The sequence below is a fragment of the Escherichia sp. MOD1-EC7011 genome (genome assembly GCF_002965005.1).
Classification (GTDB): Bacteria; Pseudomonadota; Gammaproteobacteria; order Enterobacterales; family Enterobacteriaceae; genus Escherichia; species Escherichia ruysiae.
Genome location: NZ_PTRD01000015.1, coordinates 57,672 through 102,939, shown reverse-complemented (window position 1 = coordinate 102,939; position 45,268 = coordinate 57,672). Strand labels below are relative to the sequence as shown.

Here is a 45,268-nt window from a genome sequence, read left to right as displayed (position 1 = left end):
CGTCGGCAGGGTCTTTATTTGCAAGCCATTTTTGTGCAGGGGCACCGGCACAAACTACCGTGTCAAATGTTTTCCCAACAATTTCGCCGATGTTGGTTGAGCGATATTGTGCATCGAAACGACGTTGTCTTAATAAAGTTGTACCGACAAAACCGGAATATCCAATCAATGCGTCCATTCTTCCCCCCTAGTCTGTGGTGTTAAACCATCACGACCAGTTTGTACATAATTAGACTCTAGTGGCAGAGAAGTGTGCATAACATTAAACCTATCGGTATTAACCATGACTTCACTTGTTCGTTCATAAACCACTGCATATTCTGCCTGTGAGTTGCTTTCATCCAGCAGGCGCCCCAAATACTCGCCAAAAAAAGCCATCATGACGAACTGAATTATAAATAGTGAAGTTACAACTAATATAGACGTTGTCCAGCCCTCAACAATAAGCCCACTGAACAGATGGATCAACACGCTATAACACGCAAATAGAAAACCCGCAAGACTTCCGCCGAAACCGAGAATAGACATCCAACGTAGCGGCTTAGTGGAGTTAAATATTACCAAGTGCATCAATCGATGCAATGATGTTACTACCCCGGCGCCCTCTGATTGTTTTAGCGGTTTGTAGATGAGGGCTTCGGCTGGATAGCCGGTTTTGTGAATACGAAGATAGAATTGATGGTGAAATCGACCGATTCGAGTAACGGCATTTACAGCGCGACGGCTTAAACAACGTAACCCCGTTGAATTAGAAGGAATCTCATAATCTATGGTGCGCAATGCAACATTCATGAGTCGACGAAGTATCCGATAACGTAGTGAACGAACGCTATTCGAGACACCAATTACGACATCGGCACCTTCACGACATTTGTTAACACTTTGAGGTACGACTTCTACCGGATCGGCCAGTGGATTCCATAAAACAACAAAATCACCAATAGCACTTTCTAATCCAGCCGCTAACGCAACATCATGAAATACGGGAGTGGATAGCTGGATTATTCGTACACAAGGAATATCCTTCAACACTCGATCTTCTACCTGTGCACTCGTACTGTCTAACCCCGGTGCTATCACGACTAATTCGTAATGTAGTGGTCAACAAAAACTGGCCATGATTTTAGATTTTTTCTGGTATCTATTTCCCGACAGTCAGGATTTTCTCCTTGCCGTCAATCTTGTAGCGAATCTGCCATACCTTTTTCCCGGATACAGGGACATAAATGTACAGGCCATTACCATCGAGAAGGCGGTATGGTTTTTCTTTCGGCTTTGCTGCTTCAATCTGCTTAACGGTGAGCATGGGTAAAAATCCGGTGGGTAAAATTATTTTATCCACTTTTACCCGTCATGGAGTGCGGCTGTTAACAATCTTACGCGAACCATGACGAACTGTGGATGCACGGGAAGCTTGATATTCAAGGGGATTTTGCGGACTGGTACGGATGGGAGCGAACTGATAAATGGTGTCCCCTGCAGGAATCGAACCTGCAATTAGCCCTTAGGAGGGGCTCGTTATATCCATTTAACTAAGAGGACAATGCGGCATGAGTATAACCGCTATTAAACAGCGGGGTAAGTACACTGCCGTTCGATTGCTTAAACCCTCGCCACTTATAGCGGATTTTTATCATTTTTCTTAATGATTTCCGCATGTTCTGCTTTCTGGCGTGCCTCTTCTTTACGCTTGTTACTCATATCGTTACGGATTTGCGCATGGCTCATTAATGCGAAGATGAAGGTGCCGCCGCAGATGTTTCCCGCCAGAGTAGGTAGCGCGAATGGCCAGATGAAATCGCTCCAGTGCAGCGTGCCGTTAAAGACCAGATAGAGGATCTCTACAGAACCGACAACGATGTGGGTAGTGTCGCCCAGTGCGATAAGCCACGTCATCAATATAATTACTACAATCTTTGCCGCTCCCGCCGCAGGGAACATCCATACCATTGTGGCTATAAGCCAGCCGGAGATGATCGCGTTAGCAAACATCTCGCTGGGGGTGTTCTTCATCACATCCATGCCGATTTTGACAAACGCATCGCGGGTTTCTTCATTAAAGATAGGCATATACTCAAACGCCCACGCCGCAATACCTGTTCCGAGAATATTACCCAGCAGCACGACGCCCCATAACCGCATCAGTAAGCCGATGTTGCCCATGGTCGGTTTTTGCATCACTGGTAGTACCGCCGTTACGGTATTCTCAGTAAATAATTGCTGGCGTGCCATAATGACGATAATAAAACCAAAGGTATAACCCAGATTCGCCAGCAAAAAACTCCCCGGTACGCCTTCCAGTTTGACATGAAATATCCCTTTTGCCAGTAGCGAAGCGCCCATCGACAGACCCGCCGCAATGGCTGACCACAGTAGCGCCATCGCGTCGCGCTCCAGCTCTTTTTCGCCGTCCTGACGGATATGTTCGTGAATAGCCATCGCTCTGGAGGGGAGCCGGTCTTCATCTATTTCTATTTTTTTTCCACGCTCTTTTTCTTCGCTCTCTACTTCAAGTTCGTCGCTGTGTTTATCTATTTTGTCATTGTCCATGATGTCGTCTCTTGAATTAGCACGTATAGCTAAAGCGTAGCGGCTTTTTTGCTCGCAACTGGCGGGAGTTACTCTGAAAATGTATAAAAGGCGGCGTTTGCCTTTTTCTGTTTCTACAGAATCAAGTAGCCTACAGGGCGGCGATTACCAGGCTATGATCAAGTCAGCAAACCAGGGCGTCTGGACATCAGTTGACGTGCTGTTACAATCGCCCACACCTAAACAGGCGGATACGGTATCGTTCCGTCATGGATGGCAAACTGCATAAGCCATAAAAAAGCCATAAAAAACAGGGAGACATTTATGAAGCTTCGCCTGTCGGCGCTTGCTCTGGGAACTACGCTTCTGGTGGGGTGTGCGAGTTCCGGTACAGATCAGCAAGGGCGTTCTGACCCGTTAGAAGGGTTCAACCGCACCATGTACAATTTTAACTTCAATGTGTTAGACCCGTATGTGGTTCGACCGGTAGCGGTCGCCTGGCGTGATTATGTTCCGCAACCGGCGCGTAACGGTTTGAGCAACTTCACCGGCAACCTGGAAGAACCTGCGGTGATGGTTAACTACTTCTTGCAGGGTGACCCTTATCAGGGGATGGTCCACTTTACCCGCTTTTTCCTGAACACCATTTTGGGAATGGGCGGTTTTATTGATGTTGCTGGGATGGCGAATCCGAAACTGCAACGCACCGAACCTCACCGTTTTGGCAGTACGCTCGGTCACTATGGCGTGGGTTATGGGCCGTACGTTCAGTTACCGTTCTACGGTAGCTTTACGCTGCGTGATGACGGCGGTGATATGGCAGACAGCCTTTACCCGGTACTTTCCTGGCTGACCTGGCCGATGTCGGTGGGTAAATGGACGCTTGAAGGGATCGAAACTCGTGCGCAGTTGCTGGATTCTGACGGCTTGCTTCGTCAGTCCTCCGATCCTTACATTATGGTGCGCGAGGCTTACTTCCAGCGTCATGATTTCATCGCCAATGGCGGTGAGCTCAAACCGCAAGAAAACCCGAACGCGCAAGCGATTCAGGATGATTTAAAAGATATCGATTCTGAATAAGACGCAAATAAAAAAGGTGAGTCGTAAAACTCACCTTTTTTCTTATTAAACGAACGTGTTATTAGAACGCGTAGTTAAAGTTAGTCCCGAACAGCCAGGCTTTACCTTCAGACTCGAAAGAATAAGCTGCCGCACCTTCACCTTCGGTGAATTTCACTTTCTGACCATGCATATAAGATGCGCCAACGTCAATGGATGCATCTTCATTAAATGCATAGGTTAACCCAGCACTTAACCACAAACGATCCTGGTCAGGAATGGAAATAGAGCGTTTATCTGCCGGAACCGGGCTGTCGTCATAGGCGATACCGGTACGGAAGGTCCAGTTTTTATCGTAATAGTAGGTTGTACCCAACGCGATACGATATGCGTCACGGAATCCTTCATCTTTATAGAACAGCGTCTGACCACTATCGCCTTTCGCTTTCAACTCCTGGAACTGACTCCAGCTGGTATAGGCCATGCTGTAGTGAATTGCCCACTGCGGCGCAACACGGTTATAACCAGAAATCTCCCACATCTCAGGCAGGTTGAGCGTCAAGGATCCATTTTGTGTTGCACCCATCGTGCCATATGGCAAGCCCATATTACCCAAAATGTTGTTCAGATTTGGGTTAATGGAGCTTTTGTAATCCCCTTCGAAGTCGATTTTAACTTCTGAACGATATGTCAGGCCCCAACGGTTATCTTTATCCAGTTCATAAAGAATACCCGCGTTCCAGCCAAAGCCCCACTCGTCACCTTTCAGATGAGCAATTTGAGAGTCCGGAGTATTAATACCATTGGTCAATGACGCGGGTACACCTTGGGCAATCAACTGTTGAGACAACAAAGGCCCCAGCGAACCGGCGTAACGCTCAATTTTTGCCTTGGCGTAAACAGCATCAAAACCAAGACCAAAACTCCAGCTATTGTTAAGGCGATAAGCCCCGCTAAGGTTAAGGTTGATTGTCTGCAGATCGGTTTTGCCGCCATAGATACCAGCAGCATAGTTGTCGGTAAATTCCGTAGCCAGGCCGTAGTTGGACGTTATTGACGCTCCCCAACCAAACTGATCGTTAATAGGCGCGACAAAGTGCAGGTTAGGGACCCACGCTGTCGGTGCGATATTTTTAGCATTTGCACTCTGACCGGTTAAATTAGAATGCCCGGTAATATCTACATCCGGATCAATATAAACCGCACCCGCAGAAAAAGTCGGGCGGTCAAACATGGTAATCAACGCGGGGTTACGGCTGACGTTACCGGCATCATCGGCAATTGCGCCTTCCCCTGAATAAGCCCGACCCAGGCCAGAGGAAGAAAATTCGTTTAACTGAAAGCCTGCCGACCAGGCCTGGGTGGAGATAAGTGCCACTGCGACTGCGAGAGCAGACTTTGTAAACAGGGTTTTCTGGCTCATGACCATAACCTCAATAATTTATTTTTATACAAACTATGTTACGTGCTGTAACAGGAGCGCGAAGTGTAGGGGCTGATGTACATCTTAGAAATCAGACCAGTGGCGAGAGTATAGGTCTGACCAGATAGGATGTTGCAAGTATGTTTCTATCTTTTTTCAAATATGATCTAAGAAACGCGATCCAGCTGGCAAAATTTAGAGGTGGCGCACTCATCCATCCGGGTGAATTTTGTTTTAGATCATTTTTAAGTGTGATTTCGGTCACTTATCCGATTTTGCAGAATTAACAACTGGAGCAGCACTTTCCGGAAGCGTAAAATATCCGCAACGTTTATCTGGCACCTTGGGTGCACATACAGAGGAAATCAACGATGAGTAAATGTAGTGCTGATGAAACCCCGGTTTGCTGCTGTATGGATGTTGGCACCATTATGGACAACTCCGATTGCACCGCGTCTTACAGCCGCGTGTTTGCAAACCGCGCAGAAGCAGAACAAACGCTGGCGGCGCTGACTGAAAAAGCCCGTAGCGTGGAATCCGAACCGTGCAAAATCACCCCGACTTTCACTGAAGAGTCTGATGGTGTTCGCCTGGATATCGATTTCACTTTTGCCTGCGAAGCTGAAATGCTGATCTTCCAGCTGGGTCTGCGTTAATTCCTCTCAGGTACGCACGCCCTTGCCAGTTGCTGGCAGGGGCGTTTTGTTTTCTCTTCTTCTTTTCTCTCTGTGTCATAGCTCCCACTTTCCCTTTTCTCCACTTGGCTAAATGTAAAAAAATGGTTAAGACTATGATCAGGTCAGACCACTTTATCTATTTTTTTACAGGGGAGTGTTATGGGTCAGGTTTTACCGCTGGTTACACGCCAGGGCGATCGTATCGCCATTGTTAGCGGATTACGCACGCCTTTTGCTCGCCAGGCGACGGCTTTTCATGGTATTCCCGCTGTTGATTTGGGGAAGATGGTCGTCGGAGAACTGCTTGCTCGTAGCGAGATCCCCGCCGAAGTGATTGAACAACTGGTCTTTGGTCAGGTCGTACAAATGCCGGAAGCCCCCAACATTGCGCGTGAAATTGTTCTTGGCACCGGAATGAACGTCCATACCGATGCTTACAGCGTCAGTCGTGCCTGTGCCACCAGTTTCCAGGCTGTTGCAAACGTCGCCGAAAGCCTGATGGCGGGAACCATTCGTGCGGGGATTGCCGGTGGGGCAGATTCCTCGTCGGTATTGCCGATTGGCATTAGCAAAAAACTGGCGCGCGTGCTGGTGGATGTCAACAAAGCCCGCACAATGAGCCAGCGTCTGAAACTCTTCTCTCGACTGCGTTTGCGTGACTTAATGCCCGTGCCGCCTGCTGTAGCGGAATATTCCACCGGCTGGCGGATGGGTGACACCGCTGAACAAATGGCGAAAACCTACGGCATCACCCGCGAACAGCAAGATGCATTAGCGCACCGTTCGCATCAGCGAGCCGCTCAGGCGTGGTCGGAAGGTAAACTCAAAGAAGAAGTGATGACCGCCTTTATCCCCCCTTATAAACAACCGCTTGCCGAAGACAACAATATTCGCGGTAATTCCTCGCTTGCTGATTACGCAAAGCTGCGTCCGGCGTTTGATCGTAAACACGGAACGGTAACGGCAGCGAACAGTACGCCGCTGACCGATGGCGCTGCGGCGGTGATCCTGATGACCGAATCGCGGGCGAAAGAATTAGGGCTGGTGCCGCTGGGGTATCTGCGCAGTTATGCATTTACCGCGATAGATGTCTGGCAGGACATGCTGCTCGGCCCGGCCTGGTCAACGCCGCTGGCGCTGGAACGTGCCGGTTTAACGATGAGCGATCTGACATTGATTGATATGCATGAAGCATTTGCTGCCCAGACGCTGGCGAATATTCAGTTGCTGGGTAGTGAACGTTTTGCCCGCGATGTGCTGGGGCGCGCACATGCCACTGGTGAAGTGGACGACAGCAAATTTAACGTGCTTGGCGGTTCGATTGCTTACGGGCATCCCTTCGCGGCTACTGGTGCGCGGATGATAACCCAGACATTGCATGAACTTCGCCGTCGCGGCGGTGGATTTGGTTTAGTGACCGCCTGTGCCGCAGGTGGGCTTGGTGCAGCAATGGTTCTGGAGGCGGAATAATGGAAATGGCATCAGCATTTACCCTCAATATGCGTCTGGACAATATCGCCGTCATCACCATTGATGTTCCTGGCGAGAAAATGAACACCCTGAAGGCGGAGTTTGCCTCACAGGTACGCACCATTATTAAACAACTCCGCGAAAATAAAGATCTGCGCGGCGTGGTGTTTATCTCCGCGAAACCGGACAACTTTATTGCCGGCGCGGATATCAACATGATCGGCAACTGCAAAACGGCGCAAGAAGCGGAAGCACTGGCGCGGCAGGGGCAACAGTTAATGGCAGAGATTCATGCTTTGCCCGTTCCGGTTATTGCGGCTATTCATGGCGCTTGCCTGGGCGGCGGGCTGGAGTTGGCGCTGGCGTGCCACGGTCGTGTTTGTACTGACGATCCTAAAACGGTGCTCGGTTTGCCTGAAGTTCAGCTAGGATTGTTACCCGGTTCAGGCGGCACCCAGCGTTTACCACGCCTGATAGGTGTCAGCACAGCATTAGAGATGATCCTCACTGGAAAACAACTTCGGGCAAAGCAGGCGTTAAAGCTGGGACTGGTGGATGACGTCGTTCCGCACTCCATTTTACTGGAAGCCGCTGTAGAGCTGGCGAAGCAGGATCGTCCGGTTTCGCGGACACTTCCGATTCGCAAACGTGTGATGGCGGGGCCATTAGGTCGTGCGCTGTTATTCAAAATGGTAAGCAAAAAAACAGAACAGAAAACCCAGGGCAACTACCCGGCGACAAAACGTATTCTTGAGGTTATCGAGACCGGGTTAGCGCAGGGCACCAGTAGCGGCTATGACGCTGAAGCTCGAGCCTTTGGTGAACTGGCGATGACGTCGCAATCAAAGGCATTGCGCAATATCTTTTTTGCCAGTACCGACGTGAAGAAAGATCCCGGCAGCGATGTTGCCCCCGCTCCTTTAAATAGTGTGGGAATTTTAGGTGGTGGCTTGATGGGCGGCGGTATTGCTTACGTCACTGCCTGTAAAGCGGGTCTGCCGGTACGAATTAAAGATATCAACGTCCAGGGGATTAATCATGCGCTGAAATACAGTTGGGATCAGCTTGAGGGCAAAGTGCGCCGTCGGCATCTCAAAGCCAGCGAACGCGACAATCAACTGGCATTAATTTCGGGAACGACGGATTATCGCGGCTTTGCCCATCGCGATCTGATTATTGAAGCAGTGTTTGAAAATCTCGAATTAAAACAACAAATGGTGGCAGAAGTTGAGCAGAATTGCGCCGCTCATACCATCTTTGCTTCGAATACCTCATCTTTACCGATTGGTGATATCGCCGCTCACGCCACGCGACCTGAGCAAGTTATTGGCCTGCATTTCTTCAGTCCGGTGGAAAAAATGCCGCTGGTAGAGATTATTCCTCATGCGGGTACATCGGTGCAAACCATCGCCACCACGGTAAAACTGGCGAAAAAACAGGGCAAAACGCCCATTGTCGTGCGTGACAAAGCCGGGTTTTACGTCAATCGCATCTTAGCGCCTTACATTAATGAAGCTATCCGCATGTTGACCGAAGGTGAACGGGTAGAGCACATTGATGCTGCGCTGGTGAAATTTGGTTTTCCGGTAGGGCCAATCCAACTTTTGGATGAGGTAGGAATCGATACCGGGACTAAAATTATTCCTGTACTGGAAGCCGCTTATGGAGAACGTTTTAGCGCGCCTGCAAATGTTGTTTCTTCAATTTTGAACGACGATCGCAAAGGCAGAAAAAATGGTCGGGGATTCTATCTTTACGGTCAGAAAGGGCGTAAAAGCAAAAAACAGGTCGATCCCGCCATTTACCCGCTGATTGGCGCGCAAGGGCAGGGGCGGCTCTCCGCACCGCAGGTTGCTGAACGGTGCGTGATGTTGATGCTGAATGAAGCAGTACGTTGTCTGGACGAGCAGGTTATCCGTAGCGTGCGTGACGGAGATATTGGCGCGGTATTTGGCATTGGTTTTCCGCCATTTCTCGGTGGACCGTTCCGCTATATCGATTCTCTCGGCGCGGGCGAAGTGGTTGCAATAATGCAGCGACTGGCCACGCAGTATGGTTCCCGTTTTACCCCTTGCGAGCGTTTGGTCGAGATGGGCGCGCGTGGGGAAAGTTTTTGGAAAACAACTGCAACTGACCTGCAATAAGAAGGTCAAAGCTATATGAATCCGCGCTGAATGGCGGAGTGTTGGTCAAAATGTAAACGCATATTGACTATACTTACGCCATTGAGGTAAAAAACAGCGTTTCATTCGGTGAATGGATAAGGCACAATGCCGGCCACCGTCCTCTTTATCTGGTTTCAGATGAAAGAAGACGGGCGAATCTGGTTAACAAAAGCGGTGCAATATGCAAGTTTTTATCATGCGTCACGGCGACGCAGCCCTCGATGCCGCCAGTGATTCGGTTCGTCCTCTGACCACTAACGGTTGTGACGAATCTCGCCTGATGGCGAACTGGCTGAAAGGTCAAAAAGTGGAAATCGAACGCGTTCTGGTGAGCCCGTTCCTGCGAGCCGAGCAAACACTGGACGAAGTAGGGGATTGTCTGAACCTGCCTTCCAGTGCAGAAGTTCTGCCGGAGTTAACGCCCTGCGGCGATGTTGGCCTGGTCAGTGCCTATCTGCAGGCGTTGACCAATGAAGGTGTTGCTTCGGTACTGGTGATCTCCCACCTACCCTTAGTCGGATATCTGGTCGCTGAGTTATGTCCGGGCGAAACGCCGCCTATGTTTACCACCTCGGCCATTGCCAGCGTAACGCTTGATGAAAGCGGAAAAGGTCAATTCAACTGGCAGATGAGCCCGTGTAATCTGAAGATGGCAAAAGCAATTTGATATGAACGTGTAAGGCCCGCTGGCGTAAGCTTTCGGGCCTTAGTTTTGCTTACTGTATTGAAATTATTGCTATTTAAATGCGTTTAATCCTCCTGTTATGAAAAAATAAATGTTTCCATTTATAGCAAGGTCAGTTATTTATTTTCACAAAGTTACATATGGAAGTAATTGTTGCTTTTTTGCATGGGTTATTATTTTTCGAAAAGATGTGTTAAAAAATAAAGAGAGAGATTATTGAGCAGGTATTTTAGGGTCTTGATATAATATTAATTCAGAAAAATTAAGATTATATCTTCGGGAAGATATAATCACAATTGCCATATTTATTTTTAGCTGTTTTATGATCCAGAATCATTCATGGGGTAAAGTGTTCGTGCCGTTTTGATGAAATGTTCTGCTGTTTTTTGAGATAACCCTCAAGATATTATTTGCAGTATTGATTATTTAAAAATTTCTACACAGTGTTGTTAGTAAATTTAAATTGAACCACTCTCATTAAAATATCAATATTGCCGCCACGCCAAAGAATATCATCTCGTGCAACCCGTATTTTATGGATCAGAAATCCTATTCAATGGTTGGTTAAAAGCTGCTGAAGAAAGATTGAGGGATTTTATCGTCAATATTTCAGTTGGCTTATATTCTAATTATTTATGGTTTAAGGACAAATAATGAGTAAGTTTGTAAAAACAGCTATTGCAGCAGCAATGGTAATGGGTGCGTTCACTTCAACATCTTCTTTCGCAGAAGGTAACAACGGTACTGCCCGTTTTTACGGCACCATTGAAGATTCAGTTTGCTCAATCGTACCAGACGATCACAAACTGGAAGTGGATATGGGTAATATCGGTGCAGATAAACTGAAAAACAACGGCACTACCACGCCGAAAGATTTCCAGATTCGTTTACAGGATTGCGTGTTTGATACCCAAACTACCATGACCACTACCTTCACCGGTACTGTGTCTACGGCGAATAGCGGCAACTATTACACCATTTTTAATACTGATACCGGTGCGGCGTTTAACAACGTGAGCCTGGCGATTGGTGATCAACAAGGAACCTCTTACAAAAGTGGCGCTGGCATTAATCAGCAGATCGTAAAAGATACTGCAACCTCCAAAGGCAAACCGAAGCAAACTTTAAACTTTAAAGCCTGGCTGGTAGGTGCGACTGACGCGCCGGACCTGGGTGGTTTTGAAGCTAATACCACCTTCCAGATTACCTATCTCTAAGGTATGTCCCCTCATAGCAGCAATGCTATGAGGGGTTTTTAGCGTTTCGATAGTCTTTAAATAACCATGGATGGATACGTGTATGCCTGACCATTCCCTTTTCCGCTTACGGGCGCTTCCCTGGTGCGTTGCCATGGCAATATCTGGATGCCATATCAATGCCTGGGCCGACGAAGATATTCAGTTTGATTCCCGTTTTCTGGAATTAAAAGGCGACACGAAAATTGATCTGAAGCGTTTTTCCAGCCAGGGGTATGTTGAACCGGGTAAATATAATTTACAGGTTCAGGTAAATAAACAGCCGTTACCCGATGAATATGATATTTACTGGTATGCGTCAGAAAATGATAAAAATAAAACTTACGCCTGCCTGTCGCCAGAGCTGGTGGCACAGCTTGGTTTTAAAGAAGATATTGCACAAAAATTGCAATGAGATCACGACGGTAAATGCCTAAAACCAGGTCAACTTGACGGTCTGGAAATACATGCTGATTTAAGCCAGTCCGCACTGCTCATCACCTTACCGCAGGCTTATCTTGAATACAGCGATGTAGACTGGGATCCGCCTTCGCGCTGGGATGATGGCATTCCCGGTTTCATTGCCGATTACAGCATCAACGCCCAAACCCGACACGAAGAAAATGGCGGCGATGACAGCAACGACATCAGCGGCAACGGTACGGTTGGCGTTAACCTCGGGGCGTGGCGCCTGCGCGCCGACTGGCAGAGTGATTATCAGCATACCCGCAGCAACGATGAAGAGACGGATAACAGCACCGAGAAAAACTGGGACTGGAGCCGTTACTACGCCTGGCGTGCGTTACCGAGTCTGAAAGCCAAACTGGCACTTGGCGAAGACTACCTCGACTCCGATATTTTTGACGGTTTTAACTACATCGGCGGTAGCATCAGCACCGACGATCAAATGTTGCCGCCGAACCTGCGCGGCTATGCTCCGGATATTTCCGGCGTGGCGCATACAGCGGCGAAAGTCACCGTCAGCCAGGCCGGGCGCATAATTTATGAAACCCAGGTGCCTGCCGGGCCATTCCGTATTCAGGATCTCGGTGAATTTAACTCTGGTACGCTGCATGTGCGCATTGAAGAGTTGAACGGCCAGGTGCAAGAGTATGACATCAGCACCGCTTCCATGCCGTTCCTGACACGTCCGGGCCAGGTGCGATACAAAGTGATGATGGGGCGCCCGCAGGAGTGGGGGCACCATGTGCAAGGCGGATTCTTCTCCGGTGGTGAAGCGTCCTGGGGGATAGCCAACGGCTGGTCGCTGTACGGCGGGGCGCTGGGCGATGAAAACTACCAGTCTGCCGCGCTTGGCATCGGGCGCGATCTCTCCATTTTCGGCGCGATGGCGTTTGATATTACCCATTCACATACCCGGCTTGACGATTCAACCGCTTACGGCAAGGGCACACTCGACGGTAACTCTTTCCGCGTCAGTTACTCCAAAGACTTTGATGATCTAAACAGCCGCGTCACCTTCGCGGGATACCGCTTCTCTGAAGAAAACTATATGACCATGAGCGAGTATCTGGACGCGAATGACAGCGAAATGGTCCGCGCCGGCAATGATAAAGAGATGTACACCGCCACCTATAACCAGAACTTCAGGGGTGCCGGCGTTTCTGTTTATCTGAACTATACGCGCCATACCTACTGGGATCGCGAGGAGCAGACCAACTACAACGTCATGCTCTCCCATTATTTCAACATGGGCGGCATTCGTAACATGAGTATCTCCCTGACAGGTTATCGCTACGAGTATGACAACAGCGCCGATAAAGGCATCTATATCTCCTTAAGTATGCCGTGGGGTGATAACAGCACCATGAGTTACAACGGCAACTACGGCAGCGGTTCAGACAGCAGTCAGGTGGGATACTTCAACCGTATTGATGACGCCAGCCACTATCAGATAAACGTTGGCAGCAGTGAAAATCACTCCAGTGTCGATGGCTATTACAGCCATGACGGTTCAATGGCACATGTGGATCTGAGTGCTAACTACCATGAAGGGCAGTACACTTCTGCCGGCTTGTCGCTGCAAGGCGGAGCCACGTTAACTGCGCACGGTGGCGCGTTGCATCGTACTCAAAACATGGGCGGGACGCGCCTGCTTATCGATGCTGACGGCGTGGCTGACGTACCGGTCGAAGGTAACGGTTCAGCGGTGTACACCAACATGTTTGGTAAAGCCGTCGTTGCGGACGTCAATAACTACTACCGTAACCAGGCCACTATTGACCTGACCAGACTGCCAGAGGACGCCGAAGCCACGCAGTCAGTGGTGCAGGCGACGCTGACCGAAGGGGCTATTGGCTACCGTAAATTTGCGGTCATCAGCGGGCAAAAGGCGATGGCTGTCCTGCGCCTGAGTGACGGCAGTTATCCACCATTTGGTGCAGAAGTGAAAAACGAACACGACCAGCAGGTCGGCCTGGTCGACGATGACGGTAACGTCTATCTGGCCGGGGTAAAAGCGGGTGAGCGTATGAGTGTCTCATGGAATGGGGCGTCCCACTGTGAGATCGCCCTGCCAGACCCGCTGCCTGCCGATCTGTTCAACGGCCTGTTACTGCCGTGTAAGCAAAAAGGCGCGGTGGGGCCTGCCACTCCGCTGGAAATCAAACCGGTGATTCAGGAACAGACGCAGCAGCTCACTCCGGGTACTCCGCCAGTCGCTATCTCCGCTAACCAATAACGTGATTAAGGAATGATCCATGTATACACAGACTAATACCGCAAAAATGGTTGCCCCGGCGCTGGCGCTGCTGGTGACCGCCGCCAGTTTTACAACCCACGCATCGGTAACGCCCGACCGCACCCGACTGATCTTCAAAGAAAGTGACAAATCCATCAGCGTCACGTTGCGCAATAACGACCCTAAGCTGCCATACCTGGCGCAAAGCTGGATAGAAGACGAAAAGGGCAACAAAATCAGCTCGCCATTGACGGTTCTGCCGCCGGTACAGCGCATTGATGCGATGATGAATGGTCAGGTAAAAGTCCAGGGAATGCCGGATATCAGCAAGTTACCTGCCGATCGTGAGAGCATGTTCTACTTTAATGTGCGTGAAATTCCGCCAAAATCGAACAAACCGAACACCCTGCAAATTGCGCTGCAAACGCGTATCAAACTGTTCTGGCGACCGAAGGCGCTGGCAGAAATCAACATGAGAGATCCGTGGCAGCACAAGGTGACTTTAACCCGCAATGGTCAGACCTTCACCGTTAATAACCCGACGCCGTATTACGTGATCCTCAGCAACGCCAGTACGCAGAAAAATGGTAATCCGGCAGCCGGGTTTACGCCGCTGGTGATGCCGCCGAAAACGTCCGCACCGCTGAATGTGAAGATGGACAGTGTGCCGGTGCTGACTTACGTCAACGACTACGGTGCGCGACTTTCGCTGATCTTTAAATGCAACGGCAATAATTGCCAGGTGGATGCAGAGCAGAGCCGCAAAGGCTGATGCCGGGAGAGTCTTATGAAATACACGTTTCTGGTGGGAACGGGGATTTTGCTCCTGAGCGGCTGGCTGACGGGCAACATGGCCGTCGCGGGAGAAAGTAAACAGGTGTCATTATCGTTGCGCGTTCTGGTGGATGGGCCACCGCCCTGTTCCGTGAAGGGGAGCAATGTTGAATTTGGCGATGTGTACATTAACAAAATTAATGGCACAAATTACCGCACGACGGGTGCGCTTTATACCCTGAACTGCGGTAACAGGGCATCAGGTGTTGATGATCTGCGGATGCAGCTTAAAGGCACCACCACCGTGATTAACGGGGAAACGGTCATTGCGACGCAAATTTCAGGCCTGGGTATCCGTATTGAAAACGGTGCCGATAACTCCCTGTTTAAAGTCGGTGAAGGTAACTGGTCTGACTTCAATGTTAACCAGTTGCCCGGTCTCAAAGCGGTGCCGGTAAAACAGAGCGGAGTGCAGCTTACGCCAGCGGAATTTAACGCCAGTATGACGATGGTGGTGGATTACCAGTGAAAAAACTCTCATTCCTTTTACTCTGCGTCTGTGGCGGCGTGGCCCAGGCAGCAAATGAAGACATCACCTTCCACGGTACGCTGGTGTCACCGCCTGTCTGTACCATCAGCGGGGGAAAGACCATCGAAGTGGAATTTCGCGATCTTATCATCGACAGCATCAACGGGGATTATGGTCGCAGGGAAGTGAACTATGACCTGAACTGTGACTCCGCAGTACGCGATCCCGACTGGATTATGACGCTCACCTGGACGGGAACGCAGACCGCGTACAACGACTCGGCTATCGAAACCGACGTTCCCGGCTTTGGTATTGAGCTTCAGCACGATGGTCAGCGTTTTAAGCTGAATACGCCGCTTGCCATTAACGCCACCGATTTTACGCAAAAGCCGAAGCTGGAGGCTGTACCCGTGAAGTCGGCCGATGCGGTGTTGAGTGATACCACGTTTTCGGCCTGGGCAACATTGCGGGTGGATTATCAATGAAGACAGGACGCATTTATTCGCTCGGCTACGCGCTGTTAGCTGGCCTGCTGCTGACGGGTAGCACTCGTACCCTGGCCGTGGACAACAACCTGCATTTTTCCGGCAACTTATTAAGCCGCTCCTGTACGCTGGTGGTTGATGGCGGAAATCTGGCAGAAGTGCATTTTCCTGCCATCAGCCGTCAGGATCTTGTGGTCGCCGGGGAGTCCCCGCGCGTTCCGGTGGTGTTTAAGCTGAAAGATTGTAAGGGGCCGGCGAGTTACCAGGTGCAGGTGACGCTTACCGGTACGGAAGACAGCGAGCAGCCGGGTTTTCTCGCGCTGGATACCACTTCAGCCGCTCAGGGCGTCGGGATTGGGCTGGAGACAACCGACGGTGTGCGGGTGTCGATTAACAACCCGACCGGGGCGAAATTTACGCTCAGCGACGGCAGTAATGATATTCATTTCAGGGCCTGGCTGCAGGCGAAAAGCGGTCGCGATGTCACGCTCGGTGATTTTACCGCCAGCCTGACGGCAACTTTTGAGTATATATAAGATGAAAAAAATACGATTACTGTTTTGCGCCATGCTGGTGCTGTGCTTTAGCCAGGGAGGCCAGGCTAAATTGGGTTCAACCTATGATAACGTGAAGATCTATTATGGCAGTATTGGGGTAAATGGAAAGATTTACTTCTATCTTGATTTGCTAACCACTACTGGAGTTTACCATGGGGAGTATTATCAGGATCGAGACTCTCGCGTCACTTTGGGAGATCTTCCTAATCGGTCATGGACGGGACCTGGAAACATCCCAGCCCCCAAAATAACGATCCGATCAGGAGATGATGCCTCCCTTTCTTTTTGTCCAGGTGTTAAAGAAGTTGATAAAGATATGCCCTGGGAATGTGGTGTTCTCACAATGACCATATCGGTCGACGGTGCGGCAGAAACGTGTCCGTGGTTGGTGGGTCTTAAGGCGGACACCAGGGCTACTGTATACCATAATTATCAACCGTTTTATGAATACTATTACGGCCCGACAACCTATACAACAACCTGCCCAGGCGAGCCATTAACAAATTATGATATCTCCTGGAGTGACAGCCGCGTTGTACACACCAGGGTTTTGAATCTGAAATCAACAGGGTCAGTGATTGAACAAAACTTATCGACCTACCTGATGAAAGATGGTCAGCTCTGCGATGGCAGTGGAACGGATGAACGCGCAGCCTATTGTCGCTTTGTAAATCAGTTGATTACCTTTACTGCTGAAGGATGTGATGACGCTAAAGTGACGGTGGCGCCTACGCAGCACCCTATTACCGATCGACAACTGCACGATATGTTAGTGCGTGTTGATACCAGTAGCAGGCAGCCAATAGACGCCACGTGCCGTTTCCAGTACGTATTGAATATGCTGTAGCGCCCTGGCCGGATAAGGCGTTCACGCCGCATCCGGCATTTCTTGTCGGATGCGATGCTGACGCATCTTATCCGACCTGCAAATTCTATATCCGGTTGTTGTCATTCAGGGCAACTCTGGCGGCAGCCACTCTTCCACTTCAATCAACACCAACAACGCCGCATCACCGCCATACTCTTTCGGTGCCTGGTGAAACGCCATGACATGCGGATGTTGCGCCAGCCACAGCGGCGTTTGCTGCTTCAAAATATGCTTCCCGTGACCATGCATCACACAGGCGCAAAACACATGCTCACGGCGGCAGGCGGCAATCAACGCGCCTAACTCTTGTTTGGCCTGAAGCTGCGTCAGACCATGCAGATCCAAAAACAGCTCCGGCGAATAATCGCCACGGCGCAGTTTCTTCGCCTCAAAATGACTCACATCCGGGCGAACATATTTCACCGGACCTTCGGTATTTAATAACGGCTGAAACTCATCGGAGAAATAATGGCTGGCATCAGCCTGCTCCTGAATCAACCGCTTGACCGGCACTTCGCTGACTTTTTTTCGTTGTGGACGATGGACAATCGTGTCCTGCTTAATTTTGCGAGTACCCGCCATCAACTGGCGAAACAGTGCCTGATCCTCCTCGCTGAGTGTTGTTTTCTTTTTCATTTATGCATCTCTATTTTAATTTTCCTACAGTTTACCCGACTCGCAGCGCAATCGAACGGTCAAAACATAATTTTCCTGCGTCATCGCCGCGTGAATGCTGATTTATCGTCATCTTCATGGCAAACTAGCCGCCGAAATTAATGCGACCATGCCCTGGAGGAATACGTGGATAAAATTTTCGTCGATGAAGCAGTAAATGAGCTGCAAACCATTCAGGACATGTTGCGCTGGTCGGTTAGCCGCTTCAGCGCGGCAAATATCTGGTACGGTCACGGCACAGACAACCCGTGGGACGAAGCTGTGCAACTGGTATTGCCATCGCTCTATCTGCCGCTGGATATTCCGGAAGATATGCGTAACGCCCGCCTGACCTCCAGCGAAAAACATCGTATTGTTGAGCGCGTGATCCGCCGCGTCAACGAACGCATTCCGGTGGCTTACCTGACCAACAAAGCCTGGTTCTGCGGCCATGAATTTTACGTCGATGAACGCGTACTGGTGCCACGTTCGCCGATTGGTGAACTGATCAACAATAAATTTGCCGGGCTTATCAGCAAACAACCGCAGCATATTCTGGATATGTGCACTGGCAGCGGATGCATTGCCATTGCCTGCGCTTATGCCTTCCCGGAAGCGGAAGTTGATGCGGTGGATATCTCTCCCGACGCGCTGGCGGTTGCCGAACAGAACATCGAAGAACACGGTTTGATCCATAACGTCATTCCGATTCGATCCGATCTGTTCCGTGACTTGCCGAAAGTGCAGTACGACCTGATCGTCACCAACCCGCCGTATGTCGATGCGGAAGATATGTCCGACCTGCCAAACGAATATCGTCACGAGCCGGAACTGGGCCTGGCATCTGGCACTGACGGCCTGAAACTGACGCGCCGCATTCTCGGTAACGCGGCAGATTACCTTGCTGATGATGGCGTGCTGATTTGTGAAGTGGGCAACAGCATGGTACATCTTATGGAACAATATCCGGATGTTCCGTTCACCTGGCTGGAGTTTGATAACGGCGGCGACGGTGTGTTTATGCTCACCAAAGCGCAGCTTGTTGCGGCGCGGGAACATTTTGGAATTTATAAAGATTAAGTAAACACGCAAACACAACAATAACGGAGCCGTGATGGCTGGAAACACAATAGGACAACTCTTTCGCGTAACCACCTTCGGCGAATCGCACGGGCTGGCGCTCGGCTGTATCGTCGATGGTGTGCCGCCAGGCATCCCGCTCACGGAAGCGGATCTGCAACACGATCTCGACCGTCGTCGCCCAGGGACATCGCGCTATACCACCCAGCGCCGCGAGCCGGATCAGGTCAAAATTCTCTCCGGCGTTTTTGAAGGCGTCACCACCGGCACCAGCATTGGCTTGTTGATCGAAAACACCGATCAGCGTTCTCAGGATTACAGCGCGATTAAGGACGTTTTCCGCCCAGGCCATGCCGATTACACCTACGAACAAAAATACGGCCTGCGCGATTATCGCGGCGGCGGACGCTCGTCCGCCCGCGAAACCGCCATGCGCGTTGCGGCAGGGGCGATTGCCAAAAAATATCTCGCTGAGAAATTTGGCATCGAAATTCGCGGCTGCCTGACCCAGATGGGTGATATTCCACTGGAAATCAAAGACTGGTCGCAGGTTGAGCAAAATCCATTCTTCTGCCCGGATCCGGACAAAATCGAAGCCTTAGATGAACTGATGCGTGCGCTGAAAAAAGAGGGCGACTCCATCGGTGCGAAAGTCACCGTTGTTGCCAGTGGCGTCCCCGCCGGGCTTGGCGAGCCGGTATTTGATCGCCTGGATGCCGACATCGCCCACGCGCTGATGAGCATCAACGCGGTGAAAGGCGTGGAAATTGGCGATGGTTTTGACGTGGTGGCGCTGCGCGGCAGCCAGAATCGCGACGAAATCACCAAAGAAGGTTTTCAGAGCAACCACGCAGGCGGCATTCTTGGTGGCATCAGCAGCGGGCAGCAAATCATTGCCCATATGGCGCTGAAACCGACCTCCAGCATTACCGTGCCGGGGCGTACCATTAACCGCTTTGGCGAAGAAGTCGAGATGATCACCAAAGGCCGTCACGATCCCTGTGTCGGGATCCGCGCGGTGCCGATCGCTGAAGCGATGCTGGCGATCGTTTTGATGGATCACCTGTTACGGCAACGGGCGCAAAATGCCGATGTGAAGACTGATATTCCACGCTGGTAAAACATGAACAAAACCGCGATTGCGCTGCTGGCTCTGCTTGCCAGTAGCGCCAGCCTGGCAGCGACGCCGTGGCAAAAAATAACCCAACCTGTGCCGGGTAGCGCACAATCGATAGGCAGTTTTTCCAATGGCTGTATCGTCGGTGCTGACACGCTGCCGATACACTCCGAACATTATCAGGTGATGCGTACCGACCAGCGCCGCTATTTCGGACACCCGGATCTGGTGATGTTTATTCAGCGTCTGAGTAGCCAGGTGAACAATCTGGGCATGGGTACGGTGCTGATTGGCGATATGGGGATGCCCGCTGGTGGGCGTTTCAACGGCGGTCACGCCAGCCACCAGACCGGACTGGATGTTGATATCTTCTTGCAACTGCCGAAAACACGCTGGACCTCCGCGCAGCTCTTGCGCCCGCAAGCACTGGACTTAGTTTCCCGCGACGGTAAACACGTTGTTCCGACGCTGTGGAAGCCAGAAATTTTCAGCTTGATCAAACTCGCCGCCCAGGACAAAGACGTCACGCGCATTTTTGTTAATCCGGCGATTAAACAACAACTTTGCCTTGATGCGGGCACCGATCGCGACTGGTTGCGCAAAGTGCGACCCTGGTTCCAGCATCGCGCGCATATGCATGTACGATTACGTTGTCCTGCCGATAGTCTGGAGTGTGAAGATCAACCTTTACCGCCGCCGGGCGATGGCTGCGGGGCAGAACTGCAAAGCTGGTTTGAACCACCGAAACCAGGAACAACCAAGCCTGAGAAGAAGACACCGCCTCCGTTGCCGCCTTCCTGCCAGGCGCTACTGGATGAGCACGTGATCTAATGGAAACGTTTAATAGCCTGTTTATGGTCTCCCCGCTATTGCTGGGCGTTCTCTTTTTTGTCGCCATGCTGGCGGGATTTATTGACTCGATTGCCGGTGGCGGTGGGTTACTTACCATTCCGGCGTTAATGGCGGCGGGGATGTCTCCCGCTAACGCGCTGGCAACCAATAAACTGCAAGCCTGCGGCGGCTCTATTTCCGCCACTATCTACTTTATTCGCCGCAAAGTGGTTAGTTTAAGCGATCAGAAACTCAATATCGCCATGACCTTTGTCGGCTCAATGAGCGGCGCACTGCTGGTGCAATACGTTCAGGCTGATGTCTTACGGCAGATTTTGCCCATTCTGGTAATTTGTATCGGCCTCTATTTCTTGCTGATGCCAAAGCTGGGAGAAGAAGATCGCCAGCGCCGGATGTACGGCCTACCTTTCGCGTTAATTGCTGGTGGTTGTGTCGGTTTTTACGATGGATTCTTTGGCCCGGCTGCCGGATCGTTTTACGCGCTGGCCTTCGTTACGCTGTGCGGATTCAACCTCGCCAAAGCCACGGCTCACGCTAAATTACTTAACGCAACGTCAAACATAGGCGGTTTGCTGCTGTTTATTCTCGGCGGCAAAGTGATTTGGGCGACAGGATTCGTGATGCTGGTGGGGCAGTTCCTCGGTGCGCGCATGGGTTCAAGACTGGTGTTGAGCAAAGGACAAAAGCTGATCCGCCCGATGATCGTTATTGTATCGGCAGTGATGAGTGCCAAATTACTTTATGATAGCCACGGACAGGAGATCCTCCACTGGTTGGGGATGAACTAATGAACAGTACACACCACTATGAGCAGTTGATTGAAATTTTTAATAGCTGCTTTGCCGATGAATTTAATACCCGTCTGATTAAAGGCGACGACGAACCGATCTATCTTCCTGCTGATGCGGAAATACCGTTTAACCGAATCGTCTTTGCTCATGGTTTTTATGCCAGCGCAATTCATGAGATTTCGCACTGGTGTATTGCCGGGAAAGCGCGCCGTGAACTGGTTGATTTCGGCTACTGGTATTGCCCGGACGGACGCGATGCCCAAACGCAAAGCCAGTTTGAAGATGTTGAAGTTAAGCCGCAGGCGCTGGACTGGTTGTTCTGCGTGGCGGCGGGATATCCGTTTAACGTTAGCTGCGACAATCTGGAAGGCGACTTCGAACCGGATCGCGTGGTGTTCCAGCGACGCGTACATGCGCAGGTGATGGATTATCTGGCAAACGGTATTCCCGAACGTCCGGCACGCTTCATAAACGCATTACAAAATTATTATCACACGCCGGAAATTACGGCGGAACAGTTCCCGTGGCCAGAAGAGCTCAACTGAAGCCAGCGCCACGTTTTACAATGAGGAAAGAAGATGATCGCGGAGTTTGAATCACGCATTCTGGCATTAATCGACGGTATGGTTGACCATGCCAGTGATGATGAGTTGTTTGCCAGTGGATATTTGCGTGGCCACCTGACGTTAGCCATCGCAGAACTGGAAAGTGGTGATGACCACTCCGCCCAGGCTGTGCATACAACCGTTAGCCAGAGTCTGGAAAAAGCCATTGGCGCCGGTGAATTGTCGCCGCGTGACCAGGCGCTGGTTACCGATATGTGGGAAAACCTGTTTCAGCAGGCGTCACAGCAGTAAGTTGTTGGCGTCTGGAGCACCATGCCTGATGCGACGCTTGCCGCGTCTTATCAGGCCTACATGTTACCGTAGGTCGGATAAGGCGTTCACGCCGCATCCGACAAACAATGCCAAAGCTGATTACCCGGCCTTCACCATTTTACCTTTCAACAATTTCCGTACCCATAACCGATTCGGATTTAACGCCGCCAGCGTACTGGCATCCATCGGAATCGGTTCGTCGCTCATCTGCGCCGCCAGAATTTCGGCACACAGCGGGGCAGAACACAAACCACGCGAACCCAAAGCTGCAAGCATAAACAGATCGTCATAAACCGGCGCGCTTACCGCCTCATCTTTCTGTTCCGCCAGCGAGGCATATTCCGCGAGCGTTGCGTCATAATCGGGAACATTGCCCACCATAGGCAGATGATCGCGGGTGGCACAACGTACACCGCAACGCGCCTCTTTATCACTGACATCGACTTCTGTCGTCCATTTCGCCTGCGGGAAACAATCAATCAACCGCTGGCGATTCTGCTGCTGATCATCTTCACTGTACGTCGTATCTTCACTACCGCGATGGTAACTGGCGCCAATACAATGATGCTGATTTGCCGGATTTTGCGGCGTGAGATAACCGTCATAACACAGCACCTGCTTCAGTTTCGCCAGTTCCGGTGTTGTCGGAATATGGCTAACCTGACCGGCAACTGAATACACCGGCAGAGGCGATGTTTGGCTGAAACGGCTAATTTGATGTCCGTTCGCCAGTACCACCACACTATGCGTCGCTTGCTTATCACCTGCAAAATTCAGCAACCAACAGTCATCCTTATGGGATAAGTCCTGTAACTGGTGTTGATAACGAATCTGTAAACCTTGCTGTTGCGCCAGTTCCAGCACATTACGGGTCAGTTCTGCCGGGCACAACCAGCCACCTTGCGGATATGTAATACCGCCGCAATTTGTTACTACACCTGTAACGCCTTCAACCTCATTCGCCCCGACTGCAACAGCCAGATCTGCGGGTAAATCCATCGACAGCATCTGCGCGATTTTATGCTGGCTTTTCTCATCCCAGCCTAACTGCGTGACGCCGCACCAGTCATGATCAAATTTAACGGGCAATAAATCGTAAAGCCGACGAGCAAAAGTAAACGCATTAGAGAAAAAGCGGTTCAGCGCCTCATCATGTTTGCTTAATAACGGATACAGCGCCCCCTGGCGATTGCCGGAAGCACCCAGTGCAGGGGCATCATCCGCGCAATAAAGCGTTACCTGCCAGTCGCGACGCAACAGCGCCAGAGACAATAACGCGCTGGCGATGCCGCCGCCGATAACTGCGGCTTCCCGTTTGCTGCTGCCTGTACGGTTAAACCACGGCGTGGAGGAGGGGAGTGGTAATGTCTGTTCCATTACGCCACAAAGCATTTCCCGTTTTCGCCCAAAGCCCTTACGCTTTTGCATTGTGAATCCGGCTTCCTGCAAACCGCGACGGACAAATCCGGCAGAAGTGAAGGTCGCCAGCGTGCCGCCAGGACGCGCCAGACGCGCCATGGCATTAAACAGGTTTTGCGTCCACATATCCGGGTTTTTCGCGGGCGCAAAGCCGTCCAGAAACCAGGCATCCACTTTTTGATTCAGCGAATCGTCCAGTTGGCTGGTCAGTTCGTTAATGTCGCCAAACCATAAATCCAGCGTTACGCGTCCTTCATCGAGCAATAAACGATGGCAACCGGGTAAGGGTAAAGGCCACTGCGCCTGGAGTTGTTCCGCCCACGGCGCCAGTTCCGGCCAGTGTTGATGCGCTAACGCTAAATCAGCACGGGTGAGGGGAAATTTCTCAAAACTAATGAAATGCAATCGCTGCAATTGTGCCTGCGGATGCGCCTGGCGAAACTGATCAAATGCCTGCCACAGCGTCAGGAAGTTTAATCCGGTGCCGAAGCCGCTCTCAGCTACCACAAACAGAGGATGTGGATGAGCAGGAAAACGTGCCTCTAATTGGTTACCCCCCAGAAAGACATAACGCGTCTCTTCCAGTCCGTTATCGTTGGAAAAATAGACATCGTCAAAATCTCGGGAAACAGGTGTACCCTCAGCATTAAATTCGAGGTTGGCAGGTTGTATTGCGTAGTGTTTCACGTAAGTTACTCGTCTTACAGGCGGTGGCTCGATCTTAGCGATGTGTGTCAGGCTGCGCAAATTTCTCTATAAATTGTCTGATCGGACTTGTTCGGCGTACAAGTGTACGCTATTGTGCATTCGAAACTTACTCTATGTGCGACTTACAGAGGTATTGAATGAAACGTGCAGTGATTACTGGCCTGGGCATTGTTTCCAGCATCGGTAATAACCAGCAGGAAGTCCTGGCATCTCTGCGTGAAGGACGTTCAGGGATCACTTTCTCTCAGGAGCTGAAGGATTCCGGCATGCGTAGCCACGTCTGGGGCAACGTAAAACTGGATACCACTGGCCTCATTGACCGCAAAGTTGTGCGCTTTATGAGCGACGCATCCATCTATGCATTCCTTTCTATGGAGCAGGCAATTGCAGATGCTGGCCTCTCTCCGGAAGCTTACCAGAATAACCCGCGCGTTGGCCTGATTGCAGGTTCCGGCGGCGGTTCCCCGCGTTTCCAGGTGTTCGGCGCTGACGCAATGCGTGGCCCGCGCGGCCTGAAAGCGGTTGGCCCGTATGTGGTCACCAAAGCGATGGCATCTGGCGTTTCTGCCTGCCTCGCCACACCGTTTAAAATTCACGGTGTTAACTACTCCATCAGCTCCGCGTGTGCGACTTCCGCACACTGTATCGGTAACGCAGTCGAGCAGATCCAACTGGGCAAACAAGATATCGTGTTTGCTGGCGGCGGCGAAGAGCTGTGTTGGGAAATGGCGTGTGAATTCGACGCAATGGGTGCGCTGTCTACCAAATACAACGACACCCCGGAAAAAGCCTCCCGTACTTATGACGCTCATCGTGATGGTTTCGTTATCGCTGGCGGCGGTGGTATGGTCGTGGTGGAAGAGCTGGAACACGCTCTGGCACGTGGCGCCCACATCTACGCTGAAATCGTTGGCTACGGCGCAACGTCTGATGGCGCAGATATGGTTGCTCCGTCTGGTGAAGGTGCGGTTCGCTGCATGAAGATGGCGATGCACGGCGTTGATACCCCAATCGACTACCTGAACTCTCACGGTACTTCAACTCCGGTTGGCGACGTGAAAGAGCTGGCGGCTATCCGTGAAGTGTTCGGCGATAAGAGCCCTGCGATTTCTGCAACCAAAGCAATGACCGGTCACTCACTGGGCGCGGCGGGTGTGCAGGAAGCTATCTACTCTCTGCTGATGCTGGAACACGGCTTTATCGCCCCGAGCATCAACATTGAAGAGCTGGACGAACAGGCGGCGGGTCTGAACATCGTGACCGAAACAACCGATCGCGAACTGACTACCGTTATGTCTAACAGCTTCGGCTTCGGCGGCACCAACGCCACGCTGGTAATGCGTAAGCTGAAAGATTAATAGATAGAGTCGGTCGGATAAAACGCGTCAGCGTCGCATCCGACACTAACGCAAAAGGGAGCCTGATGGTTCCCTTTTTCACATCATTGACAATTGCCGCCTGTTCCAGGCAAACTTCCCGCTTTGTCGATTTCCTTCTGAAAAGACGTAAGCGTTAAATCCTGCCAACGCACCGTAACCCTGAAACCAGAGAGATGAGACGGGGAAATTCCTCGCCTTGCGCTGCATTCTGGAGTAATGCATGACTGCTGTAAGCCAAACAGAAACACGATCTTCTGCCAATTTTTCACTCTTTCGTATCGCCTTTGCGGTTTTTCTAACTTACATGACCGTAGGGTTACCGTTGCCGGTTATCCCGCTGTTTGTTCATCATGAACTGGGCTATGGCAACACCATGGTCGGGATTGCCGTCGGCATTCAGTTTCTGGCTACGGTGCTGACGCGTGGCTACGCCGGGCGGCTGGCCGATCAATATGGCGCAAAACGTTCGGCGCTTCAGGGGATGTTAGCTTGTGGTCTGGCTGGCGGCGCGCTGCTGCTGGCGGCGCTTTTACCCGTCTCTGCACCGATTAAATTTGCTCTGCTGGTCGTTGGGCGTTTAATTCTTGGTTTTGGTGAAAGTCAGTTACTGACGGGGGCTTTGACATGGGGATTAGGCATTGTCGGACCGAAACACTCCGGTAAAGTGATGTCCTGGAACGGAATGGCCATTTACGGCGCACTGGCAGTCGGTGCACCGCTTGGCTTACTGATTCATAGCCATTATGGTTTTGCCGCACTGGCGCTTACTACAATGGCATTGCCGTTACTGGCGTGGGTCTGCAATGGCACAGTACGCAAAGTACCGGCAATGACGGGAGAACGCCCATCGCTGTGGAGCGTTATCGGGCTTATCTGGAAACCAGGACTAGGTCTGGCGCTTCAGGGGGTTGGCTTTGCGGTTATCGGGACTTTTGTTTCGCTCTACTTTGCCAGCAAAGGATGGGCGATGGCGGGCTTTACGCTCACAGCCTTTGGCGGCGCCTTTGTCGTTATGCGCGTGATGTTTGGCTGGATGCCAGATCGTTTTGGCGGCGTAAAAGTGGCGATTGTCTCTCTGCTGGTGGAAACGATAGGCTTGTTGTTGCTCTGGCAGGCGCCGGCCGCGTGGGTCGCATTAGCGGGTGCGGCGTTAACCGGAGCAGGGTGTTCGCTTATTTTCCCTGCGCTGGGTGTGGAAGTGGTTAAACGTGTTCCTTCCCAGGTTCGCGGTACTGCGCTCGGCGGCTATGCCGCGTTTCAGGATATCGCCCTCGGCGTTTCCGGGCCGCTGGCGGGAGTGCTGGCGACCTCGTTTGGCTACTCTTCGGTATTTCTTGCTGGGGCGATATCGGCGGTGCTGGGGATTATCGTGACGATACTGTCGTTTCGCCGGTGTTAACTCACCAGCCAAACCAACATCACAACGATGACGACGAATAATATCCACAAGCTGGGGCGCATTGACATTTTTTGTATCGTGTCAATGAATGGGGTAAAGGGATTGAACAGCGGTTGAATATTACGCGGTTCAATGCCTTTCACCCGCCGCTGATAGAGCTGGTTAAGGATATCCTCGGCCTGTGCAGAAGTCAGGGCTGAATGCGTAGAAAGGCCATACTTTTGCTCAACATAGGTCGATAATACCGTCAGCTCGCTGGCATCCAGTGGCTGTTTTAGCGCCATCTGGAGCGACTCCAGCGTCGGTGTGTGTTGCTGACTTAACGCCTGACGCGCCTGTAACCAGGTGACGAGATGGTTAAACTGTTTCGCCGGAATCAACTCGCCATCTTTCACCCCTGAAAGTTCCAGCATCGATTGCCAGATCTGTTTACTGGGTTCCCCCGTGGCTGCCGCGAGTTTTGTGACCAGTTGCTTGAGAGTATTGTGCTCTGCTGGTAATAAAGGTCGCTCGGTCGCCTGGCGCTGTTGCGGCTGTGGGATAACCATCTTCCCTTCTTGTAGCAGAGTCAGGACGGTTTTTAATTGCTCCGGTGAGAGTTGATTCAGAGGTGTCTGGCCAAAATTATGCCGGATATAATCCGTGACGGCCTGACGATTATTCCCCAGACGTAAATATTCCCCCAATTGAGCCAGAAGTTGGCGGACAGAATAACTTTTTTGCGCAGATAGCAGACGTTGCGCAAGGTTTTGTTCTGCGGCCGGGAAGTGGCGTGAAAGCAAAGGTGAATCACCCGGCAGACCGATATCGTGCTTTATATTGGCCCACAATTCCGCTCTCTGCTGTTGCGTCAGCGAAGTTATTTTGGTCATCAAACTTTCCAACGCGGTACGTTGCAAGCTGGATAAAGGTTGATTACCTGCGCCAGACGACAGGTTATCCCCCTGCCCTGGTGGTTGCGCAGGAGGAAGGCCTGAAAGAGGTTGTATCATTATGTATCCTTATACCTGAAATCATCGCAAGTATGCCTGGCCGCGAGATTATGGCACACTTATCCGGTTAACTCTCGTTCTCATACAGGTAGCACAAACGTGAAAATCCTTGTTGATGAAAATATGCCTTATGCCCGCGAATTATTTAGCCGTCTGGGTGAGGTGAAAGCGGTTCCGGGGCGTCCAATTCCAGTCGCTGAACTGGATGATGCAGATGCGCTGATGGTGCGTTCAGTCACAAAAGTGAACGCGTCGCTGCTGACGGGGAAACCGATAAAATTTGTTGGCACTGCCACGGCAGGGACAGACCATGTTGATGAGGCATGGTTGAAGCAGGTGGGGATTGGTTTTTCTGCGGCACCTGGCTGTAATGCGATTGCGGTAGTGGAATACGTTTTCTCGTCATTGCTGATGCTTGCCGAACGCGATGGATTTTCACTGCATGACCGTACCGTGGGGATCGTGGGCGTCGGTAATGTCGGTCGTCGATTACAGGCGCGGCTGGAGGCGTTGGGGATTAAAACTTTGCTTTGCGATCCGCCACGCGCCGATCGTGGGGATGAGGGGAATTTCCGTTCTCTTGATGAGCTGGTTCAGCACGCAGATGTTCTGACTTTCCATACACCGCTCTTTAAAGATGGGCCGTACAAAACGCTACATCTGGCGGATGAAAAACTGATCCGTAGCCTTAAACCTGGAGCGATCCTGATTAACGCCTGCCGTGGCGCAGTCGTCGATAATACCGCCCTGCTGACCTGTCTGAACGAAGGTCAGAAATTAAGCGTGGTGCTGGATGTCTGGGAAGGCGAACCGGAACTCAACGTGGAACTGTTGAAGAAAGTGGATATCGGCACGCCGCATATTGCCGGTTATACCCTAGAAGGAAAAGCGCGCGGTACTACGCAAGTGTTTGAAGCCTATAGCAAGTTTATTGGTCATGAACAACACGTTGCGCTGGATACATTGCTGCCAACGCCAGAGTTTGGTCGCATTACGCTGCATGGCTCGCTCGATCAGCCAACGCTGAAAAGGCTGGTGCATTTGGTGTATGATGTGCGCCGCGATGACGCACCGCTGCGTAAAGTCGCCGGAATACCGGGTGAGTTTGATAAACTGCGCAAAAACTACCTTGAGCGCCGTGAATGGTCGTCTCTGTATGTGATCTGTGATGACGCCAGCGCGGCGGCATTACTGTGTAAACTGGGTTTTAACGCCGTTCATCATCCGGCACGTTAATCTCTTCTTCATGCTCTCTGCTGTAATATCGGCAGGGAGTTTTGCTATTTCTGGAGTAAACCACCATGTCTGAAGGCTGGAACATTGCCGTCCTGGGCGCAACTGGCGCTGTGGGCGAAGCCCTGCTTGAAACGCTGGCTGAACGTCAGTTCCCGGTTGGGGAAATTTATGCACTGGCACGTAACGAAAGCGCAGGCGAACAACTGCGCTTTGGTGGTAAGACAATCACCGTGCAGGATGCCGCTGAATTCGACTGGACGCAGGCGCAACTGGCATTTTTTGTCGCAGGCAAAGAAGCGACCGCTGCCTGGGTTGAAGAAGCGACCAACGCGGGTTGTCTGGTGATCGACAGCAGCGGATTGTTTGCTCTCGAACCCGACGTACCGCTGGTGGTGCCGGAAGTAAACCCGTTTGTACTGACCGATTACCGCAACCGGAATGTCATCGCCGTACCGGACAGCCTGACCAGCCAGTTACTGGCGGCACTGAAACCGTTAATCGATCAAGGAGGTTTGTCTCGTATCAGCGTCACCAGCCTGATTTCTGCCTCCGCCCAGGGTAAAAAAGCGGTCGATGCGTTAGCGGGGCAGAGCGCGAAACTGCTGAACGGTATTCCGATTGATGAAGAAGATTTCTTTGGGCGTCAGCTGGCGTTCAACATGCTGCCCTTATTGCCGGATCGCGAAGGTAGCGTGCGCGAAGAACGCCGTATCGTCGATGAAGTGCGCAAAATCATGCAGGACGAAGGACTGATGATCTCGGCAAGTGTTGTTCAGGCACCGGTATTTTACGGTCATGCCCAGATGGTCAATTTTGAAGCACTGCGTCCGCTGGCGGCAGAAGAAGCGCGTGATGCGTTTGCTCAAAGCGAAGATATTGAGCTTTCTGAAGAGAATGAATTTCCAACGCAGGTGGGCGATGCTTCCGGGTCGCCGCATCTTTCTGTTGGTTGCGTGCGTAATGACTATGGTATGCCGGAGCAAATTCAGTTCTGGTCGGTGGCTGATAACGTTCGCTTTGGCGGCGCATTGATGGCAGTGAAGATCGCTGAAAAACTGGTGCAGGAGTACCTGTACTAATGTCCGACCAGCAACAACCGCCAGTTTATAAAATTGCGCTGGGCATTGAGTACGACGGCAGCAGATATTACGGCTGGCAACGGCAGAACGAAGTTCGCAGCGTGCAGGAGAAGCTGGAAAAGGCGCTCTCGCAGGTGGCGAACGAACCGATCACCGTCTTCTGCGCCGGGCGTACCGACGCAGGCGTACACGGCACCGGGCAGGTTGTGCATTTCGAAACGACCGCGCAGCGCAAAGACGCTGCGTGGACGTTGGGCGTAAATGCGAATTTACCTGGTGACATCGCCGTGCGTTGGGTTAAAGCTGTACCCGATGATTTTCATGCCCGATTTAGCGCCACGGCTCGCCGTTATCGCTACATCATCTACAATCATCGGCTGCGCCCGGCAGTGCTGAGTAAAGGGGTAACCCACTTTTACGAACCGCTGGACGCCGAACGGATGCATCGGGCTGCACAATGTCTGCTGGGCGAGAATGATTTCACCTCGTTTCGCGCGGTGCAATGTCAGTCCCGAACGCCGTGGCGCAACGTTATGCATATCAACGTCACGCGTCACGGTCCTTATGTGGTGGTGGATATCAAAGCGAATGCCTTTGTACACCATATGGTGAGGAATATTGTAGGCAGCCTGATGGAAGTCGGTGCCCACAACCAGCCAGAGAGCTGGATAGCAGAGCTGTTGGCGGCAAAGGACAGAACGCTGGCGGCAGCAACGGCGAAAGCGGAAGGACTGTATCTGGTTGCGGTGGATTACCCTGACCGGTTTGATCTTCCAAAGCCGCCAATGGGCCCGCTATTTCTGGCGGACTAACGAGAATAATGCTCTGAACATTTCAGGCCGTAGCCAACGCAGTTACGGCCTGAAAGAGTAAGAGCAAAAGGCATAGGCAATTATGGACCTGATTTATTTCCTCATCGATTTTATCCTGCACATTGATGTGCATCTGGCGGAGCTGGTCGCAGAGTATGGCGTCTGGGTTTATGCCATCCTGTTTTTGATTTTGTTCTGTGAAACCGGTCTGGTGGTGACACCGTTTCTGCCGGGAGATTCGCTGCTGTTTGTCGCTGGAGCACTGGCTTCGCTTGAAACCAACGATCTCAATGTTCATATGATGGTCGTACTGATGTTAATTGCCGCGATTGTTGGTGATGCAGTTAACTACACCATCGGACGGTTGTTCGGTGAAAAATTATTCAGTAATCCGAACTCGAAAATTTTCCGGCGTAGCTATCTCGACAAAACGCATCAGTTTTATGAGAAACACGGTGGCAAAACCATTATTCTCGCCCGTTTTGTGCCGATCGTCAGAACGTTCGCCCCGTTCGTTGCGGGGATGGGCCACATGTCGTACCGTCATTTCGCCGCTTACAATGTGATCGGCGCGCTGTTATGGGTACTGCTTTTTACCTACGCAGGCTATTTCTTCGGTACAATCCCAATGGTTCAGGATAACCTTAAACTGCTGATCGTCGGGATTATTGTGGTTTCCATATTGCCGGGCGTCATCGAAATTATCCGTCACAAACGCGCTGCGGCACGCGCCGCAAAATAAAGTAACTCGGCGGTTCGACCACTTTTTTATCCAAAGTTTCGGGCTGTTATGTTTTAATGTGCAACATTGATGGTCTGTTGGGGGCAAAAATGGCATTATGCGTCCCCAAAGATAAAACTGGCATCGAACCAGGTTCAGACAGAAAGGTCCCTAATGAGCTGGATTGAACGAATTAAAAGCAACATTACTCCCACCCGCAAGGCAAGCATTCCTGAAGGTGTGTGGACTAAGTGTGATAGCTGCGGTCAGGTTTTATACCGTGCAGAGCTGGAACGTAATCTTGAGGTCTGTCCGAAGTGTGACCATCACATGCGTATGACGGCGCGTAATCGCCTGCATAGCCTGTTAGATGAAGGAAGCCTTGTGGAGCTGGGTAGCGAGCTTGAGCCGAAAGATGTGCTGAAGTTCCGTGACTCCAAAAAGTATAAAGATCGTCTGGCATCAGCACAGAAAGAAACCGGCGAAAAAGACGCGCTGGTCGTAATGAAAGGCACCCTGTATGGAATGCCGGTCGTTGCTGCTGCCTTCGAATTTGCCTTTATGGGCGGTTCAATGGGATCCGTAGTGGGTGCTCGTTTTGTGCGTGCCGTTGAGCAGGCGCTGGAAGACAACTGCCCGCTGATCTGCTTTTCCGCCTCTGGTGGCGCACGTATGCAAGAGGCGCTGATGTCGCTGATGCAGATGGCGAAAACCTCTGCGGCGCTGGCGAAAATGCAAGAGCGCGGTCTGCCGTACATTTCCGTGCTGACCGATCCGACCATGGGCGGTGTTTCTGCAAGTTTCGCGATGCTTGGCGATCTCAATATTGCTGAACCGAAAGCGTTGATCGGCTTTGCCGGCCCGCGTGTTATTGAACAGACCGTTCGCGAAAAACTGCCGCCGGGATTCCAGCGCAGTGAGTTCCTGATCGAAAAAGGCGCGATCGACATGATCGTCCGTCGTCCGGAAATGCGCCTGAAACTGGCGAGCATTCTGGCGAAGCTGATGAATCTGCCAGCGCCAAATCCTGAAGCGCCACGTGAAGGCGAAGTGGTGCCACCAGCACCGGATCAGGAACCTGAGGCCTGATAACTGATAAGGGCAGGGCCGCTGGCTCTGCCCTTTTGCTATTATCCCCGTAATGAATCAGCGGATACCATGATTATCAAACGCACACCTCAAGCCGCGTCGCCTTTGGCTTCGTGGCTTTCTTATCTGGAAAACCTGCACAGTAAGACTATCGATCTCGGCCTTGAGCGCGTAAGCCAGGTGGCAGCGCATCTCGGCGTTCTGAAACCAGCACCGTTTGTGTTTACCGTTGCAGGTACGAATGGCAAAGGCACAACCTGCCGCACGCTGGAATCGATACTCATGGCGGCAGGGTACAAAGTGGGGGTTTACAGTTCGCCGCATCTGGTGCGTTATACCGAGCGCGTTCGTGTACAGGGTCAGGAACTACCAGAATCGGCTCACACCGCCTCTTTTGCTGAGATTGAATCGGCACGCGGTGATATTTCCCTGACCTATTTTGAATACGGCACGTTGTCGGCGCTGTGGCTGTTTAAACAGGCGCAACTTGATGTGGTAATTCTGGAAGTGGGGCTGGGTGGTCGTCTGGATGCCACCAATATTGTCGATGCTGATGTGGCTGTGGTGACCAGCATTGCGCTGGATCATACCGACTGGCTGGGGCCAGATCGCGAAAGCATTGGCCGCGAGAAAGCGGGGATCTTCCGCAGTGAAAGACCGGCGATCGTTGGTGAACCTGAAATGCCGTACACCATCGCCGATGTAGCGCATGAGAAGGGCGCACTGTTGCGACGTCGAGGCGTAGAGTGGAATTATTTCGTCAGCGACCATGGCTGGTCGTTTACTGACGCAAACGGTACGCTGGAAAACCTGCCGTTACCGCTTGTCCCACAACCGAATGCCGCAACGGCGCTGGCTGCGCTGCGTGCCAGCGGTCTGGAGGTCAGTGAACAGGCAATTCGCGATGGCATTGCCAGCGCAATTTTGCCGGGACGTTTCCAGATTGTGAGCGAGTCGCCACGCGTCATTTTTGATGTCGCCCATAATCCCCATGCGGCAGAATATCTTACCGGGCGTATGAAAGCGTTACCGAAAAACGGGCGCGTACTGGCAGTAATCGGTATGCTACATGATAAAGATATTGCTGGTACATTGGCCTGGTTGAAAAGCGTGGTGGATGACTGGTATTGTGCGCCACTGGAAGGGCCGCGCGGTGCCACGGCAGAACAACTGCTTGAGCATTTGGGTAACGGCAAATCATTTGATAGCGTTGCGCAGGCATGGGATGCCGCAATGGCAGACGCTAAACCGGAAGATACCGTGCTGGTGTGTGGTTCATTCCACACGGTCGCACATGTCATGGAAGTGATTGACGCGAGGAGAAGCGGTGGCGAGTAAGTTTCAGAATCGGTTAGTTGGCACAATAGTGCTGGTGGCGCTGGGAGTGATTGTGCTGCCAGGGCTGCTGGACGGGCAGAAAAAACATTATCAGGATGAGTTCGCGGCAATCCCGCTGGTGCCTAAAGCGGGCGATCGTGATGAGCCTGATATGATGCCAGCCGCTACCCAGGCATTGCCGACACAGCCGCCGGAAGGGGCTGCAGAGGAGGTGCGTGCGGGCGATGCTGCGGCACCTTCGCTCGATCCGGCAATCATTGCAGCCAATAATACCGAGTTTGAACCGGAACCTGCACCGGTCGCTCCGCCGAAGCCGAAACCGGTGGAACCGCCTAAACCGAAAGTGGAAGCACCTGCGCCGAAGCCAGAACCGAAACCGGTCGTGGAGGAAAAAGCTGCACCAACGGGTAAAGCGTATGTTGTGCAACTGGGTGCGCTGAAAAATGCCGACAAAGTGAATGAGATTGTTGGTAAATTGCGCGGTGCGGGATACCGGGTTTATACGTCGCCGTCAACGCCAGTACAGGGTAAAATCACCCGTATTCTGGTTGGGCCGGATGCCTCGAAAGAGAAGCTGAAAGGCTCGCTGGGTGAGCTGAAGCAACTTTCTGGCTTAAGCGGCGTGGTAATGGGCTATACGCCGAATTAATACGGTTTGGCCTGATGCGACGCTGGCGCGTCTTATCAGGCCTACGCAGGGGTAGAACCGTAGGTCGGATAAGGCGTTCACGCCGCATCCGACAGCCGTTGCCTGATGCGACACTGGCGCGTCTTATCAGGCCTACGCAGGAGTAGAACCGTAGGTCGGATAAGGCGTTCACGCCGCATCCGACATGTATTGCCCGATGCCGCAAAGGCAAAAAAAACCGATGGCGTTGAATGTTTTTTCAGCGCCATTTTTATTGATGCGCGGGAAGGAAATCCCTACGCAAACGTTTTCTTTTTCTGTTAGAATGCGCCCCGAACAGGATGACAGGGCGTAAAATCGTGGGACACATATGGTCTGGATTGATTACGCCATAATCGCGGTGATTGCTTTTTCCTCTCTGGTTAGCCTGATCCGTGGCTTTGTTCGTGAAGCGTTATCGCTGGTGACATGGGGTTGTGCTTTCTTTGTCGCCAGTCATTACTACACTTACCTGTCAGTCTGGTTTACGGGCTTTGAAGACGAACTGGTTCGAAATGGGATTGCCATCGCGGTACTGTTTATTGCCACACTTATCGTTGGCGCTATCGTGAACTTCGTGATAGGCCAGCTAGTGGAGAAAACAGGGTTGTCAGGCACCGATCGGGTGCTGGGCGTCTGTTTCGGTGCGTTGCGTGGTGTGCTGATTGTTGCCGCCATTCTTTTCTTTCTTGACTCCTTTACCGGAGTGTCGAAAAGCGAAGACTGGAGCAAATCACAGCTGATTCCACAGTTCAGTTTTATCATCAGATGGTTTTTTGATTATCTGCAAAGCTCGTCAAGTTTCTTGCCCAGAGCGTAAGTGCTCTGAGATGTGGCTTAACGAGGAAAAAGACGTATGTGCGGTATTGTCGGTATCGCCGGTGTTATGCCGGTTAACCAATCGATTTATGATGCCTTAACGGTGCTTCAGCATCGCGGTCAGGATGCCGCCGGCATCATCACCATTGATGCCAATAACTGCTTCCGTTTGCGTAAAGCGAACGGGCTGGTGAGCGATGTATTTGAAGCTCGCCATATGCAGCGTTTACAGGGCAATATGGGCATTGGTCATGTGCGTTACCCTACGGCTGGCAGCTCCAGCGCCTCTGAAGCACAGCCGTTTTACGTTAACTCCCCGTATGGCATCACGCTTGCCCATAATGGCAATCTGACTAATGCTCACGAGTTGCGTAAAAAGCTGTTTGAAGAAAAACGCCGCCACATCAACACCACTTCCGACTCGGAAATTCTGCTCAATATCTTCGCCAGCGAACTGGACAACTTTCGCCATTATCCGCTGGAAGCCGACAACATTTTTGCTGCCATTGCCGCCACAAACCGCCTGATCCGTGGCGCGTATGCCTGTGTGGCGATGATTATCGGTCACGGTATGGTTGCTTTCCGCGATCCTAACGGCATTCGTCCGCTGGTGTTAGGAAAACGCGATATTGATGAGAATCGCACAGAATATATGGTCGCTTCTGAAAGCGTTGCGCTCGACACCCTGGGCTTTGAGTTCCTGCGTGATGTCGCACCGGGTGAAGCGATTTACATCACTGAAGATGGTCAGTTGTTTACCCGCCAGTGTGCCGATAATCCAGTCAGCAATCCATGCCTGTTTGAGTATGTTTACTTTGCCCGCCCGGACTCGTTCATCGACAAAATTTCCGTTTACAGCGCGCGTGTGAATATGGGAACGAAGCTTGGCGAAAAAATTGCCCGTGAATGGGAAGATCTGGATATCGACGTGGTTATTCCGATCCCGGAAACTTCCTGCGATATCGCACTGGAAATTGCTCGTATTCTGGGTAAACCGTACCGTCAGGGGTTTGTCAAAAATCGTTACGTTGGTCGCACCTTTATCATGCCGGGTCAGCAACTGCGTCGTAAGTCCGTGCGTCGTAAACTGAACGCTAACCGCGCCGAGTTCCGCGATAAAAACGTCCTGCTGGTCGATGACTCTATCGTCCGTGGCACCACCTCTGAGCAAATTATCGAGATGGCGCGTGAAGCCGGAGCGAAGAAAGTGTACCTCGCTTCTGCGGCACCGGAAATCCGCTTCCCGAACGTTTACGGTATTGATATGCCGAGCGCCACGGAGCTTATCGCCCACGGTCGTGAAGTAGATGAAATTCGCCAGATCATCGGTGCTGACGGTCTGATTTTCCAGGATCTGAACGATCTGATCGACGCCGTTCGCGCTGAAAACCCGGATATCCAGCAGTTTGAATGCTCGGTGTTCAACGGCGTCTACGTCACCAAAGATGTTGATCAGGGCTATCTCGATTTCCTCGATACTTTACGTAATGACGACGCCAAAGCAGTGCAACGTCAGAACGAAGTGGAAAATCTCGAAATGCATAACGAAGGATGATGCCTTCACGCAGGGTGCCGGTCTGGCACCCTGACTTGCAACTCCTGCCGAAATCCTGCAAAGTCTGCCTGCAAGTCTGACAGGGCAACTATTTATGAAACGACTCATTGTGGGCATCAGCGGTGCCAGCGGCGCGATTTATGGCGTGCGCTTATTACAGGTTCTGCGCGATGTCGCAGACGTTGAAACACATCTGGTGATGAGCCAGGCGGCACGCCAGACCTTATCCCTCGAAACGGATTTTTCCCTGCGCGAAGTGCAGGCATTAGCCGATGTCACGCACGATGCGCGCGATATTGCCGCCAGCATCTCTTCCGGTTCTTTCCAGACACTGGGGATGGTGATTTTACCCTGTTCAATCAAAACACTGTCCGGTATTGTCCATAGCTATACTGATGGCTTACTGACCCGTGCGGCAGATGTGGTGCTGAAAGAGCGTCGTCCGTTGGTGCTCTGCGTGCGTGAAACTCCGTTGCACTTAGGCCACCTGCGTTTAATGACTCAGGCGGCAGAAATCGGTGCGGTGATTATGCCTCCCGTTCCGGCGTTTTATCATCGCCCGCAATCCCTTGATGATGTGATAAATCAGACGGTTAACCGTGTTCTTGACCAGTTTGCGATAACCCTTCCTGAAGATCTCTTTGCCCGCTGGCAGGGCGCATAATTCCGCTGTTGCCCTGTTTCAGGGCAATTTTGCAACCGCGATCAAATCCTCGACATTTTGTTCCTGCCATTCAATCGAAACGCTGCGATTCAACCGCCATACCTGCTATCTTCAACTTTAGGACAATAGTGCAACGTCTTATTAACATATTTAACGTTGAATGTTAATGTTGCCGTCAAGATGGCATAAGACCTGCATGAAAGAGCCTGCAAACACACAACACAATACACAACATAAAAAAGCCATTTCACTTGAGGGTTATGTATGAAGAAGTCGATTCTCGCTCTGTCTTTGTTAGTCGGTATTTCCGCAGCGGCCTCCAGCTATGCGGCGCTACCGGAGACGGTACGTATCGGAACGGATACCACCTATGCACCGTTCTCATCGAAAGATGCCAAAGGTGACTTTGTTGGCTTTGATATCGATCTCGGTAACGAGATGTGCAAACGGATGCAGGTGAAATGTACCTGGGTTGCCAGTGACTTTGATGCGCTGATCCCCTCACTGAAAGCGAAAAAAATCGACGCCATTATTTCGTCGCTCTCCATTACTGATAAACGTCAGCAGGAGATTGCCTTCTCTGACAAGTTGTACGCCGCAGATTCTCGTTTGATTGCCGCCAAAGGTTCGCCGATCCAGCCGACGCTGGATTCACTGAAAGGTAAACATGTTGGCGTGCTGCAAGGCTCCACCCAGGAAGCGTATGCCAATGATAACTGGCGTAGTAAAGGCGTCGATGTGGTGGCCTATGCTAACCAGGATTTGGTCTATTCCGATCTGGATGCAGGCCGTCTGGATGCTGCTTTGCAGGACGAAGTCGCGGCCAGCGAAGGATTCCTCAAGCAACCTGCCGGTAAAGAGTTCGCCTTTGCTGGCTCATCAGTGAAAGACAAAAAATACTTCGGTGATGGTACAGGCGTAGGGCTACGTAAAGATGATGCCGAACTGAAAGCCGCTTTTGATAAGGCGCTTGGCGAACTGCGTCAGGACGGCACTTACGACAAGATGGCGAAAAAGTATTTCGACTTTAATGTCTACGGTGACTGATATGTCGCAGGGAAGCTGTACCTGATGGAATGATCATCATGGTGCACGCCAGGTTTGTTGCACTATCGTGGTGCATTAAAATGCATACTTAAGCATTTTTAATGGAAAATAATACGTCTAACAGGGCGGGATATTTTGCCTTGATGGTCAATTTTATGGCACGATAAGTGTAACAAACCTGTAAATATTCCCTATAAAAAGACTGTCAGTTGAGGACATTATGAAAAAACTGGTGCTATCGCTCTCTCTGGTTCTGGCCTTCTCCAGCGCAACTGCAGCGTTTGCTGCGATCCCGCAAAACATCCGCATCGGTACCGACCCGACCTATGCGCCATTTGAATCAAAAAATTCACAAGGCGAACTGGTTGGCTTCGATATCGATCTGGCGAAGGAGTTGTGCAAGCGCATCAATACGCAATGTACGTTTGTCGAAAACCCGCTGGATGCGTTAATCCCGTCCTTAAAAGCGAAGAAGATTGACGCCATCATGTCATCGCTTTCCATTACGGAAAAACGTCAGCAAGAAATTGCCTTCACCGACAAACTGTACGCTGCCGATTCTCGTCTGGTGGTGGCGAAAAATTCCGACATTCAGCCGACAGTCGAGTTGCTGAAAGGCAAGCGGGTAGGCGTATTGCAGGGCACCACCCAGGAGACATTTGGTAATGAACACTGGGCGCCCAAAGGCATTGAAATCGTCTCTTATCAGGGGCAGGACAACATTTATTCTGATCTGACTGCCGGACGTATTGATGCCGCGTTCCAGGATGAGGTCGCCGCCAGCGAAGGTTTTCTCAAACAACCCGTCGGTAAAGATTACAAATTCGGTGGCCCGTCTGTTAAAGATGAAAAACTGTTTGGCGTAGGCACCGGCATGGGTCTGCGTAAAGAAGATAACGAACTGCGCGAGGCACTGAACAAAGCCTTTGCCGAAATGCGCGCTGACGGTACTTACGAGAAACTGGCGAAAAAGTACTTCGATTTTGATGTTTATGGTGGTTAATCACCATCGGTGAAAGAAAGTCCGCTCCCTTCGGGTAACCGGAGGGAGACAAGAGGCGGTAATTCACCACACATAACAGGACAGGCAGCATGTTGTATGGGTTTTCAGGTGTTATTTTACAGGGTGCGCTCGTCACGCTGGAGCTGGCTATCAGCTCTGTAGTGCTCGCTGTAATCATCGGTTTAATTGGCGCTGGCGGTAAGCTCTCGCAAAATCGGCTTTCGGGGCTGATTTTCGAAGGATACACCACGCTGATTCGTGGCGTGCCGGACTTGGTGTTGATGCTGCTGATTTTCTATGGTTTGCAGATTGCGTTAAACACGGTGACGGAGGCGATGGGCGTCGGGCAGATTGATATCGACCCGATGGTCGCCGGCATTATCACTCTCGGTTTTATCTACGGTGCTTATTTTACCGAAACGTTCCGTGGCGCGTTTATTGCAGTGCCGAAAGGGCATATTGAGGCGGCAACGGCGTTCGGTTTTACTCGTGGGCAAGTGTTTCGGCGGATCATGTTTCCGGCGATGATGCGTTATGCCCTGCCGGGGATTGGTAACAACTGGCAGGTAATCCTCAAATCTACAGCCCTGGTTTCGTTACTCGGCCTGGAAGATGTGGTCAAAGCCACGCAGTTGGCAGGAAAAAGTACCTGGGAACCGTTCTATTTCGCCATCGTCTGTGGCGTGATTTATCTGGTTTTCACCACCGTTTCCAATGGTGTGCTGCTGTTCCTTGAGCGCCGCTATTCCGTGGGTGTGAAGAGGGCTGACCTGTGATCGAAATCTTACATGAATACTGGAAACCACTGCTGTGGACCGATGGTTATCGTTTTACCGGCGTGGCGATCACCCTGTGGCTGCTGATTTTGTCGGTAGTGATAGGCGGAATTCTGGCGCTGTTTCTGGCGATTGGTCGCGTCTCAAGTAATAAATACATCCAGTTTCCAATCTGGTTATTTACCTATATTTTTCGCGGTACGCCGCTGTATGTTCAGCTGCTGGTGTTCTATTCTGGCATGTACACGCTGGAGATTGTTAAGGGCACCGAGTTCCTTAATGCCTTTTTCCGCAGTGGCCTGAACTGTACCGTGCTGGCGCTGACGCTCAACACCTGTGCTTACACCACTGAGATTTTTGCCGGGGCGATCCGTTCGGTGCCGCACGGGGAAATCGAAGCCGCCAGAGCCTACGGTTTCTCAAGCTTTAAAATGTATCGCTGCATTATTTTGCCATCGGCGCTGCGTATTGCGTTACCGGCCTACAGCAACGAAGTGATCCTGATGTTGCATTCTACTGCGCTGGCTTTTACCGCCACAGTGCCGGATCTGCTGAAAATTGCCCGCGATATCAACGCCGCTACGTATCAACCATTTACCGCCTTCGGCATTGCCGCTGTGCTCTATTTAATTATCTCTTATGTCCTGATAAGCCTGTTCCGTAAAGCGGAAAAACGCTGGTTGCAGCATGTGAAACCTTCTTCAACGCACTGAGAATACGATGTCCGAGAATAAATTAAACGTTATCGATTTGCACAAACGCTATGGCGAACACGAAGTGCTGAAAGGGGTCTCACTGCAAGCGAATGCCGGAGATGTAATAAGCATCATCGGATCGTCGGGATCGGGGAAAAGTACCTTTCTGCGCTGCATTAACTTCCTCGAAAAACCGAGTGAAGGATCGATCGTGGTCAATGGCCAGACGATCAATCTGGTGCGCGACAAAGACGGTCAACTCAAAGTCGCCGATAAAAATCAGCTGCGCTTACTGCGCACACGCCTGACGATGGTATTCCAGCACTTCAATCTCTGGAGCCATATGACGGTACTGGAAAACGTCATGGAAGCGCCGATTCAGGTGTTGGGCCTGAGCAAGCAGGTAGCGCGCGAGCGGGCGGTGAAGTATCTGGCAAAAGTCGGGATAGACGAACGTGCGCAGGGGAAATACCCGGTGCATCTTTCCGGCGGTCAGCAACAGCGTGTTTCCATCGCAAGGGCGCTGGCAATGGAACCGGAGGTTCTGCTGTTTGATGAACCTACCTCGGCGCTCGATCCTGAACTGGTAGGCGAAGTGTTGCGTATTATGCAGCAGCTCGCAGAAGAGGGAAAAACGATGGTTGTAGTGACCCACGAAATGGGCTTTGCCCGCCACGTCTCCACGCATGTAATTTTTCTTCATCAAGGGAAAATTGAAGAAGAAGGGGCGCCAGAACAGTTATTCGGCAACCCGCAAAGTCCGCGTCTGCAACAGTTCCTTAAAGGTTCGCTGAAATAATTACCTCTCCGGTGGCTAATGCTGCCGGAGTATTTTCAGGGGAAATTTGCGAGTCAGCTTCCGCTGAAATGTAAAAGTTGCAGTCCGCTAAAAATACTTCTGAATTCGCTGTCCAAAGATAAAAACTGCCTGCTGCATTAGCTATTAAGGATGGGTATTGTCACGTCATCTTAAATTTGAGGGGTGACGGAACGCCATGACAATATCGACAACTTCCACGCCGCATGATGCGGTATTTAAATCTTTTTTACGCCATCCAGACACCGCGCGGGATTTTATTGATATTCATCTTCCCGCACCGCTGCGCAAACTGTGTGATTTAACGACGCTCAAACTGGAACCCAACAGTTTTATTGATGAAGACCTGCGGCAATATTATTCCGACCTCTTGTGGTCTGTGAAAACGCAGGAGGGCGCGGGCTATATTTATGTAGTGATAGAGCACCAAAGTAAGCCAGAAGAATTAATGGCTTTTCGCATGATGCGCTATTCCATCGCGGCAATGCAAAACCATCTTGATGCGGGCTATAAAGAGCTTCCGTTGGTGATCCCGATGCTGTTTTATCATGGTTGCAGGAGTCCTTACCCTTATTCTCTCTGCTGGCTTGATGAATTTGCGGAGCCAGCTATAGCCCGCAAAATTTATTCATCGGCTTTTCCGCTGGTGGATATTACCGTAGTGCCGGATGACGAGATTATGCAACATCGCAAAATGGCGTTGTTGGAATTAATTCAGAAACATATCCGTCAGCGCGATCTGTTGGGATTAGTCGATCAAATTGTTTCGCTGCTAGTTACAGGGAACACTAATGACAGACAGCTAAAAGCTCTGTTTAATTACGTATTACAAACAGGGGATGCCCAGCGTTTCCGAGCATTTATTGGTGAGATAGCGGAACGTGCACCACAAGAAAAGGAGAAACTGATGACCATTGCTGACAGATTACGTGAAGAAGGTGCAATGCAGGGCAAACACGAAGAAGCTCTGCGTATTGCTCAGGAGATGCTGGAAAAAGGATTTGACCACGAAGTCATCCTGACGCTGACCCGACTTTCGCCAGACGATCTTATCGCGCAAAGCCACTAATCCTGTAACGCCGGGAGTTAACTGGCGGATGTTTGCAGTAAACCACATCAGCGAACGACATCCGCCAGCGCCTCTTCTAAATCGTACCAGCGAAACGCAAAACCCGCTTCTTCCAGCCGTTTTGGCAACGCACGTTGTCCGCCCAAGACCAGAACCGATGATTCCCCCATCAGCAAGCGAATAGCTGTGGCAGGGACGCGCAAAATCGCCGGGCGATGCAGCGCATGACCAAGCGCATGGGCAAATTGTTCATTGTGTACCGGATATGGCGAGACCATATTAAATGGCCCGCGCAGATCGTTATCCAGCAGCCAGAGAATACCGTTGACCATATCATCAATATGAATCCAGGCCAGATACTGCCGACCGGAGCCAATCGGACCGCCCAGGCCAAGGCGAAACGGAGGCAGCATTTTACCGAGGATACCGCCATCCGAAGCCAGTACTACGCCGGTACGCAGCAGGCACACTCGTGTTTTGTCGCTTTGCGCCCGACAGGCAATTTCCTCCCAACGGGCGCAGAGTTTATGGGTAAATTCGTTATGTGGCGGTTCTTCTTCGGTGACCACGACTTCACCTAAGTCACCATAATATCCCGCCGCCGAGCCGGAAATGAGCACTGACGGCGGCGTGTCGCTGGCGTTAATCAAATCCACCAGTTTTTGCGTTATATTCCAGCGGCTTTGGCAGAGGCGATCTTTTTGCTCGCGAGTCCAGCGTTTATCGGCTATTGGTTCACCGGCCAGATTGATCACCGCATCAACGCCGTTGAGGTTGCTTTGATCGGCAAGCTCTTGCCATAGTGTCACCTGGGAGCCGAGAACTGAGCTGGCTTTCTGCGGGTTACGTGTTACAACCGTGACCTGATGGCCCAGTTCCAACAAACGTGGGATTAAATGACGACCAATTAATCCCGTACCTCCAGTGATCACTATGTTCATGCAGCCTCCCGATATGGCGGTTAACGCTGCCAGCGTAAGGTCATGGATACCGAATCCGCGTAGCGCAGCGCGTGCAGTTTATCGATCTCCACTTCAGCATACGTCACCCAGTGATGTTCACGTGCGATATCGAGCACATCCTGAGTTAATTTTTCCAGCAAAGAGAAACGGTTATTCTCTACATGCTGAATAATGTTTTTCGTTACGGTGCGATAATTCAGCGCATCGTTGATATCTTCACTGGTTCGCGCTTTATCGGCGGGGTAGTGGATCGTCACATTGATAACAATATCCTGACGGTTGTTAATCTCTTCGTCCTTAATGCCAATAAACGTTCGTAAACGAAGGTTCTTTATCCGAATAATCGCGGCAGGTTGTGCCATTGCAGGTTCTCCGTTGTTTTATTTAGGATTAAATAATACACGAGAACCAGGTTCTGTTAACTATTCGAAATCTCATCATTTACTTGTGCTTTTAGTAGCGCCTGCCCGGTAGCAGGACGTGAGCGGATTCG

44 protein-coding genes, 1 tRNA gene and 2 pseudogenes (1 of these 47 running past the window's edge) are annotated in these 45,268 nt (G+C 51.3%); 36 read left to right on the top strand and 11 right to left on the bottom strand.

What is annotated here, in order from left to right:
- Window positions 1-165 precede the first annotated feature (165 nt).
- The 4 genes and pseudogenes from A7098_RS07635 to A7098_RS07620 all read right to left on the bottom strand — a co-directional run bounded on the left by A7098_RS07635 (window position 166) and on the right by A7098_RS07620 (window position 2,550).
- Window positions 166-1,032, bottom strand: coding sequence for a glycosyl transferase family 2 (locus tag A7098_RS07635; RefSeq protein ID WP_301005539.1), 867 nt, complete (start codon window positions 1,030-1,032; stop codon window positions 166-168).
- A gap of 112 nt (window positions 1,033-1,144) precedes the next feature.
- Window positions 1,145-1,306: pseudogene (locus A7098_RS07630) on the bottom strand (Arm DNA-binding domain-containing protein); the annotation flags it as partial.
- 161 nt (window positions 1,307-1,467) lie between these two features.
- A tRNA-Arg gene (locus A7098_RS07625) sits at window positions 1,468-1,542 on the bottom strand.
- Between the two features lie 75 nt (window positions 1,543-1,617).
- Window positions 1,618-2,550: a formate/nitrite transporter family protein gene (locus A7098_RS07620; RefSeq protein WP_105280587.1), complete on the bottom strand. Its 933-nt coding sequence runs from the start codon at window positions 2,548-2,550 to the stop codon at window positions 1,618-1,620.
- 303 nt (window positions 2,551-2,853) lie between these two features.
- On the opposite strand from A7098_RS07620, the gene mlaA reads away from it, so the two are divergent.
- A complete protein-coding gene (mlaA, locus tag A7098_RS07610) occupies window positions 2,854-3,609 on the top strand; it encodes a phospholipid-binding lipoprotein MlaA (protein ID WP_000776780.1) in 756 nt (251 codons plus the stop codon).
- 61 nt (window positions 3,610-3,670) lie between these two features.
- Here the strand turns inward: mlaA and fadL are convergent, their stop codons facing one another.
- Window positions 3,671-5,011 carry a long-chain fatty acid transporter FadL gene (fadL, locus tag A7098_RS07605; RefSeq protein ID WP_024212665.1) on the bottom strand — a complete coding sequence of 447 codons (1,341 nt, stop codon included), beginning with the start codon at window positions 5,009-5,011 and terminating at the stop codon, window positions 3,671-3,673.
- Between the two features lie 371 nt (window positions 5,012-5,382).
- Between fadL and A7098_RS07595 the strand changes: the two genes are divergently transcribed.
- The 11 genes and pseudogenes from A7098_RS07595 to A7098_RS07545 all read left to right on the top strand — a co-directional run bounded on the left by A7098_RS07595 (window position 5,383) and on the right by A7098_RS07545 (window position 17,136).
- A complete protein-coding gene (locus A7098_RS07595) occupies window positions 5,383-5,667 on the top strand; it encodes a YfcZ/YiiS family protein (protein WP_001296261.1) in 285 nt (94 codons plus the stop codon).
- 180 nt (window positions 5,668-5,847) lie between these two features.
- Window positions 5,848-7,158, top strand: coding sequence for an acetyl-CoA C-acyltransferase FadI (gene fadI, locus A7098_RS07590; RefSeq protein WP_105280586.1), 1,311 nt, complete (start codon window positions 5,848-5,850; stop codon window positions 7,156-7,158).
- Window positions 7,158-9,302: a fatty acid oxidation complex subunit alpha FadJ gene (gene fadJ, locus A7098_RS07585; protein ID WP_105280585.1), complete on the top strand. Its 2,145-nt coding sequence runs from the start codon at window positions 7,158-7,160 to the stop codon at window positions 9,300-9,302. Before fadI ends, fadJ begins: the two co-directional genes overlap by 1 nt.
- A gap of 202 nt (window positions 9,303-9,504) precedes the next feature.
- Window positions 9,505-9,990 carry a phosphohistidine phosphatase SixA gene (gene sixA, locus A7098_RS07580; RefSeq protein ID WP_001195811.1) on the top strand — a complete coding sequence of 162 codons (486 nt, stop codon included), beginning with the start codon at window positions 9,505-9,507 and terminating at the stop codon, window positions 9,988-9,990.
- A 671-nt stretch (window positions 9,991-10,661) separates the two neighbouring features.
- Window positions 10,662-11,225 (top strand): fimbrial protein, encoded by a 564-nt coding sequence (locus A7098_RS07575; RefSeq protein WP_000033321.1) that lies wholly within the window; start codon window positions 10,662-10,664, stop codon window positions 11,223-11,225.
- An 82-nt stretch (window positions 11,226-11,307) separates the two neighbouring features.
- Window positions 11,308-13,944 (top strand): annotated as a pseudogene (locus tag A7098_RS07570) (fimbrial biogenesis outer membrane usher protein).
- A 19-nt stretch (window positions 13,945-13,963) separates the two neighbouring features.
- Window positions 13,964-14,716, top strand: a complete 753-nt coding sequence (locus tag A7098_RS07565) for a fimbria/pilus periplasmic chaperone (protein WP_032225821.1) — start codon at window positions 13,964-13,966, stop codon at window positions 14,714-14,716.
- A gap of 15 nt (window positions 14,717-14,731) precedes the next feature.
- The gene (locus A7098_RS07560; RefSeq protein ID WP_105280584.1) at window positions 14,732-15,247 is read left to right on the top strand and encodes a fimbrial protein; all 516 of its coding nucleotides are present in this window, start codon (window positions 14,732-14,734) and stop codon (window positions 15,245-15,247) included.
- The gene (locus tag A7098_RS07555; protein WP_105280583.1) at window positions 15,244-15,732 is read left to right on the top strand and encodes a fimbrial protein; all 489 of its coding nucleotides are present in this window, start codon (window positions 15,244-15,246) and stop codon (window positions 15,730-15,732) included. The genes A7098_RS07560 and A7098_RS07555 overlap by 4 nt, the downstream gene beginning before the upstream one ends.
- Window positions 15,729-16,268 (top strand): fimbrial protein, encoded by a 540-nt coding sequence (locus tag A7098_RS07550; RefSeq protein WP_105280582.1) that lies wholly within the window; start codon window positions 15,729-15,731, stop codon window positions 16,266-16,268. Before A7098_RS07555 ends, A7098_RS07550 begins: the two co-directional genes overlap by 4 nt.
- A 1-nt stretch (window position 16,269) precedes the next feature.
- A complete protein-coding gene (locus A7098_RS07545) occupies window positions 16,270-17,136 on the top strand; it encodes a StfH/YfcO family fimbrial adhesin (RefSeq protein ID WP_105280581.1) in 867 nt (288 codons plus the stop codon).
- Between the two features lie 105 nt (window positions 17,137-17,241).
- On the opposite strand, the gene smrB is transcribed toward A7098_RS07545, so the two are convergent.
- Window positions 17,242-17,793: an endonuclease SmrB gene (smrB, locus tag A7098_RS07540; RefSeq protein WP_000730816.1), complete on the bottom strand. Its 552-nt coding sequence runs from the start codon at window positions 17,791-17,793 to the stop codon at window positions 17,242-17,244.
- 165 nt (window positions 17,794-17,958) lie between these two features.
- Here smrB and prmB point away from each other — a divergent pair, with 165 nt between their 5' ends.
- From prmB to A7098_RS07510, 6 genes are read left to right on the top strand one after another with little or no spacing between them, the layout of a single operon-like run.
- Complete coding sequence (gene prmB, locus A7098_RS07535) at window positions 17,959-18,891, top strand: 50S ribosomal protein L3 N(5)-glutamine methyltransferase (protein ID WP_010346713.1); 933 nt, start codon at window positions 17,959-17,961, stop codon at window positions 18,889-18,891.
- A gap of 34 nt (window positions 18,892-18,925) precedes the next feature.
- The gene (gene aroC / locus A7098_RS07530; protein WP_032225813.1) at window positions 18,926-20,011 is read left to right on the top strand and encodes a chorismate synthase; all 1,086 of its coding nucleotides are present in this window, start codon (window positions 18,926-18,928) and stop codon (window positions 20,009-20,011) included.
- A 3-nt stretch (window positions 20,012-20,014) separates the two neighbouring features.
- Window positions 20,015-20,839: a penicillin-insensitive murein endopeptidase gene (gene mepA, locus A7098_RS07525; protein ID WP_105280580.1), complete on the top strand. Its 825-nt coding sequence runs from the start codon at window positions 20,015-20,017 to the stop codon at window positions 20,837-20,839.
- The gene (locus tag A7098_RS07520; RefSeq protein WP_000447361.1) at window positions 20,839-21,648 is read left to right on the top strand and encodes a sulfite exporter TauE/SafE family protein; all 810 of its coding nucleotides are present in this window, start codon (window positions 20,839-20,841) and stop codon (window positions 21,646-21,648) included. Before mepA ends, A7098_RS07520 begins: the two co-directional genes overlap by 1 nt.
- Window positions 21,648-22,196, top strand: coding sequence for an elongation factor P hydroxylase (epmC, locus tag A7098_RS07515; RefSeq protein ID WP_001089228.1), 549 nt, complete (start codon window positions 21,648-21,650; stop codon window positions 22,194-22,196). The genes A7098_RS07520 and epmC overlap by 1 nt, the downstream gene beginning before the upstream one ends.
- Before the next feature lie 33 nt (window positions 22,197-22,229).
- Entirely contained in the window at window positions 22,230-22,508 is a 279-nt protein-coding gene (locus A7098_RS07510) for a YfcL family protein (RefSeq protein WP_000559764.1), read from the top strand.
- A gap of 120 nt (window positions 22,509-22,628) precedes the next feature.
- On the opposite strand, the gene mnmC is transcribed toward A7098_RS07510, so the two are convergent.
- Window positions 22,629-24,635, bottom strand: a complete 2,007-nt coding sequence (gene mnmC / locus A7098_RS07505) for a bifunctional tRNA (5-methylaminomethyl-2-thiouridine)(34)-methyltransferase MnmD/FAD-dependent 5-carboxymethylaminomethyl-2-thiouridine(34) oxidoreductase MnmC (protein ID WP_105280579.1) — start codon at window positions 24,633-24,635, stop codon at window positions 22,629-22,631.
- A gap of 158 nt (window positions 24,636-24,793) precedes the next feature.
- Between mnmC and fabB the strand changes: the two genes are divergently transcribed.
- A complete protein-coding gene (gene fabB, locus A7098_RS07500) occupies window positions 24,794-26,014 on the top strand; it encodes a beta-ketoacyl-ACP synthase I (RefSeq protein ID WP_000817178.1) in 1,221 nt (406 codons plus the stop codon).
- A gap of 241 nt (window positions 26,015-26,255) precedes the next feature.
- Window positions 26,256-27,434, top strand: coding sequence for an MFS transporter (locus A7098_RS07490; protein WP_000127793.1), 1,179 nt, complete (start codon window positions 26,256-26,258; stop codon window positions 27,432-27,434).
- Here the strand turns inward: A7098_RS07490 and flk are convergent.
- The gene (gene flk / locus A7098_RS07485; RefSeq protein ID WP_000615849.1) at window positions 27,431-28,426 is read right to left on the bottom strand and encodes a flagella biosynthesis regulator Flk; all 996 of its coding nucleotides are present in this window, start codon (window positions 28,424-28,426) and stop codon (window positions 27,431-27,433) included. The genes A7098_RS07490 and flk overlap by 4 nt on opposite strands.
- Window positions 28,427-28,525: 99 nt before the next feature.
- Here flk and pdxB point away from each other — a divergent pair, with 99 nt between their 5' ends.
- The 16 genes from pdxB to rpnB all read left to right on the top strand — a co-directional run bounded on the left by pdxB (window position 28,526) and on the right by rpnB (window position 43,813).
- Window positions 28,526-29,662 (top strand): 4-phosphoerythronate dehydrogenase PdxB, encoded by a 1,137-nt coding sequence (pdxB, locus tag A7098_RS07480; RefSeq protein WP_085460976.1) that lies wholly within the window; start codon window positions 28,526-28,528, stop codon window positions 29,660-29,662.
- 65 nt (window positions 29,663-29,727) lie between these two features.
- On the top strand, window positions 29,728-30,741 hold the full coding sequence (locus tag A7098_RS07475) for an aspartate-semialdehyde dehydrogenase (RefSeq protein ID WP_001289156.1): 1,014 nt from the start codon (window positions 29,728-29,730) through the stop codon (window positions 30,739-30,741).
- On the top strand, window positions 30,741-31,553 hold the full coding sequence (gene truA / locus A7098_RS07470) for a tRNA pseudouridine(38-40) synthase TruA (protein WP_001283597.1): 813 nt from the start codon (window positions 30,741-30,743) through the stop codon (window positions 31,551-31,553). The genes A7098_RS07475 and truA overlap by 1 nt, the downstream gene beginning before the upstream one ends.
- An 82-nt stretch (window positions 31,554-31,635) precedes the next feature.
- Window positions 31,636-32,295, top strand: a complete 660-nt coding sequence (locus A7098_RS07465; protein WP_000364335.1) for a DedA family protein — start codon at window positions 31,636-31,638, stop codon at window positions 32,293-32,295.
- Between the two features lie 153 nt (window positions 32,296-32,448).
- Window positions 32,449-33,363 (top strand): acetyl-CoA carboxylase, carboxyltransferase subunit beta, encoded by a 915-nt coding sequence (gene accD / locus A7098_RS07460; protein ID WP_000118402.1) that lies wholly within the window; start codon window positions 32,449-32,451, stop codon window positions 33,361-33,363.
- Between the two features lie 69 nt (window positions 33,364-33,432).
- The gene (folC, locus tag A7098_RS07455) at window positions 33,433-34,701 is read left to right on the top strand and encodes a bifunctional tetrahydrofolate synthase/dihydrofolate synthase (RefSeq protein ID WP_032225801.1); all 1,269 of its coding nucleotides are present in this window, start codon (window positions 33,433-33,435) and stop codon (window positions 34,699-34,701) included.
- Window positions 34,691-35,350: a cell division protein DedD gene (dedD, locus tag A7098_RS07450; RefSeq protein WP_000146983.1), complete on the top strand. Its 660-nt coding sequence runs from the start codon at window positions 34,691-34,693 to the stop codon at window positions 35,348-35,350. The genes folC and dedD overlap by 11 nt, the downstream gene beginning before the upstream one ends.
- A gap of 349 nt (window positions 35,351-35,699) precedes the next feature.
- Window positions 35,700-36,188, top strand: coding sequence for a colicin V production protein (gene cvpA, locus A7098_RS07445; protein ID WP_000262113.1), 489 nt, complete (start codon window positions 35,700-35,702; stop codon window positions 36,186-36,188).
- A gap of 36 nt (window positions 36,189-36,224) precedes the next feature.
- On the top strand, window positions 36,225-37,742 hold the full coding sequence (purF, locus tag A7098_RS07440) for an amidophosphoribosyltransferase (RefSeq protein ID WP_105280578.1): 1,518 nt from the start codon (window positions 36,225-36,227) through the stop codon (window positions 37,740-37,742).
- A gap of 94 nt (window positions 37,743-37,836) precedes the next feature.
- A complete protein-coding gene (gene ubiX, locus A7098_RS07435; protein ID WP_000825691.1) occupies window positions 37,837-38,406 on the top strand; it encodes a flavin prenyltransferase UbiX in 570 nt (189 codons plus the stop codon).
- A gap of 264 nt (window positions 38,407-38,670) precedes the next feature.
- A complete protein-coding gene (gene argT / locus A7098_RS07430; protein ID WP_000748236.1) occupies window positions 38,671-39,453 on the top strand; it encodes a lysine/arginine/ornithine ABC transporter substrate-binding protein ArgT in 783 nt (260 codons plus the stop codon).
- Window positions 39,454-39,673: 220 nt separating this feature from the next.
- The gene (hisJ, locus tag A7098_RS07425) at window positions 39,674-40,456 is read left to right on the top strand and encodes a histidine ABC transporter substrate-binding protein HisJ (protein ID WP_000737617.1); all 783 of its coding nucleotides are present in this window, start codon (window positions 39,674-39,676) and stop codon (window positions 40,454-40,456) included.
- Between the two features lie 89 nt (window positions 40,457-40,545).
- Window positions 40,546-41,232: a histidine ABC transporter permease HisQ gene (gene hisQ / locus A7098_RS07420; protein WP_020231474.1), complete on the top strand. Its 687-nt coding sequence runs from the start codon at window positions 40,546-40,548 to the stop codon at window positions 41,230-41,232.
- Window positions 41,229-41,945, top strand: coding sequence for an ABC transporter permease (locus A7098_RS07415; RefSeq protein WP_000569947.1), 717 nt, complete (start codon window positions 41,229-41,231; stop codon window positions 41,943-41,945). Before hisQ ends, A7098_RS07415 begins: the two co-directional genes overlap by 4 nt.
- Before the next feature lie 7 nt (window positions 41,946-41,952).
- Window positions 41,953-42,726, top strand: a complete 774-nt coding sequence (hisP, locus tag A7098_RS07410) for a histidine ABC transporter ATP-binding protein HisP (RefSeq protein WP_105280577.1) — start codon at window positions 41,953-41,955, stop codon at window positions 42,724-42,726.
- A gap of 196 nt (window positions 42,727-42,922) precedes the next feature.
- Entirely contained in the window at window positions 42,923-43,813 is an 891-nt protein-coding gene (rpnB, locus tag A7098_RS07405) for a recombination-promoting nuclease RpnB (RefSeq protein WP_000156119.1), read from the top strand.
- Between the two features lie 47 nt (window positions 43,814-43,860).
- On the opposite strand, the gene A7098_RS07400 is transcribed toward rpnB, so the two are convergent.
- The 3 genes in view from A7098_RS07400 to yfcG are tightly spaced (at most 56 nt apart) and all read right to left on the bottom strand, a layout consistent with a single transcriptional unit that may run on beyond the window.
- Window positions 43,861-44,754, bottom strand: a complete 894-nt coding sequence (locus A7098_RS07400; RefSeq protein ID WP_001028348.1) for a TIGR01777 family oxidoreductase — start codon at window positions 44,752-44,754, stop codon at window positions 43,861-43,863.
- Between the two features lie 20 nt (window positions 44,755-44,774).
- Window positions 44,775-45,137 (bottom strand): dihydroneopterin triphosphate 2'-epimerase, encoded by a 363-nt coding sequence (gene folX / locus A7098_RS07395; RefSeq protein ID WP_000068453.1) that lies wholly within the window; start codon window positions 45,135-45,137, stop codon window positions 44,775-44,777.
- Between the two features lie 56 nt (window positions 45,138-45,193).
- Window positions 45,194-45,268: the 3' end of a GSH-dependent disulfide bond oxidoreductase gene (yfcG, locus tag A7098_RS07390; RefSeq protein ID WP_000566493.1), read on the bottom strand. 573 nt of this gene lie beyond the right edge of the window; 75 of the gene's 648 nt are visible here — the last part of the coding sequence; the start codon falls outside the window, past its right edge; the stop codon is at window positions 45,194-45,196.

Bases quoted from the DNA above. Each gene is read 5' to 3' on its own strand.
- A7098_RS07620 (WP_105280587.1), bottom strand. From the start codon at position 2,550: ATGGACAATGACAAAATAGATAAACACAGCGACGAACTTGAAGTAGAG.
- mlaA (WP_000776780.1), top strand. From the start codon at position 2,854: ATGAAGCTTCGCCTGTCGGCGCTTGCTCTGGGAACTACGCTTCTGGTG.
- fadL (WP_024212665.1), bottom strand. From the start codon at position 5,011: ATGAGCCAGAAAACCCTGTTTACAAAGTCTGCTCTCGCAGTCGCAGTG.
- A7098_RS07595 (WP_001296261.1), top strand. From the start codon at position 5,383: ATGAGTAAATGTAGTGCTGATGAAACCCCGGTTTGCTGCTGTATGGAT.
- fadI (WP_105280586.1), top strand. From the start codon at position 5,848: ATGGGTCAGGTTTTACCGCTGGTTACACGCCAGGGCGATCGTATCGCC.
- fadJ (WP_105280585.1), top strand. From the start codon at position 7,158: ATGGAAATGGCATCAGCATTTACCCTCAATATGCGTCTGGACAATATC.
- sixA (WP_001195811.1), top strand. From the start codon at position 9,505: ATGCAAGTTTTTATCATGCGTCACGGCGACGCAGCCCTCGATGCCGCC.
- A7098_RS07575 (WP_000033321.1), top strand. From the start codon at position 10,662: ATGAGTAAGTTTGTAAAAACAGCTATTGCAGCAGCAATGGTAATGGGT.
- A7098_RS07565 (WP_032225821.1), top strand. From the start codon at position 13,964: ATGTATACACAGACTAATACCGCAAAAATGGTTGCCCCGGCGCTGGCG.
- A7098_RS07560 (WP_105280584.1), top strand. From the start codon at position 14,732: ATGAAATACACGTTTCTGGTGGGAACGGGGATTTTGCTCCTGAGCGGC.
- A7098_RS07550 (WP_105280582.1), top strand. From the start codon at position 15,729: ATGAAGACAGGACGCATTTATTCGCTCGGCTACGCGCTGTTAGCTGGC.
- A7098_RS07545 (WP_105280581.1), top strand. From the start codon at position 16,270: ATGAAAAAAATACGATTACTGTTTTGCGCCATGCTGGTGCTGTGCTTT.
- smrB (WP_000730816.1), bottom strand. From the start codon at position 17,793: ATGAAAAAGAAAACAACACTCAGCGAGGAGGATCAGGCACTGTTTCGC.
- aroC (WP_032225813.1), top strand. From the start codon at position 18,926: ATGGCTGGAAACACAATAGGACAACTCTTTCGCGTAACCACCTTCGGC.
- mepA (WP_105280580.1), top strand. From the start codon at position 20,015: ATGAACAAAACCGCGATTGCGCTGCTGGCTCTGCTTGCCAGTAGCGCC.
- A7098_RS07520 (WP_000447361.1), top strand. From the start codon at position 20,839: ATGGAAACGTTTAATAGCCTGTTTATGGTCTCCCCGCTATTGCTGGGC.
- epmC (WP_001089228.1), top strand. From the start codon at position 21,648: ATGAACAGTACACACCACTATGAGCAGTTGATTGAAATTTTTAATAGC.
- A7098_RS07510 (WP_000559764.1), top strand. From the start codon at position 22,230: ATGATCGCGGAGTTTGAATCACGCATTCTGGCATTAATCGACGGTATG.
- fabB (WP_000817178.1), top strand. From the start codon at position 24,794: ATGAAACGTGCAGTGATTACTGGCCTGGGCATTGTTTCCAGCATCGGT.
- A7098_RS07490 (WP_000127793.1), top strand. From the start codon at position 26,256: ATGACTGCTGTAAGCCAAACAGAAACACGATCTTCTGCCAATTTTTCA.
- flk (WP_000615849.1), bottom strand. From the start codon at position 28,426: ATGATACAACCTCTTTCAGGCCTTCCTCCTGCGCAACCACCAGGGCAG.
- A7098_RS07475 (WP_001289156.1), top strand. From the start codon at position 29,728: ATGTCTGAAGGCTGGAACATTGCCGTCCTGGGCGCAACTGGCGCTGTG.
- truA (WP_001283597.1), top strand. From the start codon at position 30,741: ATGTCCGACCAGCAACAACCGCCAGTTTATAAAATTGCGCTGGGCATT.
- A7098_RS07465 (WP_000364335.1), top strand. From the start codon at position 31,636: ATGGACCTGATTTATTTCCTCATCGATTTTATCCTGCACATTGATGTG.
- accD (WP_000118402.1), top strand. From the start codon at position 32,449: ATGAGCTGGATTGAACGAATTAAAAGCAACATTACTCCCACCCGCAAG.
- folC (WP_032225801.1), top strand. From the start codon at position 33,433: ATGATTATCAAACGCACACCTCAAGCCGCGTCGCCTTTGGCTTCGTGG.
- cvpA (WP_000262113.1), top strand. From the start codon at position 35,700: ATGGTCTGGATTGATTACGCCATAATCGCGGTGATTGCTTTTTCCTCT.
- purF (WP_105280578.1), top strand. From the start codon at position 36,225: ATGTGCGGTATTGTCGGTATCGCCGGTGTTATGCCGGTTAACCAATCG.
- ubiX (WP_000825691.1), top strand. From the start codon at position 37,837: ATGAAACGACTCATTGTGGGCATCAGCGGTGCCAGCGGCGCGATTTAT.
- argT (WP_000748236.1), top strand. From the start codon at position 38,671: ATGAAGAAGTCGATTCTCGCTCTGTCTTTGTTAGTCGGTATTTCCGCA.
- hisJ (WP_000737617.1), top strand. From the start codon at position 39,674: ATGAAAAAACTGGTGCTATCGCTCTCTCTGGTTCTGGCCTTCTCCAGC.
- hisQ (WP_020231474.1), top strand. From the start codon at position 40,546: ATGTTGTATGGGTTTTCAGGTGTTATTTTACAGGGTGCGCTCGTCACG.
- hisP (WP_105280577.1), top strand. From the start codon at position 41,953: ATGTCCGAGAATAAATTAAACGTTATCGATTTGCACAAACGCTATGGC.
- rpnB (WP_000156119.1), top strand. From the start codon at position 42,923: ATGACAATATCGACAACTTCCACGCCGCATGATGCGGTATTTAAATCT.
- A7098_RS07400 (WP_001028348.1), bottom strand. From the start codon at position 44,754: ATGAACATAGTGATCACTGGAGGTACGGGATTAATTGGTCGTCATTTA.
- folX (WP_000068453.1), bottom strand. From the start codon at position 45,137: ATGGCACAACCTGCCGCGATTATTCGGATAAAGAACCTTCGTTTACGA.